Genomic DNA, 56,973 nt, shown 5'->3' with positions numbered 1-56,973 from the left:
AGGCGGGCCAGAAGGCCTCGCGCAATTCGCTTTCGCTCCATGAGGGCAGGCGCTCGGCCAAGTCCTGAGCGTCGGCCAGCCCATGTCGGCGCAGCATGCCCAATGGATACAGCGGGTAATGATCTGCGGGGTCGTCGTTTTGCATGAGCTTGGCCGATCCTTGCCGTGGATGAGGTCGTTTCCGTCGATTCAGGCGCGCGCCGGCGATTCGGCCCGGCGCGTGCGACAATGCCGGCGCGGAGTCGGCCAGGCAGTCGCGTCATCGGATCGCAAGATCCGGTGCCGAGGAAAGTCCGGGCTCCACAGGGCACGGTGCCAGGTAACGCCTGGGCGGCGCAAGCCGACGGAAAGTGCAACAGAGAGTAGACCGCCGAACGGCCCGCAAGGGTGCGTGGTAAGGGTGAAACGGTGCGGTAAGAGCGCACCGCGAGTCTGGCAACAGACCGGCACGGCAAACCCCACCGGGAGCAAAACCAAATAGGGAGACTATGTCGCGGCCCGCGATGTCTCCGGGTAGGTTGCTTGAGCGTAACGGTGACGTTGCGCCTAGAGGAATGACTGTCCACGACAGAACCCGGCTTATCGGCCGGCTTCGCGCTTCTTGGCTACGCCAAGAAGCCCCAAAATTTGCGTTGCAAATTTCGGGCCCCGCTATGTGCGTCCAAATCCCCGCCCCTCCGGGGCGCCCCCTTTACTAAAGGGGGCTCTCGGTACCGAGGGGGTGGCCGGAGTTGTTGTCTCGAAATTTTGGCTTGGCTCCCTCTCCCGCTGGCGGGAGAGGGGCGGGCGAGGGCGGGCGTTCTTCGGGCGCTTTTCCAGGCTTCGCCCTGAACCCCAAAGTTTGCTGCGCAAACTTCGGGCCCCGCTATGCATCTCCAAATCCCCGCCCCGTTGGGGCGCCCCCTTTACTAAAGGGGGCTCTCGACATCGGGGCTTTGTCTGGGGGCTGGTTGCTTGGTGTGGTTGCTGCGGTCGCAACGACCACGGCGGCTTGGCTCCCTCTTCCGCGTGCGGGAGAGGGGGGGAGGGCGGGCGTTCTTCGGGCTCGGCCGCGCTTCCGGATCCCCTCTCTTTGGTACCCGGTGTTGGGCAGGGCGGTTGAGCATCGGGGTCCGCTCGGCACGATCGCATGCCAGTCCGCACGGTGTCGGCCGGGTGCCGGAGCGCGGCAGTCATCGGCGATCCATTCGCTTGCGCATGTTCCGATAGTTGCCGCCGATCGTGCGGGCAAATCCGACCTTCTGCGCTGATCGACACAGGTTGCTGCTTCGCAACAGGACTTTAACAACTGTGACGGCCATCGCGTGAGGGTCACTTTGTGACGTGCTGAGTCTCAAAATGTGAGACGAAACAAAGGTTAGTGGATAAGTCTTGAATAAGACTCTGAAGTCCGCCGCAAGCCATTGATGTGCTTGATGAAATTTGCCCCGGAAAGTTGTTGACAACCCTGTGCACCCTGCTAATGTGGACATCCGAGGGAAAACCTGGGTTTTCGTGGGTTTTCGAGGCCAGCCGTCCAACCGGGCGAATGAACGAGGTGACCCGTCCGGTAGAGACGGGAACCGCAAAGGTGCGCAATGTTCCAGGGCGAAACCGCCATCACGATCGATGACAAGGGACGGCTGGCGGTACCTACCGCCTACCGCGACGTCGTCGCGCGTGAATGCGGCAACCGCCTGGTCATCACCTACAACCCGTTCGAGTCGGGCTCTCTCTATCTGTATCCGCTGTCGATCTGGGAACGCGTCCGCGACCAGGTCAACAAGCTGCCCAAGGCCAAGAAGGTCAACCGCAACATGCAGCTCAAGCTGGTCGGCGCGGCCGCCTTCGTCGAACTCGACGGCAACGGCCGCATCACCCTGCCGGGCAGCCATCGCGCCGCGGTCGGCATCGAGAAGAAAGCCGTCTTGCTGGGCATGGGCGACAAATTCGAGTTATGGAGCGAGCAAGCGCATCACGCGCAGATCCGTCAGACGATCACCGACGACGATCTGAGCGACGAGCTGCTCGACCTGCAGCTATGACGGGCGGTGGCATGGAACGCACGCACGCGCGATCCGGCCACCTTCCCGTGATGTACCGGCAGGCGCTGGATGGCCTGCGGGTGCTCGGGGACGGTGCCTATCTCGACGGCACGTTCGGACGCGGCGGGCATGCCCGCGGCGTACTTGAGCTTTTGCAAGCGCGAGGCCGGCTGCTGGTGATGGACAAGGACCCGGAAGCGATCGCCGTGGCCGAACGCGAGTTCGGTGGCGATCCGCGCGTGTCGATCTATCGCGGCAGCTTCGCCGACCTGGCCCACTGGGACGAAACCGCCGCCGGTCTCGACGGCGTGTTGCTGGACCTGGGCGTGTCCTCGCCGCAGCTCGACGTCGCCGAGCGCGGCTTCAGCTTCGGCAAGGACGGTCCGCTCGACATGCGCATGGACCCGGACAGCGGCCAGAGCGCGGCGCAGTGGCTGGCCACGGCGTCGGAGAAAGAGATCGCCGACGTGCTGTGGACCTATGGCGAAGAGCGCCAGAGCCGCAAGATCGCCCGCACCATCGTCGCCCGCCGCAGCGAGCAGCCCTTGCTGCGCACCGCCCAGTTGGCTGATCTGATCGCCTCGGTGATGCCGCGCGGCGACAACAAGATCCACCCGGCGACCCGCAGCTTCCAGGCGATCCGCATCTTCATCAACCGCGAACTGGCCGATCTAGAAGCCGGCCTCGACGCCGCGCTGGCCCGCCTCAAGCCCGGCGGCCGCCTGGCGGTGATCAGCTTCCACTCGCTCGAAGACCGCATCGTCAAGCAGTTCATCGCCCGCCACTCGAAGGCGCCGCCGGCCAACCGGCGCATGCCGATCGAGCTGGCGTTCACCCCGACCCTGCTGGCGATCGGCGGTGCGCAGAAGGCCTTCGACGAAGAGACCGCGAGCAACCCGCGTGCGCGCAGCGCGGTGCTGCGGGTGGCCGAGAAGCTGGGAGACGGCGCTCAGGGAGGCGCAGCATGATGCGTCTGCTGCTTGCCCTGCTGATCGTCGCCAACGTGGTCTCTGCCCTGTTGGTGGTGTTCGCACGCCACGAGCATCGCCAGTTGTTCGTGCAACTCAACAAGCTTCAACGCGAGCGCGACGAACTCAACATCGAGTTCGGCCGCCTGCAGCTGGAACAGGCGACCTGGGCGGAGAGCAACCGCATCGACCAGGTCGCGCGCGAGCGCATCGGGATGAAGTTCCCGGAAGGCGCCGAAACCGTGGTGATCCGGCCATGACCGGTCGCAAGTCGCATCGCCCCACCCGTAGCGGGCCGCTCGATCGCGTGCTCGGCGACCGCGGCCGCGGCGGCGGTTTCGACCGTCTGGTCGAAGGCATCGGCGAGCGCTTCGCCCGTGCCCGCGAAGATCGCGGCTCGCGCGGCAACAAGCCACGCGGTCGCGTCGCCCAGTTCAACTTGCGCAACCGCCTGATCCTGGTCGGCGGCTCGCTGGGCCTGTGCGCGATCGCTCTGGTCGGGCGCGCGCTCGATCTGCAAGTCATCAGCAACGATTTCTATCGCCAGCAAGGCGACGCGCGCTCGCTGCGCGAGATCCCGATCCCGACCTCGCGCGGCATGATCACCGACCGCAACGGCGAGCCGCTGGCGGTGTCGACGCCGGTCGAGTCGATCTGGGGCAATCCCAAGGAGCTCGCCAAGAACCCCGAGCGTCTGCCGGAGCTGGCCAAGGCGCTGGGCGTGTCGCGCGACGAGTTGACCCGCAAGTTGGCCCAGCGCGCGGGCAAGGAGTTCATGTACCTCAAGCGCCGGATCAATCCGGACGAGGCGCGCAAGATCCTGGCGCACAAGGTGCCGGGGGTGTTTTCGCAGCGCGAGTTCCGCCGCTTCTACCCGCAGGGCGAGGCGATGGCGCACGTGTTGGGCTTCACCAACATCGACGACCGCGGTCAGGAAGGTCTGGAACTGGCGTTCGACCACGAACTGCGCGGTAAGCCCGGCACCAAGCGGGTGATCCGCGACGGCGCCGGCCGCATCGTCGAGAACGTCGATCTGGTGCAGTCGGCCGAGCCGGGCAAGGACCTGACCCTGACCCTCGACCGCCGCATCCAGTACCTGACCTACCGCGAGTTGCGTCGTGCGCTGGTCGAAACCGGCGCCAGCAGCGCCTCGGCGGTCGTGCTCGACATCGAGACCGGCGAGGTGCTGGCGATGGCCAACCTGCCGACCTACAACCCGAACCTGCTCAGCGCCGGCAACCGCGATACCCACCGTAACCGTGCGGTCACCGACGTGGTCGAACCGGGTTCGACGATGAAGCCGATCACCGTCGCCGCCGCCCTCAATGCCGGCGCGGTCAAGCCCACGACCCTGGTCAACACCACGCCGGGCTGGATGCCCAACGGCCGCTATCGCATCACCGACACCCACAACAACGGCGTGCTGACCGTTACGGGCGTGATCACCAAGAGCTCCAACGTCGGCGCGGCCAAGCTCGCCCTGCCGTTGCCGAACGACTACTACTACAACTTCATCCGCGGTTTCGGTTACGGGCAGAAGCCCAACAGCGGCTTCCCGGGCGAGTCCTCGGGTCTGCTGGCGCCGCCGTCGCGCTGGAGCGGCACCACCAAGGCGACCATGTCCTACGGCTATGGCCTGTCGGCCACGCCGGTGCAGATCGCCATGGCCTATGCCGCGATGGCCAACGGCGGCAAGTTGATCCAGCCGACCTTCGTCAAGGGTCAGCGCAACGAAGCGCGGCAGGTGCTGGAGCCGGCGGTGGCCGGCGAGATCATGCGCATGATGCAGACCGTGACCGAGCCGGGCGGCACCGCCAAGCAGGCGGCGATCCTCGGCTATCACGTCGCCGGCAAGACCGGCACCACCCGCAAGTTCAGCGCCACCGGCGGTTACTCGCGCAAGTACGTGTCCTTGTTCGCCGGCGTGGTGCCGGTGGAGAAGCCGCGCTTCTCGATGGTGGTGGTGGTCAGCGAGCCGGACCCGACCAAGCGCGGCTACTACGGCGGCTCGGTGTCGGGCCCGGTGTTCCGCAACGTCATGGACGGCGCGTTGCGCCTGATGGACGTGGCGCCCGACGACATCGAAACCTGGCTGGCGGTGCAGGCCGCGGCCGAAGCCAAGCGCCTCAAGCAGAACGGTGGCAAGCCGAGCGGCCCGGTGGTTCCGGTGGCGACGCAGACCGTCGCTTCGCCGCCGCCGATCGCGGCGAGTGCGTTGGTCCAGGGGGGGGCGCGATGAGTCGCTTGATGCCCTTGGCCGAACTGTTGCCCGACATCGCCGGCATCCCCGGCGATCTGCGTATCACCGGCCTGGTGATGGACAGCCGCGCGGTGCGTCCCGGCAATGCCTTCGTCGCGATCGCCGGCTTCGGCGCCCACGGCCTGGGTTTCGTCGAGCAGGCGCGCGCCAACGGCGCCAGCGCGATCCTGTTCGAGCCGCCCGCGCCCGATGAACTGCCGGCCCCGGCCGATGCGATCGCCGTGCCCGGCCTGCGTGCGCGCCTGGGTGAGATGGGCGACCGCTTCCACGGCCGCGCCACCGAAGCGATGACCGTGGTCGGCGTGACCGGCACCAACGGCAAGACCTCGACCGTGCAGCTGATCGCGCAGGCCTGGGCTCTGCGCGGCATCCGCTGCGGCACCGTCGGTACCCTCGGCGCCGGCCTGTACGGCGAAATCGTCCCGACCGGTTTCACCACCCCGCTGGTGTTGCAGTTGCACGAATTGCTCGCCGACATGCACGACGCCGGCGCGACCGCGATCGCGATGGAAGTCAGCTCGCACGCGCTCGATCAGGGCCGCGTCGCCGGCGTGCATTTCGACGTCGGCGTGTTCACTAATCTGACCCGCGATCATCTCGACTACCACGGCGACATGGCGAGCTACGGTGCAGCCAAGGCGCGCCTGTTCGCATGGTCCGGACTCAAGGCCGCGGCGATCAATCTCGACGACGAGTTCGGCCGCGAACTGATCGCCAAGCTGCCCAAGTCGGTGCGCGCGGTGGGCCTGAGCTCGCGCGATCGCGATAACGCCGTCGTTCGCGCCGAGACCCTGAGCTTCGACAATCGCGGCATCGGCTTCGACCTGGTCGTCGACGGCCAGACCCACGCGGTGGTGTCGCCGCTGCTGGGCCGGTTCAACGTCGACAACCTGCTGGCGGTGGCCGGCACCCTGTACGCGCTCGGCGACCAGCCGGCGCGGATCGCCGAAACCCTGTCGCAGTTGCAGCCGATCCACGGGCGCATGAACCGCCTCGGCGGCGACGGTGTCGCGCCGTTGGTGGTGATCGACTATGCGCACACGCCCGACGCGCTGGAACAGGCGCTGGCGTCGTTGCGCTCGCATGCCGGCGCGCGCCTGATCTGCGTGTTCGGCTGCGGCGGCGAGCGCGACCGCGGCAAGCGCCCGCAGATGGCGGCGATCGCCGAGTACGGCGCCGACCTGGTCATCGTCACCGACGACAATCCGCGCGGCGAAGACGGCGACGTCATCGTCGCCGACATCATGGCCGGCTTGCGCGATCCGCAGCGTGCGTTGGTCCTGCGCGATCGCCGCGCGGCCATCGACCACGCCATCGCCCAGGCCGATGCCGACGACATCGTGTTGATCGCCGGCAAGGGGCACGAGCCTTATCAGGAGATCCATGGCGTGCGCCATGCCTTCGACGACACCGACGTAGCCCGTGCGGCGCTGGAGGCTCGCGCACCGCACATGGATGCGCAAGCGTCGCGGGCCCAGGATGGGCAGGAGCGACCATGAAGAGCCTGCTGCTGTCCGAAATCGCGCGCATGACCGGCGGCCGCCTGCGCGGCGCCGATGCGGCGATCGACCTGGTCGTCACCGACACCCGCGCGCTGCCCGAGACAGGCGCGGCGCTGTTTGTCGCGCTCAAGGGCGAACGCTTCGACGGCCACGACCATGTCGCCAAGCTCGCCGGCAGCGCGGTGGTCGGTGCCCTGGTCGCGCGCGAGATCGATGCCCGGGTCGCCCAGGTGGTGGTCGCCGACACCGAGCGCGCGCTCGCCGACCTCGCCGCCGCAGTGCAGGCGCAGCGCAGCGGCAGCACCGTGGTCGCTATCACCGGCAGCAACGGCAAGACCAGCGTCAAGACCCTGACCGCGGCGATCCTCGAACGCGCCGGCCGTACCTATGCGACGCCGGGCAACCGCAACAACGAGATCGGCCTGCCGCTGGCGGTGCTCGACGCACCGGAAGACGCGCAGTTCGCGATCTACGAAATGGGCGCCGGCAAGCCCGGCGACATCGCTTACCTGGTGCGCGTGGCGCGCCCGCAAGTGGCCCTGGTCAACAACATCGCCCCGGCGCATCTGGAACGCATGGGCAGCCTGCTCGGCATCGCCGACACCAAGGCGGCGATCTACGACGCTTTGCCGGCGGACGGCGTGGCGGTGATCAATGCCGACGACGCCTTCGCTCCGTACTTCGGCGAACGTGCAGCCGGGCGCCGGGTGATCCGCTTCGGCCTGGACGCCAGCGCCGAGGTCACCGCGCACGACGTCCGCCTCGGCACCGAAGGCTCGACCTTCGCACTCGTCGCGCCGCAGGGGCGGGCGGAAATCGCGCTGCAGTTGGTCGGGCGCCACAACGTGCGCAACGCGCTTGCCGCGGCCTCGCTGGCGCTCGCCGCCGGCGCCGGCTTCGACGCGGTCGTTGCCGGCCTGAACGCCGCGCGCCCGGTCGAGGGACGCCTGATCACCCACCGCCTCGACAACGGCGCGGTGTTGATCGACGACAGCTACAACGCCAACCCCGGCTCGACCGCGGCGGCGATCGATGCGCTGGCCGAGATCGGCGGCGAGAACTGGCTGGTGCTCGGCGACATGCGTGAGATCGGCAACGACGAAATCGCGATGCATGTCGAGATCGGCCGCCGCGCCAAGGCTTCCGGCATCCGCCGTCTGTACGCGCTCGGCGCGCTCAGCAGCGCAGCGGCCCAGGCTTTCGGCGAGGGCGGCAGCGTGCACGAAAGCCATGCCGCGCTCGCGCAGACGCTGGCCGCCGACTTGCGCGACGGCGTGCGGGTGTTGGTCAAAGGTTCGCACAGCAGTGCGATGGATCGGATCGTGACGGCGTTGCTGTCCGCGCAGAAGCCCGAACAGGGGAAGGGGACGTCGCATGTTGCTTGAATTGACTCGCTGGCTCGAACAACTGCAGAGCCTGTTCGGCTTGTTCGGCTACCTCACCTTCCGCGGCATCCTCAGCGCGCTGACCGCGCTGGCGCTGTCGTTGTGGTGGGGGCCGGCGGTGATCCGCAAGCTTGCCCAGTACAAGGGCGGCCAGCCGATCCGCCAGGACGGCCCGCAGACGCATTTCTCCAAGGCCGGCACGCCGACCATGGGCGGCGCGCTGATCCTGGTCACGGTGCTGGCTTCGGTGCTGCTGTGGGGCGACCTGCGCAACCGCTATGTCTGGCTGGTGTTGGCGGTGATGCTGGCGTTCGGCGCGATCGGTTGGTACGACGACTGGATCAAGATCGTCCACCGCGACCCCAACGGCCTGAAGTCGCGCTGGAAGTACCTGCTGCAGTCGATCTTCGGCCTGGCCGCGGGTGCGTTCCTGTACTTCACCGCCGATCCGGCCACCGCCGCCAGCACGACCTTCTACGTGCCGCTGATCAAGGCCATCGCGATCCCGCTCGGCGCCGGCCTGATCGTGGTCGCCTATTTCTGGATCGTCGGCTTCTCCAACGCGGTCAACCTGACCGACGGCCTCGACGGCCTGGCGATCATGCCGACCGTGCTGGTCGCCTGCGCGCTGGGCGTGTTCGCCTATGCCTCCGGCCACGCCGAGTTCTCCAAGTACCTGCAGATCCCGCAGGTGCCCGGGGCCGGCGAGCTGGTGATCATCTGCGCGGCGATCGCCGGCGCGGGTCTCGGCTTCCTCTGGTTCAACACCTATCCGGCGATGGTGTTCATGGGCGACATCGGCGCGCTCGCGCTCGGCGCGGTGCTCGGCACCATCGCCGTGATCGTCCGCCAGGAACTGGTGCTGGTGATCATGGGCGGCGTGTTCGTCATCGAGACCTTGTCGGTGATGATCCAGGTCGCCTCGTTCAAGCTCACCGGCAAGCGCGTGTTCCGCATGGCGCCGATCCATCACCACTTCGAACTCAAGGGCTGGCCCGAGCCGCGCGTGATCGTGCGCTTCTGGATCATCTCGGTGGTGTTGGTGCTGGTCGGTCTGGCCACCCTCAAGGTCCGTTGATGGAAAATTCCGCACGCCAGGCAACGCGACTCGACGCCATCCACGGGCGCTACGACCCGTGGTTGCTCGCCGTGTCCGCGGCGCTGGCCTGCGCGGGCGTGATCATGGTCGGCTCGGCCTCGCTCGGCGTCGCCGCGACCCATGCCGTCGATCCGTTCTACTTCCTGACCCGCCACCTGATCTTCCTGTCGGTCGGCCTGGGCCTGGGCTTCTGGCTGATGCGCACCGAGCTCAAGACCATCGAGCAGCACAACCAGTGGTTGCTCTTGGTCTGCGTGGTGTTGCTGCTGCTGGTGTTCGTGCCGGTGATCGGCAAGCAGGTCAACGGCGCCAAGCGCTGGATCAACCTCGGCCCGGCCAGTTTCCAGGCGGTCGAGGCGGTCAAGCTGCTCTATATCGTCTGGCTGGCGAGCTACCTCAAGCGCTTCAGCGAAGACATCTCGGCCACCTGGGGCGCGATGCTCAAGCCGATCGGCGTGGCCGTGGTGCTGGTCGCCTTGTTATTGATGCAGCCCGACTTCGGTTCGTCGTCGCTGCTGCTGGCGATCACCGCCGGCATGCTCGTGCTCGGCGGCGTCAACATGCCGCGGATGTTCGGCCCGGTGCTGATCGGCCTGCCGGTGCTGGCGATCATCGCCATCGCCGAGCCCTACCGCGTTACCCGCCTGACCTCGTTCCTCAACCCCTGGGTCGATCCGTTCGGCACCGGCTATCAGCTGACCAACGCGTTGATGGCGGTCGGCCGCGGCGAGTGGACTGGGGTCGGCCTTGGCGCGTCGGTGCAGAAGCTGTCCTATCTGCCCGAAGCGCACACCGACTTCATCATGGCGGTGATCGGCGAGGAGTTCGGTTTCGCCGGCGTCTGCACCGTGGTCGGCCTGTACGTGCTGTTGGCCGGGCGCGCACTGTGGATCGGTCTGAAGTGCGTCGAGATGCGCCGCCACTTCTCGGGCTACGTCGCCTTCGGCATCGCCCTGTGGATGGGGCTGCAGAGCTTCGTCTCGATCGGCGTGAACCTGGGCTTGCTGCCGACCAAGGGCCTGACTCTGCCGATGATTTCCTACGGCGGCTCGAGCGTGCTGATGAGCTGCGCCGCGCTCGGCGTGCTGTTGCGTGTGTCCTACGAACTCGACCGCGCCCAGCGCCAGGTTGCGCGTTTGCGCGGCGAAGCCGGGCAAGGGCAGGGCGCGGCGCCACCGGCAGCGGCAGCGTCGAATACCGGTCCGGCAGCGTCGGCCAATACGCGCAGCCACGACAACGCGCGCGGCACCAGTCGCCTGCGCCAGCGGGTCGAACCCTCGCTCGGGAGGTCCGCATGAGCGAGCTTCGTTCGAGCGAACGCCCGGTGATGATTCTCGCCGGCGGCACCGGTGGCCATATCTTCCCGGGGCTTGCGGTGGCCAAGGCCTTGCGCGGCCGCAATGTTCCGGTGTGTTGGCTCGGCGCCGACGGCGGCATGGAAACGCGCCTGGTGCCGCAGCACGACGTCGCCATCGACACCATCGCGATCAGCGCCGTGCGCGGCAAGGGCCTGGCCACGTTGCTGCGCGCACCGTTCCGCCTGCTGTCCTCGGTGCGCGCGGCGCAGCGCGTGCTGCGCCAGCGTCAGCCGCGCGCAGTGGTGAGTTTCGGCGGTTACGCGGCCGGCCCCGGCGGCCTGGCCGCGCGCCTGGCCGGCGTGCCGTTGATCGTGCACGAACAGAACCGCGCGCCGGGCATGACCAACCGCGTGCTGTCGCGTTTCGCGCGCCATGTGCTGACCGGCTTTCCGGACACCTTTCCGGGCGGGCACGAAGAAGTGGTCGGCAACCCGGTGCGCGCCGAGATCGCGGCCATCGAGGCGCCGGCGCAACGTTTCGCCGAACGCAGCGGCCCGCTGCGCCTGCTCGTGCTCGGTGGCAGCCAGGGCGCGCGCGCGCTCAACACCGGTGTGCCGGCGGCGATCGCCGGTTTGCGCGGTCGCGTGCCTTGCCAGGTGCGGCACCAGTGCGGCGAGAAGCTGCGCGAGGAAGCCGAGCGCGCCTATGCCGCAGCCGGCGTGGTCGCTTCGGTCGAACCTTTCATCGCCGACATGGCCGCCGCCTACGCCTGGGCCGACCTGGTGGTCTGCCGCGCCGGTGCGCTGACCCTGGCCGAGCTGTGCGCGGCCGGTGTCGGCAGCGTGTTGGTGCCGTTCCCGCAGGCGGTCGACGACCATCAGACCAAGAACGCGCGTTTCCTGGTCGATCGCGGCGCGGCGCAGTTGCTGCCGCAGGCCGGCGACCTCGCCGAACGCCTGTCGGCGACCATCGAAATCCTGGCCGAGCGCGGCGTGCTGTTGCAGATGGCCAACGCCGCGCGCGCCCTGGCCAAACCCGACGCCGCCGAACGCGTCGCCGATGCGGTGCTGGAGGCGGGGCGATGAACGCTGTGAATCGGGAACGGGGAATCGGCAATCGGCGCGCGAGCGTCGTCCGTTCGCCGTCTGTGCAGAGTTGTTTCCTCATTCGTATTTGCAACCGTGGTCGTAGCTGCTTGAACCGATTCCCCATTCCCCATTCCCCATTCCCGGCGAGAGTCAAAGCATGAGCACCGCACTTCGCCGCCGCCTTCAACACACCGGCGACTTGGCCAAGGCCTTTCCGCGCGTGCATTTCGTCGGCATCGGCGGCACCGGCATGAGCGGGATAGCGGAAGTCATGTGCACGCTCGGCTACCAGGTGTCCGGTTCGGACATGGCCGACAACGCGGTGACCCGCCGGCTCGAGGCGATGGGCGTCAGCGTCCACCGCGGCCACGCCGCGGCCAACGTGCTGGGCACCGACTGCGTGGTGGTGTCGAGCGCGATCAAGCACGACAACCCCGAACTGATGGAGGCGCGCGCCCAGCGCATTCCGGTGGTGCCGCGCGCCGAGATGCTGGCCGAGCTGATGCGCTTCCGCCGCGGCATCGCCGTGGCCGGTACCCACGGCAAGACCACCACCACCTCGCTGACCGCCAGCGTGCTGGCCGAAGGCGGGATCGACCCGACCTTCGTGATCGGCGGCAAGCTGCTCGCCGCCGGCGCCAATGCCGGCCTCGGCGGCGGCCAGTGGCTGGTCGCCGAAGCCGACGAGAGCGACGGCAGCTTCCTGCGCCTGAACCCGCAGATCGCCATCGTCACCAACATCGACGCCGATCACCTGGAAAACTACGGCGGCGATTTCGCCAAGGTCCAGGCCGCGTTCGAGGAATTCCTGCATCGCCTGCCGTTCTACGGCCTGGCCGTGCTGTGCATCGACGACGCCAACGTCGCCCGGCTCGCCGCCGAGACGCCGCGCCACGTCATGACCTACGGTTTCGACGAAACCGCCGACGTGCGCGCCGAGGACGTCAGCCAGCGCGGTGGCGCGATGTATTTCACCCTGTGCCTGCCGGACGCCTCGCGCACCGCGGTGACCCTGGCGTTGCCGGGCCGTCACAACGTGCTCAACTCGCTCGCCGCCGCTTCGGTGGCCTGGCAGCTCGGCGTGCAGCCCGACGCGATCGCGCGCGCCTTGGAGAAATTCGAAGGCATCGGCCGCCGCTTCAACCTGCTCGCCGAACTGCGCACCGACAAGGGCGCGGTGGTGCAACTGGTCGACGACTACGGCCATCACCCGAAGGAACTCGAAGCGGTGTTCGCCGCGGCGCGCGGCGGCTGGCCCGACAAGCGCCTGGTGGTGGCCTTCCAGCCGCACCGCTACAGCCGTACCCGCGATCTGTTCGACGACTTCGCCGCGGTGCTGTCCTCGGTCGATGCGCTGGTGCTGACCGAGGTCTATCCGGCCGGCGAAGCGCCGATCGCCGGCGCCGACGCCAAGTCGCTGGCGCGCGCGATCCGCGCGCGCGGCCGCATCGATCCGGTCGTGGTCAGCGGCGCCGGCGATCTCGCCGGGGTCCTGCCCGACGTACTCAACGACGGCGATCTGTTGTTGCTGATGGGCGCCGGCGACATCGGCGCGGCCGCGCAGCAGCTCGCCAGCCATGGTTTCCAGGGAGAATCGAAGTGAGCGTGGTGAGTCCGCAGTTCGCGCCGTTGCGCGTCACCGACCCGGCCGTGTTCGGCCGCGTCGCCGTGCTCATGGGCGGCACCAGCGCCGAGCGCGAAGTGTCGCTGGACTCCGGGCGCGGCGTGCTGGAAGCGCTGCGTTCGCGCGGGGTCGATGCGTTCGCGGTCGACGGCATCCCGGCGCTGATGGAGACCATCCGCAGCGGCGGCGTCGACCGCGTCTTCAACATCCTCCACGGCAACAAGGGCGGCGGCGAAGACGGTGTGCTGCAGGGCGTGCTGGAAGCCCTGGGCGTGCCGTATACCGGTTCGGACGTGCTCGGCTCGGCGCTGGCGATGGACAAGATCCGCACCAAGCAGGTGTGGATGTCGACCGGCCTGCCGACCCCGCGCTACAAGCGCATCGCCAAGGGCGACGACGTCCACGCGGCGGCGCGCGAGATCGGCTTGCCGGTGATCATCAAGCCCTCCAGCGAAGGCTCCAGCGTCGGCGTGTCGCGCGTGCTCAAGGACGCCGACATCGACGAGGCGGTGGCCTTGGCCGCGCGCTATCCGGGCGAGATGCTGATGGAGCAGATGGTGATCGGCGACGAGCTGACCGTGGCCGTGCTGGTCAACGGCGAGGGCTACAGCGCGCTGCCGTCGATCCGCATCGTGCCCAAGGGCGAGTGGTACGACTACCACGCCAAGTACATCGCCGACGACACCCAGTACCTGTGCCCGGGCCTGGACGGCGCCGACGAAGCCGAGATCCGCCGGTTGGCGATGGAAGCCTTCGTCGCCGCGGGTTGCAAGGGCTGGGGCCGGGTCGACGTGATGCGCGACCGCAGCAGCGGCCAGCTGTATCTGATCGAGGTCAACACCGCGCCGGGCATGACCAGCCACTCGCTGGTGCCGAAGGCCGCGCGCCAGGTCGGCATCGAGTACGACGAGCTGTGCTGGCGCGTGCTCGAGGCGACCGTGGTCGCGCCGCCCGCCGTAGGAGGTGACGCGGCGTGAACGCCATGCTCCGCCTCGTCGGTTGGTTGCTTGCGCTGGCCTTGGTCGCGCTGCCGGTCGTAGCCGTGCTCAACGGCTGGGTCGGCGCGAACCAGTGGCCGCTCAAGCGCCTGCGTGTGACCGGCGAGTTCGAGCGGGTGGATGCGGTGTCGTTGCGCAAGACCTTGCTGCCGTATGCCCAGCGCGGCTTCTTCGCGGTGGATCTGGCGGCCGCGCAGGATTCGGTGGCCAAGCTGCCGTGGGTCGAGCATGCCGAAGTGCGTAAGCGCTGGCCCGACGTGCTGGAAGTCAGCGTGATCGAACACAAGCCGTTCGCGCGCTGGGGCAAGGACCAGTTGTTGTCGGAGCAAGGACGCCTGTTTCCGGTCGACGGCATCCAGGTGCCGGACGGTCTGCCGCAGTTCGGCGGACCCGATGCGCGGGTCGCCGACGTGGTCGCGCTCTACAACGAATCGCGCGAGCTGTTCGCCCCGGTCGGCATGGACGTGAGGCAGGTCGAGGTGGACCAGCGCGGCAGTTGGACGCTCGGTCTGGGCAACGGCGCGCAGATCGTGGTCGGGCGCAGCGAAGCGCGCGCCCGCCTGGGCCGCTTCGTCAGGTTGTTGCCGCAGTTGTTGGCCCAGCGCGTGCAAGTGCTCGCGCGCGCCGATCTTCGTTACACCAATGGTTTTTCGCTGTCCTGGGCGCCCGTGCAGGCACCCGAGGCGGCACCGAAACAGCAGCAAGGACAGTCATGAACCGCAAAGGCGACAAGTCGCTGATCGTAGGCCTCGACATCGGCACCTCCAAGGTGGTGGCGCTGGTGGGCGAGTACACGCCTTCGGACGGCCGGCCCGGCACTCCGATCGAAGTCATCGGCATCGGCTCGCACGAATCGCGCGGTCTCAAGCGCGGCGTCGTGGTCGACATCGAATCGACGGTGCAGTCGATCCAGCGGGCGATCGAGGAAGCCGAGCTGATGGCCGGCTGCGAGATCCGCTCGGTCTACGCTTCGATCTCCGGCAACCACATCCAGTGCCGCAACTCGCAGGGCATCGCCCCGATCCGCGACGGCGAGGTTACCTACGGCGATCTCGACCGCGTGCTGGAAGCGGCCAAGGCGGTGGCGATCCCGGCCGACCAGAAGATCCTGCACGCGATCCCGCGCGACTACGTGCTCGACGATTCGCAGGAAGGCATCCGCAACCCGGTCGGCATGACCGGCGTGCGCCTGGAAGTGCACGCGCACCTGGTCGTGTGCGCGCAGTCGGCCGCGGCCAACATCAGCAAGTGCGTGCAGCGTTGCGGCCTGCAGGTCGACGACCTGATCCTCGGCGTGCTCGCCTCGAGCAATGCCGTGCTGACCAGCGACGAGCGCGAGCTCGGCGTGGTCCTGGTCGACATCGGCGCCGGCACCACCGACATCGCGGTGTTCGTGCAGGGAGCGATCGCGCACAGCGCGAGCCTGCCGATCGCCGGCGACAAGGTCACCGAAGACATCGCCCACATGCTGCGCACGCCGACCCCGGAAGCCGAGCAGATCAAGGTCCGCTACGCCTGCGCCTTGGCGCAGATGGCGACGGCCGAGGAATCGATCCAGGTGCCGAGCGTCGGCGACCGCCCGCCGCGGCGCATGCCGCGTCACTCGCTGGCGCAGGCGGTGCAGGCGCGCTACGAGGAAATCTTCGAAATGATCCAGGCCGAACTGCGCCGCTCGGGTTTCGAGCACCACGTGCGCGCCGGCATGGTCCTGACCGGCGGCGCCTCGAAGATGGAAGGCGTGGTCGAGCTGGCCGAGGAAATGCTGCAGATGCCGGTGCGGGTGGGCATTCCGCAGCACGTCACCGGCCTGGGCGAAGTGGTCGGCAACCCGGTTCATGCGACCGGCGTGGGCCTGCTGCTGATGGGCAGCCAGATCGAGAACCCGCGCCGCCCGGTGATCTCCACCGGTCGCGCCGGCAGCTTCTTCAACAAGATCAAGAACTGGTATCGCGGCGAGTTCTGACTGCCGGGATTCGGGCGCCGGGATTCGGGATTGGTAAGAGCAACAGCAATAAGCACGAGCAACAGCACTGGCAGGTTGTGGCAACGGCAGTAAACGGCAGTACCAGCAGTCAAAAACCAAAAACGTCGTAGAGGAAGGCATCGAGATCAGGGCTTCGCATTTGCGACTCCCGAATCCCGATTCCCGAATCCCGGCACTAATAAGAGGACGAGGACATGGCACATTTCGAACTGGTTGAAAAAATGGCCCCGAACGCGGTCATCAAGGTCGTTGGCGTGGGTGGCGGCGGCGGCAACGCCGTGGCGCACATGGTCAGCGGCAACGTCGACGGCGTGGAGTTCATCACCGCCAACACCGACGCGCAGGCGATCAAGAACTGCGGCGCCAAGCTGCAGCTGCAGCTCGGCAGCAACGTCACCAAGGGCCTGGGCGCAGGCGCGAATCCGGAGGTCGGTCGTCAGGCCGCCTTGGAAGATCGCGAACGCATCATGGACGCGCTGACCGGCGCCGACATGGTCTTCATCACCGCCGGCATGGGCGGCGGCACCGGCACCGGCGCGGCGCCGGTGGTGGCCCAGCTCGCCAAGGAGATGGGCATCCTGACCGTCGCGGTCGTCACCAAGCCGTTCCCGTTCGAAGGCCGCCGCCGTATGCAGGTCGCGCTGAAGGGCATCGAGGAGCTGTCGCACCACTGCGATTCGCTGATCACCATCCCGAACGAGAAGCTGATCACCGTGCTGGGCCGCAACGCCACCATGATCCAGGCCTTCCGTGCCGCCAACGACGTGCTGCTCGGCGCCGTGCAGGGCATCGCCGACCTGATCGTGCGTCCGGGCCTGATCAACGTCGACTTCGCCGACGTGCGCACGGTCATGAGCGAGATGGGTCTGGCGATGATGGGCACCGGCGCCGCTCGCGGCGACGACCGCGCCCAGGCCGCGGCCGAGTCGGCGATCCAGAACCCGCTGCTCGACGACGTCAACCTGGCCGGCGCCAACGGCATCCTGGTCAACATCACCGCCGGTCCGGACTTCACCATGGCCGAGTTCGACGAAGTCGGCCGCACCATCGAGAACTTCGCTTCCGAAGACGCGACCGTGGTCATCGGCACCGTGCTCGACCCGGACATGCAGGACGAGGTCAGGGTCACCGTGGTCGCCACCGGCCTCAACCGCGTCGCCGCCAAGCAGTCGGTGCGCGGTCACGGCCACGACCGCGAATCGCAGCGCGCGCCGATTCAACTGGTGCGCAACGCGACCACCGGCCAGCCGGAGTTCTCGGCGATGGACGACGTCGGCCATGCGCCGATGCCGAGCTTCGGCGGCAGCCTGCGCGGCAGCTCGCGCCAGGAACCGACCGGCCCGGCCGTGGCGGACTTCGGCAGCGACAACAGCTACCTGGACATCCCGGCGTTCCTGCGCCGCCAGGCGGACTGAAAATCAGGAATGAGCGCGCAGCAGTGAGAAACGAGTAGGAGCGGTTGCTCCCACTCACTCCTCACTTTTCTGAACTCGTTCCTGCCGTAAAGCACCAAGGGCCGGACTCGTCCCCGGCCCGAGGCATCTTGCCCCGGCGTAAGCGCGGGGCCTTGGGCCGGTCGGCCCCACCCCTCGGGGCGGCCGACCGGTCAGTTTGACGAGCGCTGTTGACAACGGCGGGACAGTGTGTCCTTTCCGTTCAGGTTCAGGGTTGCGCATGCTAATCTTGCGCGGCTTCGTTTCACCCCCATCCAGTGGTCGGTCCCCTTCGCGTCCGCAGGCTTTGCGGACCGATGCCGACACCATCACTCCATGTCCGCGGAAGTCTCCCCACGACCATGCTGCGTCAGCGCACCCTCAAGAATGTGATCCGCGCCACCGGCGTGGGCCTGCACAGCGGCGAGAAGGTCTTTCTCACCCTGCGCCCGGCGCCGACCGATACCGGCATCGTGTTCCGCCGCGTCGATCTCGACCCGGTGGTGGAACTGCCTGCGCGCGCCGACCTGGTGACCGAGACTACCTTGTGCACGGGCCTGACCTACGGCGCCGGCAAGGTCATGACGGTCGAGCATCTGCTGTCGGCGATGGCCGGGCTCGGCATCGACAATTGCTATGTCGAACTGTCGGCACCGGAAGTGCCGATCATGGACGGCTCGGCCGGTCCGTTCGTGTTCCTGCTGCAGTCGGCGGGCATCGCCGAGCAGGACGCGCCCAAGCGTTTCATCCGCATCAAGCATCCGGTCGAAGTGCGCGACGGCGACAAGGTCGCCCGTTTCGAGCCCTTCGACGGTTTCCGCCTGGGTTTCACCGTGGTCTTCGACCATCCGGCGATTCCGGCGGCGCAGTCGCGCGCGCAAGTCGAGTTCTCGACCGAGAACTACATCCGCGAAGTCAGCCGCGCCCGTACCTTCGGTTTCATGCGTGACCTGGAATACATGCGCGAGCGCAATCTCGGCCTCGGCGGCTCGATGGACAATGCGATCGTGCTCGACGAATTCCGCGTCCTCAACGACGACGGCCTGCGTTACGCCGACGAATTCGTTCGTCACAAGATCCTCGACGCCGTCGGCGATCTCTACCTCGCCGGCCACGCCATCATCGGCGCCTACGAGGGTTACAAGTCCGGCCACGCGCTCAACAACAAGCTCGTGCGTGCCCTGCTGGCCGAACGCTCGGCCTGGGAGCAGGTCACCTATACCGGCGCAGAGCCGACTCCGGTGGCCTACGGCGAGCCCATTCCGGCCTGATCCGGCCTGATCGGGAACCCGAATCGGCCCAAGCGGCCGAGTGCGGATGCCGGCGAACGGCGCGCAAAACTGAATGCGCGACCCGCCTCCGGGCCGGAAAATCAAGAACGTTAACGCGGTCACACTCGTGAACGGCGCGTGACGCCTTAACTAATTTCTAACGAAACCTTTCTGAAATGCTTCCGGCTCTTTAACAAAGCCGAGGGGTAGGGCCAGTAGGATTCCCCGACCCCGGCTCTCGGACCCCCGCCGGTTTGCGTCGACGACGCGGACCGCCCCGAGTGTCAGCCGGCGTCGCTGGGCCCTGACGGATCAGGTTTCTTCAGCGATGCCAGCGCGGCTTGCAGCGCTTCTTGCGTCGCGGCCGACATGGGTTTGGCCTTCCTCACCGGCGCTGCCGCCGGCATGGGAATCGTCGTCTTGACGACGAATTCGGCCGCTTCCAGCCCGACGGATCGGGCTGCGTCGAGCAGTTCCGGAGCCGCGAGCCTGAGTTTGGCGCGCCACACCGGAGCATCGACGACATACACGAGCCTGCCGCGTTCGAAGTTGGCCAACCGCGCGTGCGCGGCGAGCGAAGGCGGCAGGTAGGGGCGTAACCGACGGTCCAGTTCGTCGAGCCACAGGGCTCGGCGGATCGGGTTGCCAGCGGGGTCTTCGAGCAGTGCATCCAGGGCGATGCGCGGCTTACAGGGGCCGCGCGACGGCGGCTTGGGCTTGGAATAAGACATCGGACACATGACCTATAAAACCATCGTAGACAACACACGAGCCAGGCTGGGCGAGTTCTTCCAGCAGGCCGGACGGATCGGCTCCCGCCGTCCGGCGCTCGCCATCGCATTGCTGCTTGGCACCGGCGTCAGCATCGGTGCCGGTGCGGGCATCGCCGACAACCGCATGCTACGCGCGCAGTTGACCCAGCAGCAGGCCCAGATCACCGCGACGCGCCGCGACGCGCAGCGCGAGATCAACGCCCTCGCCGCACGCATGGGCGAATTGCAGGCCGAAGCCAACCGTCTCAACGCGCTCGGCGAGCGCCTGACCCGGATCGGCCAGTTGCAGGACGGCGAGTTCGATTTCGAAAAGCCGGTCGGCGTCGGTGGCGCCGGTCCGGTGCGCGACATGGCCAAGCCCGAGCTCGACGCCGGCATGGACCTGCTCGATCGCCAGTTCAAGGCCTCCGGCGAACAGCTCTCGGTGCTCGAGTCGCTGTTGTTCAATCGCCAGATCGACATGAATGCGGTGCCCTCGCGTGCACCGATCGCCAACAGCTATATCACCTCCGGCTTCGGCGGCCGCGCCGACCCGTTCAACGGCGGTGCCGCGTTCCACAAGGGCATCGATTTCGAGGCCGATGTGGGCGACCCGGTGCTGGCCGTGGCCGACGGCGTGGTCAGCTACTCCGGCGTGCGTTCGGGCTACGGCAATGTGATCGAGATCGACCACGGCAACGGCTACGTGACGCGTTATGCGCACAACTCCAGCCTGCTGCTCAAGGTCGGCGAGCTGGTCCGCGCCGGCCAGGAGATCGCCAAGGCCGGCTCCAGCGGCCGCTCCACCGGCGCTCACGTGCATTTCGAAGTCTGGGAAGGCGGTCGGGTCGTGAACCCGCTCAAGTTCCTCAACCAGCAATCCCCGTTGAGGGGGTGAACCAAGCCCGCTCGCGAGCCACTGGCTCGCGGGCTTGGTGAACGCCCGCCGCGCTGCGGCGGGCCGGGAGCGCAAAACCAAGCGGGAGCACCCGCTCACCGCTGGCTGATCAGCTGCCGAACAGCGCACCGCTCGCGAGCCACTGGCTCGCGGGCTTGGTGAACGCCCGCCGCGCTGCGGCGGGCCGGGCGAGCAAAGTCGAGCGCGAGGCATTGGGGCCCGGAGCTTGACGAGACCCGCCGAATAGCGCGCCGCTCGCGAGCCACTGGCTGGCGAGCCCGTCGAGCGCCCGCCGCGCCGACCCTCTACGAGCCTCGTCTCACCGCCCGACCGCGCCCCGCCAGTGGGCCCACCCCGGCGCCCTGGGAATTCGCCGAACTGTGGAATCGGGCAAAGTCCCACATTCGATCGGCGCACATCCCCCTTGATACCGTTCAGGTCGCCCCCCACGCTAGAATGCGTGTGGCCAAAGACCAGGCTCGATTCGATCGGGGGCGCGCGGCGCCTCCGATTGCGTTTTCGGGATGCCGAAACGCAAGGACAGGCTGGTCGTCTGGATTCCTGGGGAACTTGCCGGCGGCGGCGCGCTCTTAAACCGTCCCGCCTGTGCCACCCCGTTCGCTTTACACGGACCCGTTCATGCTCAACAGCTTGCTTACCCGCGTTTTCGGCAGCCGCAACGATCGTCTGCTGCGTCAACTGCAACGATCCGTCGTCAGGATCAATGCGCTCGAGCCGGAGATGCAGAAGCTCTCCGACGCACAGCTGCAGGCCAAGACGCCGGAGTTCCAGAAGCGCATCGCCGACGGCGAGTCGCTCGACAAGCTGCTGCCGGAGGCGTTCGCGGTCTGCCGCGAGGCCTCCAGGCGCGTGCTCGGCATGCGTCACTACGACGTCCAGCTGATCGGCGGCATGGTCCTGCATCTGGGCAAGATCGCCGAGATGCGCACCGGCGAAGGCAAGACCCTGGTCGGCACGCTGCCGGTCTATCTCAACGCGCTGGAAGGCCAGGGCGTGCACGTGGTCACGGTCAACGACTACCTCGCACGCCGCGACTCGGCGTGGATGGGCAAGCTCTACAACTGGCTCGGCCTGAGCGTCGGCGTGGTCTATCCGGGCATGCAGCACAGCGACAAGCATGCCGCCTACGCCAGCGACATCACTTACGGCACCAACAACGAATTCGGCTTCGACTACCTGCGCGACAACATGGCGCTGTCGAAGGAAGACCGCTATCAGCGCGGCCTGCATTACGCGATCGTCGACGAAGTCGACTCGATCCTGATCGACGAGGCGCGCACGCCCCTGATCATCTCCGGCCCGGCCGACGAGTCGCCGGAGCTGTATATCAAGGTCAACCGCATCGTGCCGTCGCTGATCCGCCAGGAGAAGGAAGACGGCGAGGGCGACTACTGGGTCGACGAGAAGGGCAAGCAGGTGCACCTGTCCGAAGCCGGTCAGGAACATGCCGAAGACTTGCTGCGCAAGGCCGGCATCCTGCAGGAAGACGAGGACTCGCTGTACGCCGGCCACAACATCAGTGTGGTCCATCACCTCAATGCCGCGCTGCGCGCGCATGCGATCTACCAGCGCGACGTGGACTACATCGTCCGCGACGGCGAGGTGGTGATCGTCGACGAGTTCACCGGCCGCACCCTGCAGGGCCGGCGCTGGTCGGACGGCCTGCACCAGGCGGTCGAGGCGAAGGAAGGCGTGCCGGTCCAGCGCGAGAACCAGACGCTGGCCTCGATCACCTTCCAGAATCTGTTCCGCATGTACAAGAAGCTGTCCGGCATGACCGGTACGGCGGACACCGAGGCTTACGAATTCCAGAGCATCTACGGCCTGGAAGTGATCGTGATCCCGACCAACCGGCCGATGCAGCGCAAGGATCACTCCGATCAGGTCTTCCTCAATCGCGCCGGCAAGTACCGCGCGGTGCTCGGCGAGATCAAGGCGGCGCACGAGCGCGGCCAGCCGGTGCTGGTGGGTACCACCTCGATCGAAGTCTCCGAGATGCTGAGCCAGCAGCTCACCGAGGCCGGCGTGGCGCACGAAGTGCTCAACGCCAAGCAGCACGAACGCGAAGCGAACATCATCGCCCAGGCCGGCCGCCCGGGCGCGATCACCATCGCCACCAACATGGCCGGCCGCGGTACCGACATCGTGCTCGGCGGTTCGCTGGAAGCCGAATTGGCCGACCTGGCCGCGCAGAACGGCGGCGAGCCGGTCGATGAGGTGACCCACCAGCGTCTCAAGACGGCCTGGCAGGAGCGTCACGACCAGGTCAAGGCCTCCGGTGGCCTGCACATCGTCGGCACCGAACGCCACGAATCGCGCCGTATCGACAACCAGCTGCGCGGCCGTGCCGGTCGCCAGGGCGACCCGGGTTCTTCGCGCTTCTATCTGTCGCTCGAAGACAATCTGATGCGCATCTTCGCGGCCGACTGGGTCCAGCGCGTGATGGCGCGCATGGGCCTGAAGGAAGACGACATCATCGAAAGCCCGTTGGTGACCAAACAGATCGCCAACGCGCAGCGCAAGGTCGAGGCCCACAACTTCGACATCCGCAAGAACCTGCTCGACTTCGACGACGTCAACAACGACCAGCGCAAGGTCATCTACGGCCAGCGCGACGAACTGCTCGAAGCCGAAAGCGTGCAGGACAACGTGGTGGGCATCCGCGGCGACGTGGTCGCCGACATGGTCCAGCGCTACGTGCCGGCCAATTCGGTCGACGAGCAATGGGACCTGCCGGGCCTGGAAGCGACGATCGCGCAGGAGTTCAACGTGCAGGTGCCGCTGGTCGAGACCGCGCGCACGGCCGAAGAGCTCGATGCCGAGACGGTCGCCCAGAACGTGCAGGACGCAGTCGAGGCGCATTTCACGACCCGCGAGAGTCAGGTCGGCGCCGAGACCATGCGCATGCTCGAGAAGCACATCATGCTCAACGTGCTCGACCAGAACTGGAAGGAGCATCTGGCGCGCATGGACTATCTGCGCCAGGGCATCCATCTGCGCGGTTACGCGCAGAAGCAGCCCAAGCAGGAATACAAGAAGGAAGCCTTCGAGCTGTTCTCGGAGATGCTCGACAAGGTCAAGCGCGAGGTGGTGACAATCCTGGCCCGCGTGCGCATCCAGAGCGAGCAGGAAGTCGCCGAGATGGAAGCGCTCGAACGCGCCCAGGCCGAAGCGCAGGCGCGGCAAATGCAGTTCCAGCATGCTTCCGCCGGCGGCTTCGGTGCCGACGAGGAAGCCGCGCAGGTGTCCGAGGAAGCCTTCGCCAACGCCGGTCGGAACGATCCTTGCCCCTGCGGCAGCGGCAAGAAGTTCAAGCACTGTCATGGGCAGTTGGGCTGAATCCGGGAATCGGGAGTCGGGAATCGGGAATCGCAAAGCAGAGCCTGATCCGGCTCCCGCCGACGCGGTTTCGGCCGCGACGGCCGCCCCCGATTCCCCATCGCCCTCTCCCCGGTCCCGGCTGGTCGAGGTCGTTGCCGGGGTGATTCGCGATGCACGTGGGCGGGTCCTGCTTGCGCGCCGGACCGAGGGTCGCGATCTGGCCGGCCTGTGGGAATTCCCGGGCGGCAAGCGCGAGTCTGGCGAGACGCCCGAGGCGGCGCTCGCCCGCGAGTTGCACGAAGAACTGGGCATCGAGGCCGAAGTCGGCGCGGCGGTGATCCGCGTGCCGCAGGCTTACCCGGACAAGCGCCTGGTCCTGGACGTGCGCGAGATCCGTCAGTGGCGCGGCAGCGCGCGCGGTCGCGAAGGTCAGGCTCTGGTCTGGGTGCCGCCGCACAAACTGGCCAGCTATGCCATGCCGCCGGCGGATCGCCCGGTCGTCGCCGCATTGCAGCAACCCGAACACTATCTGGTGACCCCCGAACCGGGCGAGAGCGACGAGGCCTGGCTCGATGGCCTGTCGCGCTCGCTGTCGGCCGGCGTACGCCGGGTGCAGCTGCGTCTGCGCACTGTCGCGGCCGACCGCGCGCAGCGGCTGGCCGCGGCCGCCGTGGCGCGTTGCCGGGCGGTCCAGGCCGAAGCGCTGATCAATGGCGACGCCGCCCTGGCCAATGCGCTGGGCGTCGGCCTGCATCTGCGCGCCGTGCAACTGCGCGAGCTGGCCGAACGGCCGGTCCCGGCGGGGGCGCCCCTGGCGGCCTCCTGCCACGACGCGGACGAGCTGCTGGCCGCCCAAGCCCTGGGCTGCGACTTCGCCGTGGTCGGCTCGATCAAGCCGACGCCGAGCCATCCCGGCGTGCTGGGCATCGGCTGGGAGGCGTTCGCGGCCTTGCGCGAGTCGGTCTCGCTGCCGATCTATGCGATAGGCGGCCTGGTCCCGGACGAACTGCCCGAAGCGCGCCGCTACGGCGCGCAAGGCATTGCCGCCATCCGGGGCCTTTGGGTCGCGAGTTAGTTCCCGGCCGTCGGTCCGGATCGGTCCGGATCATCCGCACCGCGGCGGGTTCAACCGGTCGCGCGGCTCGAAGCCAAGGCCCGATAGCGGCGGTCGAGGGCTGCGACCTGGGCCGCCAGGGCCTCGATCGGGCCATCGTTGACGATGACGTCGTCGGCAATCGCGAGCCGCTCGCCGCGGCTCGCCTGGGCCGCGATCATGCGCAGGGCGAGGTCGGCGTCGATGCGATCGCGCTGCATCACCCGAGCCTGCTGGATATCGACCGGCACATCCACCACCAGTACGCGGTCCAACCACGGATAGGCTTCGCGCCCGCCGCCTTCGGCCAGCAGAGGAATCGCCGCGATGGCGTAGGGGCCGGGCGCGTCTGCGCATTGGGTACGCAGCATCGAGCGCACCAGCGGGTGGATGATGGCTTCCAGGCGTTTGCGCGCGCCGTCGTCGCCGAACACGAGCTTGCGCATGGCGGCGCGATCGAGCGCGCCTTGAGCGTCCAAGACGGCCGCGCCGAACTCCGCGACGACTTCAGCCAGCCCGGCGCTGCCGGCTGCGACCGCCGCGCGCGCGGCCAGATCCGCATCGGCCACGGCGATGCCCAGTGTCTCGAAATGCCGGGTGACTTCGCTTTTCCCCGAAGCCACGCCGCCGGTGACGCCGACGCAGAACGCCGTCATGGCTCAGGCGAGGCCGGAGAACTGCAGATAGGCCTGGAGCAGGGACTCGCCCCAGAAGAAGGTGAGCCAGCCGGCGATGGCCAAGTACGGGCCGAACGGAATCGGAATGCCCATGTCGCGGCCCTTGACCGCCAGCCAGATCGAACCGATCACGGCGCCGACGAAGGACGACAACAGGATCGTCGGCAGGACACCCTTGAGGCCGACCCAGGCGCCGATCGCGGCGAGCAGCTTGAAGTCGCCGTGGCCCATGCCCTCGTGCGGGTCTTTGACCCGTCTGACCACCACCTGGTACTGCTTGTAGATCCAGTTGACCAGCCACAGGCTCATGTAGCCGGCGATCGCGCCGAGCACCGCCGGCTTGGTCTGGAAATACAGGTTGTCGCTGCTGGCGACGATGCCCAGCCACATCAGCGGCAGGGTCAGTTGATCGGGTAGCAGTTGGGTCTTGAAGTCGATGCCCGACATCGCGATCAGGAAGCCGGTGAAGACCATCGCGCCGAAGCCCTGCCAGCCGAAGCCGAAGCGCCACACGCAGGCCACCATCAGCAACATGGTCAGCAGCTCGACCGCCGGGTACTGGATCGAGATCGGGGTCTTGCAGCTGCGGCAGCGCCCGCGCAGGACCAGGTAGCTGAGCACCGGGATGTTCTCGTACCAGGACAGTTGGTGCTTGCAGTGCGGGCAATGCGAGCGCTCGACCACGATCCCGGGCGGCGGCGGGTCGTAGACCTCCGGCAGCTCCAGGATTTCGCGCGCGTCTTTCTTCCACTGCCACATCAGCCGCTTGGGCAGGCGCAGGATGACGACGTTGAGGAAGCTGCCGAGTAGCAGCCCGAAGCCGGCCGCGAGGGGATACCCGAGGCCGGGGTTCTGATCTAGGAATGCCATGTGGAAAGGATACGTCCCCGATCAGATCGTCGCAGCAAGTTTGAAGATCGGCAGGTACATCGCGACCACCATGCCGCCGACGACGACGCCCAGGATGATCATGATCAACGGTTCCAACAGGCTCGACAGCGCGTCGACGGCGTTGTTGACCTCCTGCTCGTAGAACTCAGCGACCTTCACCAACATGGTGTCGAGGGCGCCGGCCTCTTCGCCGATGGCGGTCATCTGCACCACCATGTGCGGGAACAGGTTGACCTGCTTCATCGCCATGTTGACTTGGTAGCCGACCGAGACGTCGTCGCGGATCCGGTACACGGCCTTCTCGTAGACCACGTTGCCGGTCGCGCCCGCGACCGTGTCGAGGGCCTCGACCAGAGGCACGCCGGCGCGGAAGGTGACGGCGAGGGTGCGGGCGAAGCGGGCGATCGCGGCGTTGTGCAGGATCTGCCCGATCACCGGGATCTTGAGCATGACCCGGTCGAGGAAATGGGCGAACGCCGGCGAACGGTTCTTGGCCATGATGAAGGCCACGCCGGCGCCGATCGTGAGCAGCAGGATCGCCCACCACCACTGGATCATAAAATCGCTGGCACCGATGACCATCAAAGTGAACGCCGGCAGGTCGGCGCCGAAGCTCTTGAAGGTGGCCTGGAACTGCGGCACGACGAAGATCAGCAGGATCGCGCTGACCAGGATCGCGACGGCCACGACGGTGGCCGGATAGAACAGGGCCTTCTTGATCTTGCCCTTGAGGGTTTCGATGTTTTCCTTGTAACTCGCGATCGTATCCAGCACGGTCTCGAGCACACCGGCGGATTCGCCGGCCTTGACCAGGTTGCGGTACAGCTCGTCGAACTGGACCGGGTGCTTGGACAGCGACTCGTGCAGCGACGAACCGCTTTCGATGTCGGCGCGCACGGCATTAAGCAAGGTCTTCATGCGCGGGTTCTTGTGACCTTCGCCGATGATTTCGAGCGAGGTCACGATCGGCACGCCCGACTTCATCATGGTGGCGATCTGGCGGCTGAAGATCGCGATCTCGCCCGGTGTAATGCGTTTGCCGCTCGCCCCGAACAGGGGTTTGCCCTTCAGCTTGACGACCGTTGGGGTGATGCCCTGGCGGCGCAGTTCGGCGCGCAGCAGGTTGGCGTTCTTCGCCGGCTGCTCGCCCTTCATGACGATGCCGCGCTTGTCGGTGCCCTGCCAGACGAACATGTCCAGCGGGTTGGCGCGGCGTACCGCGGGGGCTTGTTTGGCTGCGGTACGGGTGGCGGGTCGGGTCGCGGACATGATTTAGTCCTTGGTTACGCGGTTGATTTCGGCCAGGCCGGTGACGCCGTTCATCACCTTGATCAGTGCGGAGCGGCGCAAGTCGTTGACGCCGGACTTGATGGCGGCGGCCGCGATCTGCATCGCGTTGCCGCCCTCCAGCACGATGGCCTGGATTTCGTCGGTCATGGGCATGACCTGGTAGATGCCGGTACGTCCCTTGTAGCCTTCGGTGCAGTCCGGGCATCCCGCCGGCTCGTACAACTTGAACCCGGACGCGATCTCTTCCGCGGTGAAGCCTTCGGCGAGCAGAGCGTGTTCGGGCAGATGCACCTCGCGCTTGCAGTCATGCAGACGGCGGGCGAGGCGCTGGGCGATGACCAGGGTCACCGAGGAAGTGATGTTGTAGGGCGCGACGCCCATGTTCATCAGGCGGGCGATGGTCTGCGGCGCATCGTTGGTGTGCAGGGTCGACAGCACCATGTGGCCGGTCTGGGCGGCCTTGATCGCGATCTCGGCGGTTTCGAGGTCGCGGATTTCGCCGACCATGATCACGTCCGGATCCTGACGCAGGAAGCTGCGCAGCGCCGCGGCGAAGGTCATGCCGCGTTTGACGTTCATCTGCACCTGGTTGATGCCGGGTACGCGGATTTCGACCGGGTCTTCGACCGTGGAGATGTTGCGCTGCTCGTCGTTAAGGATGTTCAAGGCGGTGTACAGCGAGACCGTCTTGCCCGAGCCGGTCGGACCGGTCACGAGCACCATACCGTAGGGCTTGGCCACGGCATTGATGAACAATTCCTTCTGGTAATCCTCGTAGCCGAGCTTTTCGATACCGAGCTTCGCCGCGCTGCCATCGAGGATACGCAACACGATCTTCTCGCCGAACAGGGTCGGCAAGGTGCTCATGCGGAAGTCGATCTGCTTGGTCTTGGACAGGTTGAGCTTGATGCGGCCGTCCTGCGGCACGCGCTTCTCGGCGATGTCGAGCTGCGCCATGACCTTCAGGCGCGCGGCGATGCGCGAGTGCAGCTTGTTCGGGACCTTGGCGACCTGCTTGAGCAGGCCGTCGATGCGCAGGCGCACCCGATAATCGGTCTCGTAAGGTTCGAAGTGGATGTCCGAGGCGCCGCGGCGGATGGCGTCGACCAGAACCTTGTTGATGAACTTTACGACCGGGGTATCGTCGCCCTTGGCGTCGATGCCACTGTCGCTTGTCGTGCTGAGATCGTCGTCCTTGCCGATCTCCAGGGTGTCGAGGCCGTCGCTATCGCCGACTGCGTTGGCGAGGGCGTCGGAGTTCTCCAGCCAGCGGTCCAGGGTCCGCCGGATCAGCTCGTCGTCGACCAGGATGGCTTCGACCGCGGCATTGGTCTGGAACTTGATCTCGTCCAGGGCGGCGGTATTGGTCGGATCGGCCAAGCCGATGAACAGCTTGTTGCCGCGTTTGAACAACGGCAGCGCGCTGTGTTTGCGGATCAGTTCCTCGCTGATCGCCCGGACCGCAGACTGGCTGGGGTCCAGCGAGCTCGGGTCGAACAGCGGCACGCCGAATTCGATCGAGTTGGCGGCGGCCAGTTGGGCGGAGGTGGCCAGGCGATGTTCGGCGAGGTAGGTAGCCAGTGGCTTGCGCTCGGCGGTGGCCGCGGCCATGGCTTCGCGCGCCTTGACCTCGTCCAAAGCTCCATCCAAAACCAAACGCCGGGCAATGCCGGTGATACCCACCAAGTTGGCGGTTGCGACGCTGGACATTTCAGCCCTCAGTTTTCCCCACCCTGACTTTACCTCAATCTCCGGGCTCGGTGAGCTGACCGCCGTCGCTTTTCTGGAGTGGGGCAGTTCAGGCGCCGGTGCGGACAGGGTATTCTGCCCCCTCGGGGAGATGACATGCGCGTATCTGTAGTGTTGCCGGCCAAGAATGAGTCGGAGGGGCTGGGCCGGACCCTGCCTGCGTTGCAACAAGCGATGCCCGGGGCGGAGGTAATCGTGGTCGACGATGGCTCTTCCGACGACACCGTCGCGATAGCGGTCAAATTCGGTGCGCTGGTACTTTCGTCGCCCTACTCCATGGGTAACGGCGCAGCGATCAAGCGTGGGGCCCGGGCCGCAACCGGCGACGTTATCGTCTTTATGGATGCCGATGGTCAACACGATCCCGCCGATATTCCATCCCTGCTCGCGCAACTGCAGGCTGGGTTCGACATGGCAGTGGGTGCGCGGAATGGAGCAGGACAAGCCAGCGTTGGCCGAGGCGTCGCTAACGCGCTGTACAATCGTCTCGCCAGTTGGATGACCGGGCATCGAATCCAGGATTTGACATCGGGTTTCCGCGCCGTGCGCACCTCCAGGTTCCTGGAGTTTCTGCATTTGCTGCCGAATGGCTTCAGCTACCCTACGACCAGCACGATGGCGTTCTTCCGTAGCGCCTACCCAGTGGCCTATGTGCCGATCCAGGTCTCCCGCAGGGTCGGGACGAACAGCCACATCCGCCCGCTCCGCGACGGAGTTCGCTTTCTGCTCATCATCTTCAAGATCGCCACGCTCTATTCGCCCCTGAAACTGTTCGCGCCGGCCGCAGTAAGTTTTGCCGTGTTGGGCCTAAGTCATTACGCATGGACGTTTGCGACCCAAGGGCGCTTCACCAACATGAGTGCATTACTGCTGAGTGCCTCGGTGATCGTGTTTTTGATCGGACTGGTGTCCGAACAGATTACTTCGTTGACTTATCAGCGCGCCGATAGGCTATGAATAGACTGCGTGCGCTCGCCGCGCCGCTCTCACGAACTCCGCTGCATCCACAGTGGTTGTTAGGTGGCCGCAAAGCTCCGCTGGGAGTCGGGGCCGTTGTGGGCCGAGTGCTCGATGTGGGAGCGGGCGATCGATGGATCGCCGCGAACCTTGGGCCACGCAGCGAATACATCGCCTTGGATTATCCGGCGACGGGGCGCGATCTATATCGGGCCAAGCCCGATGTATTTGCTGACGCGGCAAGTTTGCCGTTCGCCGATGGTACTTTCGATGCGGTCATCTGCTTGGAAGTTCTTGAGCACGTGCGCAATCCTCAAGGCGTGCTCGACGAGATAAGTCGAGTATTGCGGGCGGATGGTGTCGCCTGGCTGTCGATGCCGTTTCTTTATCCGATCCACGACGCACCGCACGACTATCAGCGGTTCACCGCCCATGGGCTGAAACGCAGCGTCGAAGCGTCTGGTCTGTCGCTTTGCGAGATCGAAAAGACGCAGCATGCGCTGCGCACGGTCGGGTTGTTGGCCAATCTCGGCATTGCTGGGGCGATCCAGGATTCAGAGCGCTGGAAGAGGCCTGTATTAATCCCAATCGCGATGGTAGCAGTCGTCAGCATCAATCTCGGGAGCTGGCTGGCAAGCAAGTTGTGGCCGGATTGGGGGGCATTGACGGCAGGTTACGTGCTCAGGGTCACGAAACGATGAGTGCCGGCGATACCGTCCTGCTGATTACGACGTCCTATGCGCAGACCGGAGACGGCAGTGAGGCCGCAGGTGCCTTCATCGCCGATTTGGCGGAGGAGCTATCGGGCTCGGTATCGATTCGTGTCGTTGCGCCGGGAAGCATGGAGGCCAAGAGTAGACACGGAAGAGTCGAGGTCTGGTCCTTCCAAGCGCCGGGCAAGCCCCTGTCGTTGTTATCGCCGGCCAATCCGAGTAACTGGCTCTCTATCCTGCGCACCTTGCGTTCGCTGAGGCGCGTCGTGCTGGCGGCCGGCGCGGATGGGCGAGTATCCCATGCGCTCGCTTTTTGGGTTCTGCCTTCGGGATGGGCGGCCCAAACGCTTCGACGCAAAAGAGGCGTTCCATACAGCGTCTGGGCACTGGGCAGTGACATATGGTCGCTGGGGAGGATTCCTGTGGTGCGCAGCTTTCTCGGAAGAGTCGCGCGCAATGCGGACTTCGCCTATGCCGACGGCATGCGGTTGGGCGAAGACGCGGCTCGGATCAGCGGGCGCGCTTTCGAGTTCCTTCCCAGTACACGGAAACTGGCGGCGACGCGCCTTAGGCCCGTTGCGCGGAACCCGCCTTATCGCTTGCTGTTCCTGGGAAGGTGGCATCCGAACAAGGGTGTGGACCTGTTGATAGAGGCGCTCGGTCTTCTCAACGATGAGGACTGGTCACGCATAGCTGAGATACATATTGCCGGCGGAGGGCCGCTACAGGAACTCGTGGAGCAGGGAGTTACGAATCTTAAAGCTGCTGGACGACCGATTCGCCTTGACGGCTACCTGGATCGCGGAAGGGCCGCGCAGGCTTTCGGCGAGGCGGACCGCTTGCTTCTGCCGTCACGAGTGGAGAGTATTCCTGTCGTCTTCTCCGATGCGATGAAGTTTTCGATACCGGTAATTTCGATGCCCGTGGGCGATTTGCCGGCTTTGATCGGGGGCGGAACGGGATGGTTGGCGAAGAGTGTCGACGCGAGCGCGTTTGCGAACGCGATCAGAGCATCACTATTGTCCGGGCATGACGATGCCTCCATCCGGACGATGAATGATCGCTTCGCTATCGAGAAGATCGCTCGGCGAATAGTGTCTGCGACGCAGAAGGCGGGAACTACAGCCAGTGATTGATTTTGATTCCGATCATTGGGTCCGGGCCCTGACGCAGGGGCTTGGTGCGCAAGTGGTGCGGCCGACAGCGCCGGAGGCCGGCCTCGTAGCGTGCTTCCGTGCCGGCCCTTTCAGGGTGGCCTATCCTGATTTCCTGATCGGCTCCCAGCGTCTGGATGAAGCGATCTTGTCTCCCCAGATCGATGGTGCGCGGCATCTCAAGGCAGACCTTGTGCGCATTCAGGCGGCGGACGCATTCAAGGGGCCTCAGGTCCTGGCCGAGCATCGGCTGGGGAGTGTCGCCATTTCCGATATGCAGGATTGGAGCGAGCGCAATTGGGAAAAGGCGCGGCGTGCTGCGAATCGCAATGCGAGGTCCTCGCTGGAGGTGAGGCCCGGACGCGCGGGAGATGGAACGCATCTGCATCGCTTGTATCTTTCGACTTTGCGCAGGCATAGAGGTGCGGTGCGTTATACCGAGGGTTACTTCGAAGCAATCGCGCCACATGCCGCTTTAGTCGCCGTGCTGGATGGGACCCTATGCGGCTTTGTTTGTGTGGGGTTTCGTGGAGCCGCTGCTTGCTACATGCATGGCGCACACCTTCCGGAGGCGCGTACCCACTACCCATCGGATCAGTTGTTCTCGGCCATGCTCCGTTCTGCGCGGGAAGCGGGCATGGCCAGTTTCGATTTCCTCCCGTCGCCTTCATCGCAGAACAGTCTGGCGTCTTACAAACGTGCCTGGGGCGGGGAGGATGTCCCGTTGGTCGTCAGCGACCTGGCGTTGCATCCCCTGCGTGCACGTGCCTTCTCGTTTGCGCTTGGGCTATCGCGAACCGTCGGATCAATGCGCCGAACTTGGGTGGGCGGCTAAGATATCGGCCAATCTCGCGGCATCGAACCGAATGCCGCGGAGATATCGGCTGCGGTGGTCGTATAGATTGTCGAAGCCCAGGATGTAGACTCCGGGCAGGTCCCGAATCTCGAACTGCCGATTAATAGGCACGCCGAAGTCGTCGAGGTCGATCGAGTCCGGCAGAAGTTCCAGGGTTGCGCGATATCCGGTTGCCATGATTACGGCAGCGGCACGACGCCGTGTCCCATCGCTGAAGATAAGGTGCCCATCTTCAATCTTGTCGAACATCGGCAAGGTAGCAATCTGGCCGCTTTCTATCAGGGACCGGGTGCGCCCGCCCTCCATCACCGGATAGGAGGGGCGTCTTATCCTGGGCTGCAATCTCGACTGCAGTTCTTCCCAGAAAAAATATGCAGTCTCGCGCAGGGAGGCAACGAAGCCGTGCCGGCGATATTCGACCGGGGAGCGAAGACTCAATGCGCAGGGAATGCCCAGTGAATGCAGTTGGATAATCAATTGACCGGCGGTTACTCGACGCCCGACCACGATGACTGGATCTTCGTTTGCGCGAAGCTCTTCAAGTTGCTCGTAATTACGGATCTCGGCCGCATGAAGGACGCGGATCGAACCGTCGCTGGCCGGGCTCGGGGAGGGCCATGCCGGAGAAAAGAAGTAGCCTGTGGCTAACACCACCGCCGAATATGGGCCATGCATGCCATGCTGGGTATGCAGACACCAAAGTCCCCGTTCGTTTCTGATCAGGCCGGTTACCTTGCAGGATTCGCGTACGTTTCCGCGCAATCGACTGGCTATGTGCAGAAGGTGTGTGAAGTATTCGCTCGCGGGCGGCTTGCGAAACGGATTTCCGCGCAGTGCTTCCCCCGCTGAAAGCGCGTTTGTCCACCACGGGCTCAAGACCCGCAGATCTGGCGGTGCGGCCTTCCAGGTCGCTCCAATCTCCCGTGCCTCGAATAGCTCGTACCCGATTCGCTGCCGATCAAGGCATGTGCCTAGCGCAATACCCGAGGGGCCTCCGCCGATGATTGCGATCATGCGCGTGCCTCGAATAGGACTTCCGCATAGTCCCAAGGTAGAACACCCGTGACGCTTGCGATTCGGATTTCCAGCAGGCGAGCGTAGGGCCAAGCCCAGCGCGGAATCAGACCGGCCGCGATCAGGGGCGTGGAAGGAAAACGGCCGTGGCGAAGAATTGAAGATCGGTCGATGGTGAACCCGGCCGACCTCAGTAGGGCGAGCCATTCCTGCCGCGATCGATGCAGTTTCAGGCCCTGCTCGGCCACGCGTCTGCTGGTGCGGGTCTGTTCAATCATGATGAGTGGCGCGCCGGGTTTGAGCGCCTGGCGGATATCTGCCAGCAAGTTCTTCGCCTGTTCGTCATCGGCGATGTAGCTTAGGACGACGTAAACGACGGTTGCGTCGAGTGCGTCGTCTGCGACGGGTAAATGTTTTCCATCGGTTGCTACGAATAAGCAGGATCGACCGCTGCATCTGCTTTGGGCGTGTCTTAGCAGGCCGGTGGAGATATCGATACCGAGCACGGAGTGTCCCGCGTCGAGCAAAGACGAGGTAGCGCTGGCGCTTCCGCAGCCTAGGTCGAGCAACTTGCCTTTACTCACTGCATAGCGTGCCAGGCTTTCGCGAAAGGCTGCGTCGCGGATACTGGCCAGGTACGTATTTTTCCGCCCGATACGGTCATTCGGATCGATGACCGCCGCCTCCGGGTCGATCTTAGAGAGCGCATCCCAATGCGCTCGTTGCCTGGGGTCAGCGCCGCTCATGTCGAGCCCATAAGGTCAGTATGCTGGCGAGCGTGGCAGCAGCAATTTCCGCCCCGAGAAATACCAATCTCGCAAGTGCGGCGGTTACGGCCAAAGTGGCTGCATCGATCCCGATTAGATTAGGAGCAGCCACGAAGATGGCTTCGCGTACAGCGAGTCCGGCGGGTACCACGAAGGCGGCGAGTGCGAGCAGGGAAGCGGCGCCGTACCATGTGCCCAGCAGCAGCCGCTCGGGGAGCCATGCCAACCCGTGCAGCATTACCGCGAAAACGAGAAAGTAGAAAATCCATTCGCTGCATAGGAGGATCGTGCCGGTCCAGGGCATCGGCGGCAGCGGCTTGTTGGCGGCCAGCGGAACCAGGCGCGGAAGGAATCTACTCAGTTGCCGGAGCCCCCATGATTCGATGGCGGGATGGCGATGCAACCATTCTACCGAGGCAATGACGGGTACTAGCAGGAACAACCAGGCGTGCGAATAGCGAAACGCCAGCAGCAAGCTGATTATGAGCCCGGCCGAAAGCGCGTTGGTCATGGCCATTTGCCAGAGATTCGCGATTACGATTTCACTGGGGCTGTGGGTGCCGGACATGCGCCGCGTCTGGTATACGACACCCCATATCTTGCCGGGCAGGTAACGCACGATCTGCGCCTGCAGGTAGATCGGCAGGTCGACGTGACGGGCGCTAGGAGTCGCGTTGATGCGGTCGAGAAGGCTGAGATGGTACCAACCCTTAAGTACAAACATCGGGATGGCGGCCAGCACGGCGAAGGCGATCTGTTGCCAGCGGATCGCTGCCAACGATAGGCGCATTGCCGCGATCTCGGGGGCTAGCATCCGTACCAGAAATGCGAGTGCCGCAATTACCAGCAGGCCGGTCAGAGCTCGCCGGGTTCTCTTCCTTGCGCTGCCATGTCCGTCGCCGGCTGGTGCCGATGCGCGGGCATCGCTATCGGGAGGGCCGAGAGTCATGATCGTGAGGCGCGGATGGCCGTTTCAGCACGCAAGAGCCTGAGTCACCGCTTCCGCGACGCGTTGCAGCTCAGAGTCGGTTAATCTCGACGAGATAGGCAAGCTTACTGTTTGCTGGCCGATCGCCCTCGCATTCGGCCATTGGTCGGGATCCCAGCCGAATCGTTCGCGATAGTAGGGATGTTCGGCGACGGACTGATAGTGCACGCCGGTGCCGATGCCGAGAGCATTCATGTTGTCCAGAAACGTATCCCGATCGGGGCTTGTGCCGGTGTTGCCGATGCGTACGGTGTAAAGATGAAGCGCGTGCCTTGTTTGGGGTTCGGGAGGCGTGGGCAGGACCAATGGCAGTCCTGAGAGCGCCTGCCCATACATTTCCCAAAGCGCGCGCCGGCGCAACCAATTCTGCTCCACCCGAGCCAGTTGGTGCAGCCCGATGGCTGCCTGCAGATCCATCATATTGTATTTGAAGCCGCACTCGACGACTTGGTAATGCTTATAGCCCTTGTCGCTGAAACGATGCCAAGCGTCCTTGCTCATCCCATGCAAGGCCAGGGTACGCGCGCGGGCTACCAGTTCGGCATCGCGCCCAACGATCATCCCGCCTTCGCCTGCCACTACGTTCTTGGTTACATAGAAGCTGAAACAGCCGAAATCTCCGAATGTCCCCGCTTTGATGCCGCGATACTCAGTTTCTACGGCATGCGCGCAATCTTCGATGACCATCAGCTGATGCTTGCGCGCAATCGCCATGATGCGGTCCATATCGCAAGGGCGTCCTGCGAAATGCACCGGCAAGATGGCACGCGTCCTGGGTGTGATCGCCGCTTCGATCGCTTCCGGGGCGATGTTCTGCGTGGCGGGGTCGACGTCGGCCAGAACCGGTACCAGATCCGCATGGAGAATCGAATTAATGGTCGCGCAGAAGGTTAATGGCGTGGTGATAACTTCGCTGCCAGGCTCGAGCCCGGCAGCAACCATGCTCACATGCAGGGCCGCGGTGCAGGAGTTCAAACCTGCCGCTTGTGTCGCATCGAGCCCCTTGTAAGCGGCAAAATCGGATTCGAAGCGAGCGACTCTCGGCCCGGTGCCCAGCCAGCCCGACCTAAGGCAAGCTTCCACTTCCTTGATTTCTGCCTCTTGGATGTCAGGTGCGGCAAAGACGAGGAACGGCGGTTTCGTGGCGGATGGGTTCATGACGGTACTACCGTGGATGGGGCTGCCGATTGGCATTGGGCGAAATCGCCGAGCGCGTTGCATCCAGCATGGCTTGGCTCCGTTTGTCCCGACTATCGATGCGCAATTGCAAGTCGCTCAACAGGCGCTCAGCCTCTTGCTGGCGACCATTGTGTGCGAGGGCTCGTGCCAGCAATCCGCCTACTTCGGGTGTCGACGGCGGCTGCCAAGCAAGTTGGGCTTGCCCCAGGGCCTCCGACCAATGCTCTGCGCGACTGTAGACCAATGCGGCAGCGTAACGCAGCTGCCACTTGGGCAGTATGTCGTCGGACTGCGAGGTCGCTTTGTCAGCGATCGCGGCGATCGTGTCTGCGACGCGTCGTTGCCCCAGGGATGCGCAGCGTCCTTTGTTGGTGGCTTGAACCAGCAATCCGACGGCTTGTATTTCGGCTATCGTCAATTTCGGCCGCGCGTCCGCAACGGCCTGGTCGAGCCATTTCGGATCGGTACCGCTGCCGCGCAGGCAGCTGATCGAAATCAGGTCGAGGTGAGCCAACGATCGAGTGCGGCGATCTCCGCTCTTTGCGAGTGGTAGCAGAAGATCCGATGCGTGGTCGTAGAGCCCCTTGTTGATCGCCAGGATGGCCTTGGCTTGGACCGCGCGAACCGAACTTGGCTGGTTGGCGACAGCGTGTTCGATGATGGCTTCCTTGTCCCGCCAGACCCGTGCCTGCTGATAAGTCACGCTGCCGAGGGCGGTGGCGCCGGCCAGCAGAGCCACGCCGATTGCGCCGTGAAACCTTTTATTGCTCCGGAGCTCGATCGGTAGCAGGCTCAATAATCCAGCGAGTGCCAGCGTTAAGCCGATCGCCGGCAGATAATTCCGGTGCTCATAGTAGAGCTCGAGAGGTAGAATGCTGGACTCCACCGCGTGGGCTGCTAGAAAGAAGAACCAACCGGCAAAGAGACTCGGTGACGTGCGGCGCAGGACGATGACGATGCCGCTAACGGCGATCAGAGCCAGAATCGACAGCAGCGTGGTAATGGGAGATAACAGCCCCGCCGATGCCGCGAAGCCGTCGGTATAGAGACCGAGTTCGGCGCTGCGAGGAAACAGCAACATTCCGAGATAGGACATAAGCGCCCGCGATTGCGAAAGCAAACGTTCGAGCATATCGAAGTCTCTGATCTCGTATCCTGCCAGCAGCAGATCCGGTCGGAGCAGCAGGACAGCGAGCGCACCCAATGCGGGCAGTGCCAGCGTTAGCGAGTAGAAACCCGTGAGCACGCGTCGAGTTGCTTGGTTTCGCGAGAAGTAGGCGACCTCGATCACCAGACAGAGCGCAGAGGCGACGGCTGCGTTCTCCTTGCTGAGCAGACCCAGTAGCCAGAGGGCAGGCATTGCGAGGAAGAGCCATGCGATCGCCGGTGCGCGAGCCCCGCGTTCCAGGCGAACCCGGCCGGCGACGTAGGCCAACAGCGATGCCAGGACGAACAAGGTGCTCAACTGAGCCATGCGTTGCACGACATAGAGGACCGTGCTCACATGCAAAGGGTGTATCAGCCACACCGTCGTGGCCGCGGCCGCGGCCGGCCAAGCCCAGTGCTGAAGCCGTGAATCTCTCGACATCAGGCGGCGTAGCAAAGCGAAACACAGAACGCCGCAAGCGAGATGAACTAGGAGGTTGCCCAGCTTGAAATGGTAGGCGTAGGAACCGCCGGCCCATGCGCTGAACAAGAACGACGCCATCGAAACAGGGCGGCCCAAGGGGCCTGAGATATTGCCGAATACGGCCTCCTGCCAACCGATCTCGCCCGCAAGCCAGGGCTTGAGCGGGGCGAGATTGAAATTGTCGTCGAACAGGAAAGGGCCAGTGAGGCCAACGCTATAGATGAGAAAGGTGGCGGCAAAAACGAGGTAGAGCGCCATCTTGAGATGCGTTGTGTACTTGCTCATCCACCACGTCGCTTAAGCGTTATCGGGCGTCGCGGAGGCGCTCTCTACCGAGAGATTACTCAGCGCGACATTCTGCCGGTACGAGCACCGGATTGGTCGTCACAGGAACACTGCAATTCCAGTCGAGGCCGCCTTGGGTTGCGACCGGGGTCAGAGTGAAAGTTACCGCGCCTGATCCTGTCAATGTCGGTGCGGTGATGACGCCGTTGTCACCGACTTCGATCGCGTCGCAGTACTCAGTGGCGCTGGAGACATAGCCGGTGTTGGTTGCGTTAACCAGTGAGAGCGAACCGCGGTCCTGGGCAGTCTCTGCGACCGACAACTTGGCAGCGGCAGCGAGGTTCAAGCACTCGCTGTTCTTGGTGCGCATTACGTAGTCGAGATAAAGCGGTAGTGCGATGGCGGTGAGTATGCTGACGATCGCTATCACGATCATCAGTTCGATCAAGGTAAAGCCACGCTGGCGTTTCATTGGACCCCCCTGGGCGGACTGCGCTTCTTCTGAATTTGTGCCGGCTTCGGGGGAAAAACCGGATCGGGCTGGATGCGTCCAATGCACCTAGAAGAAGCCCCGGCACGCGGGCCGGGGCTTCTGGTACGCGTTCAACAAACAACGGTACTTAATTACGGGGTGCGGCATTCCGCCGGGATCTGCGCGTCATTCTGCTGGCCGGTAGCCGTGCAGGTCCAGTCGAGACGGCCGCCGGCCGAAGCCGGGGTCAGGGTGAAGGTTACGGCGTCGCCACCGGTGTTGGCGCTGACCGCGGTGATCGCACCACCGTCTTCGATATCGACGCTGGCGCAGTAGTCGCTGGCGGTGAAGGTGTAGCCGGTGAGGGCCTCGGTGATGGTGGCCAACGTGCCGCGATCGTGAGCCGTTTCAGCGACCGACAGCTTGGCGGCGGCGGCGACGTTCAGGCACTCGGCGTTCTTGGTGCGGATGGTGTAGTTCTGATACGCCGGCAGAGCGATGGCGATCAGGATGCCGAGGATGGCGATGACGATCATCAGTTCGATGAGGGTAAAGCCTTGCTGCTTCTTCATGGTATTTCCCCTAGGAGTGATTGAGTTGCTTCACGTGCCTGCAGGCTCGATTGCTCGGTCCTTCGGCAGCCGTGCGTGCCGCACGTGCATAGAGGAATACGCACATCCCATGCCAACCTCCCTAGTCATGAACCCGGGGATCGAAAGTGATAGTCAGGTCACGTAAAGCGAGTTCGAGGCGATGGATAGGGTGACGCAGAAGGTCAGTCGGAGGGTTGTGATGGTGACCTAATGCGTCATGTTGCACATTGATTGACCGGAACTGAGGTGCCCGTCACGCAAGGCTTGGCCGGTGCCGGAGCCACGGCAGATGAGCAGGAAAAGCGAATCGGCGGTGCGCTTCGCGGCGCCCTGCAGCGGCCTTATTTCGTCGATGGCCGGGCCGAGCGACGGGTCGATGCGATCGCCGTATGGATGTGTGTTCGGTGCGGGCGGGCGTGGCATTGCATGCATGAGCACGACGCCACGATCGCGGTTGCGCGCGCTGCGGTGAGTTTCGCTTCGTTGACGGCGGGGCGAGTCGCGTCGGTGGGACTACGCGGAAACGCATGCTCGGTAGCCGGGAGGGGCTGGTGGCGGCAGTCTGCGACAGGCGACGCGCTGGGGGCGTCGGGTATGCATCGTTCGCGGCGCTACTGCCGATGTGGGCGGCACGCTCGACCGAACGATGACGTCGTTCGGCCGAGCGTTCGTCGGGTCAGTCGATCCCGAGCTTCTTGAGCTTGTAGCGCAGCGCGCGGAAGGTGATGCCGAGTGCGGCCGCAGTGCGGGTCTTGTTGTAGCGGTTTTCCTGCAGGGCCTGCTGGATCGCGGCGCGCTCGATCTCTTCTATATAAGAAGGCAGGGCGCTGGTCGCGGTGTCGCGCGGGTTGAGGGTGCGCGGGTCGACGGCGCCGGCCGCTTGCTGCGGCGCTGCGCCTGCGTTCTGCAGTTCGTTCAAAGGGGCCTGGGTGGCCAGGCGCGGCAGGCGCAGGTCGCTGGCGTTGAGGACTTCGCCTTCGGCCAATGCGAGCGCGCGTTCGAGAATGTTCTCGAGCTCGCGCACGTTGCCCGGGAAGCCGTAGGCGCGCAGCGCCTCCTGGGCGTCCTCGCCGAGGCGCGGCACCGGACGGCCCTGGCTGCCGGCGAGGCGGTGCAGGATCTTCGCGGCCAGGCCGGGCAGGTCGTCGAGGCGTTCGCGCAACGGCGGCACGCGCAGCTCGATGACGTTGATGCGGTAGTACAAGTCCTGGCGGAAGCGGCCTTCGGCGACCAGCGCGGCGAGGTCCTTGTGGGTCGCCGACAGAATGCGCACGTCGACGACGAGCTCGGCCTGGGCGCCGACCGGACGAATGGATTTTTCCTGGATCGCGCGCAGCAGCTTGACCTGCATCGGCAGCGGCAGCTCGGCGACTTCGTCCAGGAACAAGGTGCCGCCGTCGGCGGCCTGGAACAGGCCGGGCTTGTCGACGTGGGCGCCGGTGAAGCTGCCCTTCTTGTGGCCGAAGAACTCGCTCTCCATCAGCTCGGCCGGAATCGCGCCGCAGTTGACCGGCACGAACGGGCCGTCGGCGCGGCCGCCTTCGGAATGGATGGTGCGCGCGACCAGTTCCTTGCCGACGCCGGACTCGCCGGCGATATACACCGGGGCCTGGCTGCGGGCGACCTTGCCGATGGTCTGGCGCAGCTTGATCATCGCCGGCGATTCGCCGTACAGGCGCGAGCCGACCGCCTCGCTGGCGCTGCGGCGGGTGTCGTTGAGTTCGAGCGCGTGGCGCACGAGATCGCGCAGCACCGCCAGGTCGACCGGCTTGGCGACGAAATCGAAGGCGCCGGCCTTGAGCGCGTCGACCGCGGCTTCGACGTTGCCGAAGGCGGTGATCATCGCGACCGGGGTATTGGGGTATTTCTGGCTGATCTCGGCGACCAGGTCCATGCCCGAGCCGTCGGGCAGGCGCATGTCGGTCAGGCACAGGTCGTAACGATTGCGCAGCAGTTGGCTGCGCGCCTCGCCGAGGCCCGATGCGGTGTCGCAACGCAGGCCCATGCGGCCCAAGGTCATGACGAGGAGCTCGCGAATATCGCGCTCGTCATCGACCACCAATGCACTACGAGTTTCTGCCATTGCGCCCTCCACCGCCCACGATAGCTTAACGAGGCCGTCGCGGCCAAGACGCACAGGATCGGGAATCCCAGGTCGGGAATCCGCTCGCGCAAGTATGGCTCAGACCAGGGACAGCGCGCTCGCTCCGGCGAGCCGGATGCGGAAGCAGCCGCCGCCGCCGGGCACCGGCACGAAGTCGAGCGAGGCCTGATTGGCCCGGCAAAGCTCGCGTGCGATGTACAGCCCCAGGCCGGTGCCGTGGCTGGAGGTGGTGAAGAACGGGCGGAACAGGCGCTCGGCGACCGACTCGGGAATGCCGGGGCCGCGGTCGAGCACGTCGATCGCGGGCAGGCCGACTTCATCGAAGTACACGTGCACGGTGACCCGCGCCGGCTGGCCGGGAATGCGGCCGTAGGTCAGGGCGTTGTGCACCAACACGGTCAGGGCCTGGTGCAACTGTCTGGGGTCGACCAGGGCTTCGACCTGGCTGCGCGGTCCGGTCGCGCGCAGGGTGTCTTGTTCGATCGGATGGCTGGTGCGGTATTCGTCGACGAACTGGCGTACGAAGCCCATCAGTTCGACGTGCTCGGGCTTGGCCGGTTCGCGTCGTGCCATGCCGAGGACGTTCTCGACGATGCCGTTCATGCGCGAGCCCTGCTGGCGCACGATCTCGAGCAGGCGGCGGTCGGAAATCGCGATGTCGTGCGATTCCTCCAGCAACTGCACGGCGTAGTTGATCGCGGCGAGCGGATTGCGGATCTCGTGGGCGAGGCTGGCCGAGAAGCGGCCGAGCGCGGCCAGGGTGATCGACTCGGCATGGCGCGACACCAGCGAGGTGTCGTCGAGGAAGATCAGGGTCTGGTCGCTGCCGGCGAGCAGGCGGGTGAAGCGCGGCACCACCTCGGGCAGGTCGGGGGCGAGTTGCAGCGGGCTTTCGTCGGGCCGGCCTTCGGTGCGCCAGCGGCTCAGGCGGCGCGCCAGTTCCGGCGAGGCGATCGCCAACACGCGATGGCCGTGGCGTTGGCCATCGTACTCGCCGGAATCGCCGAGCAGCAGCATGGCCGCCTCGTTGGCCAGGCGCAGGCGGCCTTCGCCGTCGACCAGCAACACGCCGGTGCGCATGCGGCGGATGATGAGTTCGTTGATCTCGGCGTAGTTGGCGGCCTCGGCGCCGCGGCGCTCGGCCAGGTCCTGGGTTTCGCGCATCTGCCGGCCGAGGGCGTTGGTCAGCAAGGCGATCGAGAGGTAGCCCAGGGCGAACATGATCGGTTCGGCGACGGTCCGGCCGAGGCTTTCGCCACCGATTTCGTTCCAGATCCATTCGCCGATCAGGCCGATGCAGGCCAGGACCGCCGCGCCGATGCCGTAGCGGGCGCGCAGCAGCAGGGCCGCGGCGCCGACGTTGAACATCAGCATCAGGGCGATGCCGGTGCCGGCGCGCGGCAAGGCATGGATGGCCAGGATGCCGAAGAACAGGTCGCTGGCGATGCCGGCGAAGACCTGGCTGCGCAGCTCGCCGCGCCGGCTGAACAGAAACAGCAGGCCCGCGATGAACAGATAGGCCAGGGCCAGCGAGCGCGCGAACAGGTCGTGGCGGGGCGCTCCGATCAGGTCCGCCACCGGGCCGAACAGGAAGAACACCAGCAGGGCGGCTTCCAGCAGGCGGTACAGGGTGAAGAAATAGAGTTCGCGGCGCAGCGCGAGGTCGGCATCGGCCGGACTGACGGGGGCGAGACCTGACGGCAAGCGGGGTTTCCCTGCGCGGGCGGAGTATTGATCAGTATAGGGCGACTGGCTTGTCTCGGCCTGCGCCGATCGCAGGGCGCGGCCGGGAGGGGCGGGAAGGGGCCGGGCGGGAAGGGGGCCGGCTCGGCCCGGGGCGGCCGGGTGGCCGGAATGGCGGGGTTTTGCTTCGGCCCGCCCCGATCGGCGACAATGCGGCCCCCTCGCGCGTGCTCCGGCTTCCGGCCGCATGCACCTGCGGGACGTCTTTCACTCCCCTCGGTGACGCATGAATTTTCACGAATATCAGGCAAAGCAGCTGTTTGCCGACTACGGCATCGCAGTGCCGGCCGGGCGCGTTGCGCGCACTCCGGAAGAGGCCGTCGCGGCCGCCAAAGCCATTCCCGGCGACCTGTGGGTGGTCAAGGCCCAGATCCACGCCGGTGGCCGCGGCAAGGCCGGCGGCGTCAAGCTGGCCAAGAGCTACGACGAAGTGAAGCAGTACGCCCAGGCCATGCTCGGCACCAAGATGGAGACCTACCAGTCGGCCGGCGTCGCCCTGCCGATCGATACGGTGCTGATCTCCGAAGGCACCGACATCGCCAAGGAACTGTATCTGTCGGTATTGGTGGATCGCTCGACCCAGTCGGTCACCTTCATCGCTTCGGCCGAAGGCGGCGTGGAAATCGAGAAGGTCGCCGAGGAAACTCCGGACGCGATCAAGACCGTGCACGTCAACTACGTGCAGGGCCTGCAGGCCTACCAGTGCCGCGAGCTCGCCTTCGACCTGGGCCTCAACGCCAAGCAGGCCGGCCAGCTGACCACGATCATGCTGGGCCTGTACAAGCTGTTCAACGAGAAAGACCTGGCGCTGGTCGAACTGAACCCGTTGGCGATCCTCACCAACGGCAACCTGGCCGTGCTCGACGGCAAGGTCAACAGCGACGACAACGCCACGTTCCGCCACAAGGACCTGGCCGCGATGCGCGACATCCGCCAGGAAGACGAGACCGAGGTGCTGGCCAGCCAGCACGACCTCAACTACGTCACCATGGACGGCAATATCGGCTGCATGGTCAACGGCGCCGGCCTGGCGATGGCGACCATGGACGTCATCCAGCTGGAAGGCGGCTCGCCGGCCAACTTCCTCGACGTCGGCGGCGGCGCCACCAAGGAGCGCGTGACCGAGGCGTTCAAGCTCATCCTGAGCTCGGACAAGGTCAAGGCGATCTTCGTCAACATCTTCGGCGGCATCGTCCGCTGCGACATGATCGCCGAGGGCATCATCGCCGCGGTCAAGGAAGTCGACGTCAAGGTGCCGGTGATCGTGCGTCTGGAAGGCACCAATGTGGAAGCCGGCAAGGAACTGCTGAAGAACTCGGGTCTGGCCATCACTGCGGCGGACAACATCAACGACGGTGCCAAGAAGGCGGTTGCCGCCGTCGCCGGCAAGTGAGGCAGGACTGACATGAGCGTTTTGATCAACAAGAACACCAAGGTGATCGTGCAGGGCTTCACCGGCTCGCAGGGCACCTTCCACGCCGAACAGATGCTCGAGTACGGCACCAAGGTCGTCGGCGGCGTGACCCCGGGCAAGGGCGGCACCCAGCATCTGGGCCTGCCGGTCTTCAACACCGTGCGCGACGCGGTCGACGAGACCGGCGCCGACGCGTCGGTGATCTACGTGCCGCCGCCGTTCGCGGCCGACGCGATCCTGGAAGCCGCCGCTGCCGGCATCAAGGTCATCGTGTGCATCACCGAAGGCATTCCGGTGCTGGACATGCTGCGCGTCAAGAACACCCTCAACGGTTACGACGACGTGGTCCTGGTCGGCCCGAACTGCCCGGGCGTGATCACGCCGGGCGAGTGCAAGATCGGCATCATGCCGGGCCACATCCACATGCCGGGCAAGATCGGCATCGTCTCGCGTTCGGGCACGCTGACCTATGAAGCGGTCAAGCAGACCACCGACGTGGGCCTGGGCCAGTCGACCTGCATCGGCATCGGCGGCGACCCGATCAACGGCACCAACTTCATCGATGCGCTGAAGTGGTTCCAGGACGACCCGCAGACCGAAGGCATCATCATGGTCGGCGAGATCGGCGGTTCGGCCGAGGAAGAAGCGGCCGAGTTCATCAGCCAGTACGTGACCAAGCCGGTGGTCGGCTTCATCGCCGGCGCTTCGGCGCCGAAGGGCAAGCGCATGGGCCACGCCGGTGCGATCGCCTCGGGCGGTTCGGGCACGGCCGAAGGCAAGTTCGCGGCGATGGAAAAGGCCGGCGTCACCACGGTGAAGTCGCCCGGCGACCTCGGCGCGGCGATCGCCAAGCGTCTGGCCAAGTAAGCGGCCGGACAGGCCGGCCGACGAGTCCGTCTCGGCGGTCGGAACGCAAAAAAGCCGCCTTAGGGCGGCTTTTTTGTCTGTAGCACCGATGTGCTACATTCGCCTGGCTACCTTTCGTTTGCCAAGGACGCCCATGTCCACCACCACCATCCGCTTGACCGAAGAACTCAAGGCGCGCATCGCCCGCGCCGCCGAGCGCAGCGGTACCACGCCGCACGGCTTCATCCTCGGGGCGCTTGAGGAGAAGGTCGACGAAGCCGAGCGTCGGCGCGACTTCATCGGCGAGGCCGAGCGCCGTTGGCAGAGCTTTGTTGCGGACGGGCAGGTGATCGCCTGGGGCGACATGCGTGAGTATCTCGCGCGCCGCGCACGCGGCGAAAGTCCGGAGCCGCCGGCCAAGAAGACCTTCGGGCGCGAATCGTGACCCGAATCGTCCTCTCGCCCGGCTCGGCGGAGGACTTCGCTCGGATTCTCGATCATCTGGACCGGCATGAGGTCGACCAGCGCGAACCGCGCATCGAGGGCATCCTGCATGCCATCGACGTATTGGCCGACAATCCTCTGATCGGGCGCGTGCTCGAGCAGGATCTGCGCGAATTGGTCATCGGCCGCGACGCCCAGGGATACGTCGCTCTGTATCGCTATCTCGGCGAGTTCGACACCGTTTTCATCATCGCCATTCGCGTCCAGCGCGAGGCTGGCTACACCCACGACTGACTGGTCGTTACGAGAATCGCCGAATGTCCAAGACCCTGCGCATCGCCCTGGCCCAGTTCGACTTCCCGGTCGGTGCGGTTGAAAAGAACGCCGAACGCATCGCGGCGATGATCGTCGAGGCCCGCGACCGGCACGGCGCCGACGTGGTGCTGTTTCCCGAGCTCGCGGTCAGCGGCTATCCGCCGGAAGACCTGCTGTTGCGGCCGAGTTTTCTCGCCGATTGCGAAGCCGCGCTGCAACGGATCGCCGGCACCGTGCGCGGCATCGTCGCCGTCGTCGGCTGGCCGCAGGCCGCCGGCGCGGTGGTCTACAACGCCGCCAGCGTGTTGCGCGAAGGGCGGGTGGAAAGCACTTACCGCAAGCGCGAACTGCCCAACTACGCGGTGTTCGACGAGCGCCGCTACTTCGACGTCGACCCCGACGGCGAGGCCTGCGTGTTCGAGGTCGAGGGGGTTTCGGTCGGCGTGGTGATCTGCGAAGACCTGTGGTTCGCCGAGCCGCTCGCCGCGACCGCGGCCGCCGGCGCCCGCCTGGTGCTGGTGCCGAATGCCTCTCCGTTCGAGCGCGACAAGCACGCCCAGCGCGACGCGCTGATGGAAGTGCGGGCGAAGGAAACCGGTGTGGCGCTGGTCTATCTCAATGTGGTCGGCGGCCAGGATGCCCTGGTGTTCGACGGCGCCTCGGTGCTTGCCGACGGCGACGGCCACGTCCATCCGGCCGCGACCGCGTTCGAGGATCATTGGCTGGTCGCCGACTATCGCGACGAAGACCGCAGCTTCGTGCCCGTGGCTTGGCCGACCGAGCAGGACGAAGGCCGCGACTCGTTGGCCTGGCGCGCGGTGGTGCGCGGCACCCGCGACTACTGTCGCAAGAACGGCTTCGACAAGGTCTGGCTGGGGCTGTCGGGCGGCATCGATTCCTCGCTGGTGATGGCGATCGCGGTCGATGCGCTCGGCCCGGAGAACGTCGTCGCAGTGCGCATGCCCTCGCGCTACACCGCCGATCTGTCCAACGACCTGGCCGCCGAGCAATGCGCGAGCCAGGGCGTGCGCCTGCTGGCCTTGCCGATCGAGAAGCCGTTCCAGGGCTATCTGGACACCCTGGCCGAAGTCTTCGCCGCCAAGGCGGTCGACGTCACCGAGGAAAACCTGCAGTCGCGTACCCGCGGCGCGCTGTTGATGGCGATGAGCAACAAGTTCGGCGGCCTGCTGCTGACCACCGGCAACAAGAGCGAGTACGCAGTCGGCTACGCCACCATCTACGGCGACATGTGCGGCGGTTATGCGCCGATCAAGGACCTATACAAGAGCGAGGTGTTCGCGCTCGCGCGCTGGCGCAACGCGATCGCCGGGGCGCCGGTGATCCCGTGGGCGGTGATCGATCGCCCGCCCTCGGCCGAGCTGCGCGAGAACCAGAAGGACCAGGATTCGTTGCCGCCCTACGACGTGCTCGACGCGATCCTGTTGCGCCATGTCGACCAGGAGCAGTCGCGCGACGAGATCGTCTCGGTCGGCTTCGACCCGGCGACGGTCGACAAGGTGCTGCGCCTGGTGCGCATCAGCGAATGGAAGCGGCACCAGGCCGCGCCGGGGCCGAAGGTCTCGCGGCGGGCGTTCGGTCGCGAGCGTCGCTATCCGATCACGAACGGTTACGTCGGTTGATCGCGTAGCGTTCTGGTAGGAGCGGCGCGAGCCGCGACCAACCGAAGCGATCGATACCACGCCCCAACCCGAAGCCCGGTCCTCCACCGCGCGAAACCGCGCTTGCGTCGTTACCGCGGTAGCGCGGTCGCGGCTCACGCCGCTCCTACAGGGGGAGCGGCGGCGCCCGGGAAGCGATCGATACCACGCCCCAACCCGAAGCCCGGTCCTCCACCGCGCGAAACCGCGCTTGCGTCGTTACCGCGGTAGCGCGGTCGCGGCTTGCGCCGCTCCTACAGGGGGAGCGACGGCGCCCGGGCAGCACTCGACCCGCCACAAAAAACGCCGCCCGAGGGCGGCGTTTTCTTTCCTGCTGCTGCGAAGCGGGCGCTTACTGCTTGCGCTTTTCTTCGTCGCGGTCGCGGTTGTCGACCGCCGACTTCTCGCCCGCGAACGGGTTGAGCTTGCGCAGGTTGCTCGGGTAGTCCGGCCAGTCTTCCGACAGCGCCGGGTGGGTCGCGTCGTTCTGCTGCAGCACGCGCTTGGCGTCGGCGGCGAGGGTCTGGTTGCCCAGGCCTTCGTAGGCCTTCATCAGCACCGCGACCGCATCGTTCTGGTAGCGGCTCTGCGGATAGGTCTCGAGCAGGTACTTGGCGCGGTCGGCCGAGGCCACGAAGGCGGTGCGGCGCAGGTAGTACAGGGACACGTCGAGTTCGTGGCGGGCGAAGGTGTCGCGCAGGGCGAGCATGCGCTTGCGTGCGTCCTCGGCGTAGCGGCTGTTGGGGTAGCGCTCGACCACGATCAGGAAGTCGTTATAGGCCTGCATCGGCGTCGACAGGTCGCGGCGGCTCACGTCCAGGCGCCAGACGCGCTGCAGGAACACCGTGTCGCGGCTGGAGTTCACCAACCCGCGCAGGTAGTACAGGTAAGCGACGTTGCGGTGGGTCGGGTAGGTGCGGATGAAGCGGTCGATGCTGCTGATCGCGTCGTCGTGCTTGCCCGACTTGTACTGGGCGTAGGCCGTCTCGACCAGGGCCTGCTCGGTGTAGGGGCCGTAGGGGTACTGCGCGACCAGGCGCTTGAAGCTCGCCTCGCCCGAGGCCCAGTTGCCGTTGACCATCGAGCCGTGGGCCTTCTTATAGATGGCCTCGACCGGCTGGCCTTCGTCCGCGTCCTTGTCCTTTTTGAACATCTTGCCGACGCGGCTGCAGCCGGAGGCAGCGAAAACCACGATCAGCAGCAAGCAAAACAGGCGAACAAGTCCGCGGGAAGAGGCAAAACGTACAGTCATGGCAGGCATCGACGGGCGCCGGAGGCACGAAGCGCCGATAATAGCAGTCCGCGGGTCGTGCCCCTTAACCGATCCCGTCTCCCCGCCGCCGTATAGACCCCTCCGATGACCGAGCTCCGCCAGACCCTCACCGCCACCGTGCCCGACAGCGCCGCCGGGCGCCGCTTCGATGCGGTTCTGGCCGAACTGTTCCCCGATTACTCGCGCTCGCGCCTGGCCACCTGGATCAAGTCCGGCGACGCCCGCCTGAACGGCCGCGAGGTGCGGCCGCGCGATCCGGTCCAGGGCGGGGAGTCGGTCGAGCTGACCGTCGTCCTCGACATCCAGACCCGCGCCGAGGCCGAGGACATCGCCCTGGACGTGCTGTACGAGGATGCCGACGTGATCGTCCTCGACAAGCCGGCCGGGCTGGTCGTCCACCCGGGCGCCGGCAACCACGCCGGCACCCTGGTCAACGCCCTGCTGCACCGCGATCCCGGCCTGGCGACCCTGCCGCGGGCGGGCATCGTCCACCGCCTCGACAAGGACACCTCCGGGGTCATGGTCGTGGCCCGCACCCTGCCGGCGCATACCTCGCTGGTCGAACAGCTGTCGGCCCGCGAAGTGCACCGCCAGTACCTCGCGGTCGTGGTCGGGGCGCTGGTCTCCGGCGGCACCGCCAACGCGCCGATCGACCGCCACCCGCGCGACCGCCTGCGCATGGCGGTGCGCGAAGACGGCCGCGATGCGGTCACCCATTACCGCCTGCGCGAGCGTTTCCGCGCCCACACCTTGCTGGAGTGCCGCCTGGAAACCGGGCGCACCCACCAGATCCGCGTGCACATGGCGCATCTGAAGCATCCGATCGTGGGCGACCCGCTGTACGGCGGCCCGCTCAAGCTGCCCAAGGGCGCGACCGACGGTCTGGTCGAAGCCCTGCGCGGCTTCAAGCGCCAGGCCCTGCACGCCGAGACCCTGGAGTTCGTCCATCCGGTCAGCGGCGAGCCGATCCGCTGCACCGCGCCGGTGCCGGCTGACCTGCGCCATCTGGTCGCCGAGCTGGGCGCCGACACCCGCGCCGCCGCCGAGGCCGGCCGATGACCTCGGACGCCGCGCCGTGGATCGATGCGCAGTGGCCGATGGCCGCGTCCGTGCACGGCTTCACTACCCTGCGCGGCGGTCTCGGCGTCTCGCAGGCGCCGTTCGATCGCTTCAATCTCGGCACGCGCTACGGCAGCGACCGCGACGATCCGGACGCGGTGACGCGTAATCGCGAGCTGTTGATCGAACGTGCGGGCTTGCCGTCGCCGCCGCGTTGGCTGCACCAGGTGCATGGCGTCGAGGTGGTGCGATTCGATGGCCGCAGCGACGCCGGCGACGAACCGGTCGGCGATGCCTCGGTGACCTCCAGCCCCGGTACCGTGCTGGCGATCCTCACCGCCGATTGCCTGCCGGTGTTGTTCGCCGCCGAAGACGGTAGCGAGGTCGGCGCCGCCCATGCGGGCTGGCGCGGCCTGGCCGCCGGTGTGCTCGAAGCGACGGTCGCGGCCATGCGTACCACGCCCGGCCGTCTGCGCGCCTGGCTTGGGCCGGCGGCAGGGCCGCGGCACTACGAAATCGGCGAGGAAGTGCACGATGCCTTTGTTGCGCACGACGCCGAGGCGGCCTCGGCCTTCGTCGCCACCCGGCCGCAGCATTGGCGCGTCGATCTGTATGCCCTGGCGCGGATGCGTCTGGCGCAGGCCGGCCTGGCGGCCGATCATATCCATGGCGGCGGGTTGTGCACGATCTCCGAACCCGACCGCTTCTACTCCCATCGTCGCGACCGCCGCACCGGCCGCATGGCGACCCTCATCTGGATGCAATGATGACTCTCTTGGCCCAACGGACGGTCCTGTCCCTGTCTTTGTCTCTCACTGCGCTGCTCTGCGCCGACGCCGCGGCGGCTGATTGCCAGTCGCGCGTTTACGACCTGCTGCGGGCCGCCTATCCCGGCAGCGTCGGCGAAACCGGCGACGAGGGCGAACTGCTGCGCACCGCCGGCTCGCCCACGCGTTGGATCAATCTCGGCGAGGTGGCCTGCAAAGTCTGGCCGGCCTCGCCGGACAAGACTCTGTTGACGGTGCGGTTGCGCCACCAGGCCGCGTCCGGCATCGACAGCGACACCGCCGACCTGGAAGTGCTGGTCGCCGATTCGGCGCGCCCGCGCATTCTGCAGCGTTACCGCGAGGACGACGCGCTGCAGTCGGATGCGGTGCGGATCAGTTCGGTGACCCTGGACACCGCGCGCTACCGCCTTAACGAGAACACCACGGCCTTCGGCGTGCGCATCGGCTACACCGGTTCCTCGCGCGCCAATCCTTACGGCAGCACGGTGATGAACCTGTACGTGGCCGACGGCGCCAAGCTGCGGCCGGTGCTGAGCAAGCTGGAAGTGTCGAAAGAACGCGGCGAATGGGACACCAACTGCGCCGGCGAATTCGAGAACGTGCAGCGCACCGTCGCGATCGACGCCAAGCGCGACCATGGCTATGCCGGCCTGCGCATCAACAGCGTCGAGGAAAGCAGCCGCAACGTGGCCGACGACAAGGACTGCGACGAAGTGCCGGGTCCGACCAAAAAGAGCAGCGTGCGCCTGGCCTACGACGGCCGCGAGTACGCGGTGCCGGACGATCTGCGCGGGCTGTAAATGCGAAATCAGGCAGTAAAGCAGGCGCCGGAGCGGGATGCGGCGCGGGATGTGGTGAGGCTGGGCGCGCGCGAGGGGCTGTATCCGCGCGCGCTCGGGGTGCGTTTCGTCTACCTGCCGCGGACCTTGCGGCTGCTGCACGGCCAGGGCGGGCGCCGGACCTATCGCGGCGAGGCCCAGGTCGAACGCGGCCGCGGGCTGTGCTCGCGGGCGTTCGCGCGCATCGCCGGATTGCCCCGGGCCCATGCCGGGCCGATCGAAGTCGAGATCGACGCCAACGCGCGCGGCGAAACCTGGACCCGGCGCTTCGGCAAGTCGGCGATGCGCTCGCGCCTGGTCGAGCGCGACGGTCTGGTGTTCGAACGCTTGGGGCCGATGCGGTTCGCATTCGCCCTGGACCTGGCCGGCGAGTTGCCCGATGCGGCGGCGTCGGGCGTGATGTCGCTCGGCGCCGCCCAGGTGACGGTGTCGTCCGCGGTAATGCCCGCCCAGTTGGCCGACGAGCCGGCGGGCGCAGCGGATGGCGAAGCCGGGCCGGGCGCGAACGAGCCCGGCCTGTCGTGGCGGCTGGTGCGGGTGCGCGCGCTCGGCCTGCCGTTGCCGTCGGGCTGGTTCGCGGGCGTGCGCGCGCGCGAGTTCGAGCGCGACGGGCGCTATCACTTCGAGGTCGCCGCGCAGTTGCCGATCGTGGGTTTGCTGGTGCGTTATCGCGGCTGGCTGGACGTAGAGGGCTGAGCCGCCGCCCCACCCGTGGCGGCGATGTTTCGCCCCTGCGTCGACGGTATGAGCCGATAACTCATCCTCCTCCTTCGCACCGCCCCAAGCCGGCCGATTGGCGGCACACTCTCTAGTGCGAACGGATCGCAAGCCCGCCGGCACGGAAGCGCCCATTCCCGCATCCCGAGTAGCTTCCATGAGTGTCATGAGCCCCATCCCGTCAGCGTTATGTTGCGATTTCGCCGCCGTGCGGTCGCCGGTCCTTTTTCCTCGGGCGACATGGGCCGGCGGCGCGGGGGATAGGGGGCGCGGGTGGCTGGCTTTGGTGGTTGATCGCGCGGTCCTCGCTGGTGGTACGAACGGGGGGCCCGGCCGGTGAACGTCGATACTTCACGTAAGCAGCGCCCGTGGTTCGTAGCGGGCGATCTCAACGGTTTCTTCGGCCTGGTCGTCGACAACCTGTCGATCCTCGGTTTCATTTCCGCGGCGCTGATCGGCATCTTCGGTTTTCCGGCCGAGGTCATCTATACGCGGATGTTTCCCGGCACTGCGTTCGGCGTGCTGGTCGGCAATCTGATCTATACCTTCATGGCGCGCCGTTTGGCGGCGAAGACCGGTCGCGACGACGTCACCGCGATGCCGCTGGGCCTGGATGCGCCGACCAGCATCGGCATGGCCTTGCTGGTGCTCGGCCCGGCCTTCGTCGGGTTCAAGCAGCAGGGCATGGACGAACAGGCCGCCGCGATCGCCACCTGGCAGTTGGGCATGGCTTCGCTGGTGGTGATGGGCGTGCTCAAGTTCGTGCTGTCGTTCGCCGGCGACACCGTCACCCGTTTGATCCCGCGCGCCGGCCTGCTCGGCTCGATCGCCGGCGTCGCCCTGGTGCTGATGGGCTTCCTGCCGCTGATCGAGACCCTGCGTTCGCCGATGGTGGGTTTCATCACCTTGGGGTTGTTGTTGTATGTGTTGATCGCGAAGGGGCGCTTGCCGGTCAAGTTGCCGGGGGTGTTCTTGGCGTTCGTGTTCGGCACCGTGTTGTATTACGGGTTTGGGGCGGTGGGGTTGGGAGCTCCTGGCTTCGAGTGGCCCGAACCGTCGCCGCTGCGTTTCGTGCTGCCGTGGCCGAGCTTGGGCTTCATCGAAGGCCTGGCCTACACCCAAGCTTATCTGCCGCTGCTGTTGCCGTTCGGCCTGCTGATGGTGGTCGGCGGCATCAACGTCAGCGAAAGCGCGCGCGCCGCCGGCGACGATTACCGCACCCGCGACATCCTGCTGGCCGAGGCGTTCTCGACCCTGGTCGCCGGTTTCTGCGGCGGCGTGGCCCAGACCACGCCCTACATCGGCCAGCCTGCCTACAAGCACATGGGCGCGCGCAGCGGCTACACCTTGCTGACCGGATTGTTCATCGGCGTGGGCGGCATTCTCGGCATCGTTTCCGGCTTGGTGCAGTGGCTGCCGTTGGCGGTGCTCGCGCCGATCATCGTCTACGTCGCGCTCGACATCACCACCCAGGCGTTCCAGGCCACGCCGAGCAAGCACGCCACCGCGATGGTGTTCGGCTTCCTGCCGTCGGTGGCCTATATGTTGGCGATCAAGACCGGCAATCCGGGCTGGATCGCCCCGGACCACCACGCTCAGCTAATGAACGCCCTCGATGGCCACGGCCTGCCGGAACTCGCGGTGATCGTGACCCTCGGCAACGGCTTCATCATGACCTCGATGATCTGGACCTCGGCGGTCGCGGCGATGGTCGACGGCCGCCTGCGCCGCGCGGCGGCGTTCCTGCTGGTCGGCGCGGCATTGAGCCTGTTCGGCATCATCCACTCGGTCGACCCGCGCGGCGGTATCTACCTGCCGTGGGCGCTGGAGGGGCTGCAGCGCACCATCGCCCTGCAATTCATCGGCGCCTACGTGGGCCTGGCGGTTTTGCTGGGCTTGCTGTCTTTGCAGCGCGATGCCGTGCCGGCCGAAACGCAGGCTTGATCGCGGCCGGGTTTGCCCGCAAATCCTTTAGACCTCTTTGAATCGGCCCCCGCCATGTCCCTGCAGAACGAACTCGACGCCGTCCCCGGCGTGACCGCGCGCCCGGAAGCCGCCACCCACGGCTTCGTCTTCAACCACACCATGTTGCGGGTGAAAGACCCGCGCCAGTCGCTCGATTTCTATACCCGCGTGCTCGGCTTCACCCTGGTGCGCAAGCGCGACTTCGCCGAAGCCAAGTTCAGCCTGTACTTCCTGGTGTTGGTGGCCGACCCCGCGCAAATCCCGGCCGAAGAGCCCGCGCGGGGCGAATGGCTGCTGAGCCAGCGCGGCGTGCTCGAACTGACCCACAACCACGGCACCGAGGACGACGCGGACTTCGCCTACCACGACGGCAACAGCGACCCGCGCGGCTTCGGCCACATCTGCGTGTCGGTGCCCGACATCGAAGCCGCCTGCGCGCGCTTCGAGCAACTCGGCGTCGCCTTCCAGAAACGCCTCAGCGACGGCCGCATGAAGAACATCGCCTTCATCAAGGACCCGGACGGGTATTGGGTCGAGATCCTGCAGCCGAACAGCCTGGTCTGATCCGCGGTTCCAGGCCGCTTTCTGTCGAATCCCCCGGAACACCGCGCAAGCGGTTCTCCCCTTTGAAAAAGGGGGCAGGGGGATTTGCTCCTGCGCTCAGCGCGGTGATGCGCGGCCAAGAGCAAATCCCCCGCGCTGCCGCGCCGATCAGTTCTCCGGCCAGCGCCGGGCGCTCGCCCCCTTTTCCTAAGGGGACGCCGGTCGGAGCGAGTGTCGGTGACAGTAAGCGTCGGTCAGCGCGCCTTGCTCCGCCCCCGGAAGTCCCGTCCCGCCTTGAATCGCCCCGTCCAGCCCGCATTAACAGGTCATTCGCGGCCGCGGCGCGACACTCGCGCTCCGGGCCGTCATACCTTCGGAGAGACCCCCCATGCGGATGGACAAGCTTACTTCGCGCTTCCAGCAGGCTCTGTCGGACGCGCAATCGCTCGCGGTCGGGCGCGACCACAGCGTCATCGAACCGGCGCATCTGCTGACCGCGTTGCTCGAGCAGAGCGGCGGCAGCACGCGCCCGCTGCTGGCCCAGGCCGGCGTCAACGTGCCGCTGTTGCGCGAGCGCCTCGGCGAGGCGCTGGAGAAACTGCCCAAGGTGTCGGGCCAGGCCGGGCAAGTCTCGGTCGGCAACGACCTGGCGCGCCTGCTCAATGTCACCGACAAGCTGGCGCAGCAGCGTAACGATGCTTTTATCGCCAGCGAGTTGTTCCTGCTGGCCGCGCTCGACGACGGCGGCGAAGTCGGCCGCGCGTTGAAGGCGGCCGGAGCGACCAAGGCCAAGCTCGAACCGGCCATCGACAAACTGCGCGGGGGCGAAAGCGTGCAATCGGAAAACGCCGAAGAACAGCGGCAGGCGCTGGAGAAATACTGCATCGACCTGACCGCGCGCGCCGAGTCCGGCAAGCTCGATCCGGTGGTCGGCCGCGACGAAGAGATCCGCCGCACCATCCAGGTGCTGCAACGCCGGACCAAGAACAACCCGGTGTTGATCGGCGAACCCGGCGTCGGCAAGACCGCCA

General features: G+C 66.1%; 49 protein-coding genes, 1 other RNA gene and 1 pseudogene (2 of these 51 cut by a window edge). 35 read left to right on the top strand and 16 right to left on the bottom strand.

Translation table 11 applies throughout. The features are described 5' to 3' along the window. Window positions 1-145 carry the 5' portion of a hypothetical protein gene (locus GLA29479_RS09005; protein ID WP_057971384.1) on the bottom strand. 209 nt of this gene lie to the left of the window's left edge, so only the first 145 of its 354 coding nucleotides appear in the window; its start codon is at window positions 143-145; its stop codon lies off the left edge, out of view. 93 nt (window positions 146-238) lie between these two features. Between GLA29479_RS09005 and rnpB the strand changes: the two genes are divergently transcribed. From rnpB to lpxC, 16 genes and pseudogenes are all read left to right on the top strand, one after another. Then, window positions 239-598: RNase P RNA component class A (gene rnpB / locus GLA29479_RS23355), an RNA gene on the top strand. Window positions 599-1,577: 979 nt separating this feature from the next. Further along, window positions 1,578-2,024, top strand: a complete 447-nt coding sequence (gene mraZ / locus GLA29479_RS09000; RefSeq protein WP_057916931.1) for a division/cell wall cluster transcriptional repressor MraZ — start codon at window positions 1,578-1,580, stop codon at window positions 2,022-2,024. A gap of 11 nt (window positions 2,025-2,035) precedes the next feature. Then, the gene (gene rsmH, locus GLA29479_RS08995; RefSeq protein ID WP_237051741.1) at window positions 2,036-2,992 is read left to right on the top strand and encodes a 16S rRNA (cytosine(1402)-N(4))-methyltransferase RsmH; all 957 of its coding nucleotides are present in this window, start codon (window positions 2,036-2,038) and stop codon (window positions 2,990-2,992) included. Next, window positions 2,989-3,252, top strand: coding sequence for a cell division protein FtsL (gene ftsL, locus GLA29479_RS08990; protein WP_031371593.1), 264 nt, complete (start codon window positions 2,989-2,991; stop codon window positions 3,250-3,252). Before rsmH ends, ftsL begins: the two co-directional genes overlap by 4 nt. After that, window positions 3,249-5,231, top strand: coding sequence for a peptidoglycan D,D-transpeptidase FtsI family protein (locus GLA29479_RS08985; protein WP_082638440.1), 1,983 nt, complete (start codon window positions 3,249-3,251; stop codon window positions 5,229-5,231). The genes ftsL and GLA29479_RS08985 overlap by 4 nt, the downstream gene beginning before the upstream one ends. Continuing rightward, entirely contained in the window at window positions 5,228-6,751 is a 1,524-nt protein-coding gene (locus GLA29479_RS08980) for a UDP-N-acetylmuramoyl-L-alanyl-D-glutamate--2,6-diaminopimelate ligase (protein ID WP_057971383.1), read from the top strand. Before GLA29479_RS08985 ends, GLA29479_RS08980 begins: the two co-directional genes overlap by 4 nt. Next, entirely contained in the window at window positions 6,748-8,139 is a 1,392-nt protein-coding gene (locus GLA29479_RS08975) for a UDP-N-acetylmuramoyl-tripeptide--D-alanyl-D-alanine ligase (protein WP_057971382.1), read from the top strand. The genes GLA29479_RS08980 and GLA29479_RS08975 overlap by 4 nt, the downstream gene beginning before the upstream one ends. Next, entirely contained in the window at window positions 8,129-9,217 is a 1,089-nt protein-coding gene (gene mraY / locus GLA29479_RS08970) for a phospho-N-acetylmuramoyl-pentapeptide-transferase (protein WP_057916935.1), read from the top strand. The genes GLA29479_RS08975 and mraY overlap by 11 nt, the downstream gene beginning before the upstream one ends. Beyond that, window positions 9,217-10,536: a putative lipid II flippase FtsW gene (ftsW, locus tag GLA29479_RS08965; protein WP_057971381.1), complete on the top strand. Its 1,320-nt coding sequence runs from the start codon at window positions 9,217-9,219 to the stop codon at window positions 10,534-10,536. Before mraY ends, ftsW begins: the two co-directional genes overlap by 1 nt. Continuing rightward, entirely contained in the window at window positions 10,533-11,621 is a 1,089-nt protein-coding gene (murG, locus tag GLA29479_RS08960) for an undecaprenyldiphospho-muramoylpentapeptide beta-N-acetylglucosaminyltransferase (protein WP_057916937.1), read from the top strand. The genes ftsW and murG overlap by 4 nt, the downstream gene beginning before the upstream one ends. Window positions 11,622-11,781: 160 nt before the next feature. Continuing rightward, complete coding sequence (gene murC / locus GLA29479_RS08955) at window positions 11,782-13,227, top strand: UDP-N-acetylmuramate--L-alanine ligase (protein WP_057916938.1); 1,446 nt, start codon at window positions 11,782-11,784, stop codon at window positions 13,225-13,227. 5 nt (window positions 13,228-13,232) lie between these two features. Next, window positions 13,233-14,225 carry a D-alanine--D-alanine ligase gene (locus GLA29479_RS08950; RefSeq protein WP_144436754.1) on the top strand — a complete coding sequence of 331 codons (993 nt, stop codon included), beginning with the start codon at window positions 13,233-13,235 and terminating at the stop codon, window positions 14,223-14,225. Then, window positions 14,222-14,950 (top strand): annotated as a pseudogene (locus GLA29479_RS08945) (cell division protein FtsQ/DivIB); the annotation flags it as partial. The gene GLA29479_RS08950 and the pseudogene GLA29479_RS08945, both read left to right, overlap by 4 nt. Window positions 14,951-14,958: 8 nt before the next feature. Then, window positions 14,959-16,209, top strand: a complete 1,251-nt coding sequence (gene ftsA / locus GLA29479_RS08940) for a cell division protein FtsA (RefSeq protein ID WP_031371603.1) — start codon at window positions 14,959-14,961, stop codon at window positions 16,207-16,209. Window positions 16,210-16,424: 215 nt separating this feature from the next. Then, on the top strand, window positions 16,425-17,645 hold the full coding sequence (gene ftsZ, locus GLA29479_RS08935) for a cell division protein FtsZ (protein ID WP_057916941.1): 1,221 nt from the start codon (window positions 16,425-16,427) through the stop codon (window positions 17,643-17,645). A gap of 380 nt (window positions 17,646-18,025) precedes the next feature. Beyond that, on the top strand, window positions 18,026-18,934 hold the full coding sequence (lpxC, locus tag GLA29479_RS08930; RefSeq protein WP_057916942.1) for a UDP-3-O-acyl-N-acetylglucosamine deacetylase: 909 nt from the start codon (window positions 18,026-18,028) through the stop codon (window positions 18,932-18,934). Window positions 18,935-19,218: 284 nt separating this feature from the next. Here the strand turns inward: lpxC and GLA29479_RS08925 are convergent, their stop codons facing one another. Further along, complete coding sequence (locus GLA29479_RS08925; RefSeq protein ID WP_057971379.1) at window positions 19,219-19,665, bottom strand: DciA family protein; 447 nt, start codon at window positions 19,663-19,665, stop codon at window positions 19,219-19,221. A gap of 7 nt (window positions 19,666-19,672) precedes the next feature. On the opposite strand from GLA29479_RS08925, the gene GLA29479_RS08920 reads away from it, so the two are divergent. The 3 genes from GLA29479_RS08920 (at window position 19,673) to GLA29479_RS08910 (ending at window position 25,001) form a co-directional block, all read left to right on the top strand. After that, window positions 19,673-20,584, top strand: coding sequence for a M23 family metallopeptidase (locus tag GLA29479_RS08920; protein WP_057916943.1), 912 nt, complete (start codon window positions 19,673-19,675; stop codon window positions 20,582-20,584). A 639-nt stretch (window positions 20,585-21,223) separates the two neighbouring features. Continuing rightward, complete coding sequence (secA, locus tag GLA29479_RS08915) at window positions 21,224-23,944, top strand: preprotein translocase subunit SecA (RefSeq protein WP_057916944.1); 2,721 nt, start codon at window positions 21,224-21,226, stop codon at window positions 23,942-23,944. Then, window positions 23,928-25,001, top strand: a complete 1,074-nt coding sequence (locus GLA29479_RS08910; protein WP_082638438.1) for a Nudix family hydrolase — start codon at window positions 23,928-23,930, stop codon at window positions 24,999-25,001. The genes secA and GLA29479_RS08910 overlap by 17 nt, the downstream gene beginning before the upstream one ends. Before the next feature lie 50 nt (window positions 25,002-25,051). On the opposite strand, the gene coaE is transcribed toward GLA29479_RS08910, so the two are convergent. From coaE to pilB, 4 genes are all read right to left on the bottom strand, one after another. After that, a complete protein-coding gene (coaE, locus tag GLA29479_RS08905) occupies window positions 25,052-25,675 on the bottom strand; it encodes a dephospho-CoA kinase (RefSeq protein WP_057971377.1) in 624 nt (207 codons plus the stop codon). 3 nt (window positions 25,676-25,678) lie between these two features. After that, window positions 25,679-26,566, bottom strand: coding sequence for a prepilin peptidase (locus tag GLA29479_RS08900; RefSeq protein WP_057971376.1), 888 nt, complete (start codon window positions 26,564-26,566; stop codon window positions 25,679-25,681). A 21-nt stretch (window positions 26,567-26,587) separates the two neighbouring features. Further along, window positions 26,588-27,781: a type II secretion system F family protein gene (locus GLA29479_RS08895; protein ID WP_237051791.1), complete on the bottom strand. Its 1,194-nt coding sequence runs from the start codon at window positions 27,779-27,781 to the stop codon at window positions 26,588-26,590. Between the two features lie 78 nt (window positions 27,782-27,859). Beyond that, complete coding sequence (pilB, locus tag GLA29479_RS08890) at window positions 27,860-29,587, bottom strand: type IV-A pilus assembly ATPase PilB (protein WP_057971375.1); 1,728 nt, start codon at window positions 29,585-29,587, stop codon at window positions 27,860-27,862. 135 nt (window positions 29,588-29,722) lie between these two features. Here pilB and GLA29479_RS08885 point away from each other — a divergent pair, with 135 nt between their 5' ends. From GLA29479_RS08885 to GLA29479_RS23620, 4 genes are read left to right on the top strand one after another with little or no spacing between them, the layout of a single operon-like run. Further along, window positions 29,723-30,583: a glycosyltransferase family 2 protein gene (locus GLA29479_RS08885; RefSeq protein ID WP_057916950.1), complete on the top strand. Its 861-nt coding sequence runs from the start codon at window positions 29,723-29,725 to the stop codon at window positions 30,581-30,583. Further along, on the top strand, window positions 30,580-31,284 hold the full coding sequence (locus tag GLA29479_RS23625) for a class I SAM-dependent methyltransferase (RefSeq protein WP_082638436.1): 705 nt from the start codon (window positions 30,580-30,582) through the stop codon (window positions 31,282-31,284). Before GLA29479_RS08885 ends, GLA29479_RS23625 begins: the two co-directional genes overlap by 4 nt. Next, window positions 31,281-32,432, top strand: coding sequence for a glycosyltransferase (locus GLA29479_RS08875; protein ID WP_057971373.1), 1,152 nt, complete (start codon window positions 31,281-31,283; stop codon window positions 32,430-32,432). Before GLA29479_RS23625 ends, GLA29479_RS08875 begins: the two co-directional genes overlap by 4 nt. Next, window positions 32,425-33,285: a GNAT family N-acetyltransferase gene (locus GLA29479_RS23620; protein ID WP_082638434.1), complete on the top strand. Its 861-nt coding sequence runs from the start codon at window positions 32,425-32,427 to the stop codon at window positions 33,283-33,285. The genes GLA29479_RS08875 and GLA29479_RS23620 overlap by 8 nt, the downstream gene beginning before the upstream one ends. On the opposite strand, the gene GLA29479_RS23615 is transcribed toward GLA29479_RS23620, so the two are convergent. From GLA29479_RS23615 to GLA29479_RS08825, 9 genes are all read right to left on the bottom strand, one after another. Next, entirely contained in the window at window positions 33,256-34,320 is a 1,065-nt protein-coding gene (locus GLA29479_RS23615) for an NAD(P)-binding domain-containing protein (protein ID WP_169795633.1), read from the bottom strand. The genes GLA29479_RS23620 and GLA29479_RS23615 overlap by 30 nt on opposite strands. Next, complete coding sequence (locus GLA29479_RS08860) at window positions 34,317-35,066, bottom strand: class I SAM-dependent methyltransferase (protein ID WP_057971370.1); 750 nt, start codon at window positions 35,064-35,066, stop codon at window positions 34,317-34,319. Before GLA29479_RS08860 ends, GLA29479_RS23615 begins: the two co-directional genes overlap by 4 nt. Beyond that, window positions 35,053-35,877: a hypothetical protein gene (locus tag GLA29479_RS08855; RefSeq protein WP_248842822.1), complete on the bottom strand. Its 825-nt coding sequence runs from the start codon at window positions 35,875-35,877 to the stop codon at window positions 35,053-35,055. Before GLA29479_RS08855 ends, GLA29479_RS08860 begins: the two co-directional genes overlap by 14 nt. Before the next feature lie 183 nt (window positions 35,878-36,060). Then, window positions 36,061-37,233, bottom strand: coding sequence for a DegT/DnrJ/EryC1/StrS family aminotransferase (locus GLA29479_RS08850; protein ID WP_057919928.1), 1,173 nt, complete (start codon window positions 37,231-37,233; stop codon window positions 36,061-36,063). A 7-nt stretch (window positions 37,234-37,240) separates the two neighbouring features. Continuing rightward, complete coding sequence (locus GLA29479_RS08845; protein ID WP_057916957.1) at window positions 37,241-39,169, bottom strand: tetratricopeptide repeat protein; 1,929 nt, start codon at window positions 39,167-39,169, stop codon at window positions 37,241-37,243. Window positions 39,170-39,224: 55 nt separating this feature from the next. Then, on the bottom strand, window positions 39,225-39,641 hold the full coding sequence (locus GLA29479_RS25740) for a pilin (RefSeq protein WP_057916958.1): 417 nt from the start codon (window positions 39,639-39,641) through the stop codon (window positions 39,225-39,227). A 152-nt stretch (window positions 39,642-39,793) separates the two neighbouring features. Next, on the bottom strand, window positions 39,794-40,213 hold the full coding sequence (locus GLA29479_RS25965; protein ID WP_057971368.1) for a pilin: 420 nt from the start codon (window positions 40,211-40,213) through the stop codon (window positions 39,794-39,796). A gap of 697 nt (window positions 40,214-40,910) precedes the next feature. Continuing rightward, window positions 40,911-42,317 (bottom strand): sigma-54-dependent transcriptional regulator, encoded by a 1,407-nt coding sequence (locus tag GLA29479_RS08830; protein WP_057916960.1) that lies wholly within the window; start codon window positions 42,315-42,317, stop codon window positions 40,911-40,913. Between the two features lie 99 nt (window positions 42,318-42,416). Further along, window positions 42,417-44,042 carry a sensor histidine kinase gene (locus tag GLA29479_RS08825; protein WP_057916961.1) on the bottom strand — a complete coding sequence of 542 codons (1,626 nt, stop codon included), beginning with the start codon at window positions 44,040-44,042 and terminating at the stop codon, window positions 42,417-42,419. 265 nt (window positions 44,043-44,307) lie between these two features. Here GLA29479_RS08825 and sucC point away from each other — a divergent pair, with 265 nt between their 5' ends. The 5 genes from sucC to GLA29479_RS08800 all read left to right on the top strand — a co-directional run bounded on the left by sucC (window position 44,308) and on the right by GLA29479_RS08800 (window position 48,740). Beyond that, window positions 44,308-45,474: an ADP-forming succinate--CoA ligase subunit beta gene (gene sucC / locus GLA29479_RS08820; RefSeq protein WP_057971367.1), complete on the top strand. Its 1,167-nt coding sequence runs from the start codon at window positions 44,308-44,310 to the stop codon at window positions 45,472-45,474. Between the two features lie 12 nt (window positions 45,475-45,486). Then, the gene (gene sucD / locus GLA29479_RS08815) at window positions 45,487-46,362 is read left to right on the top strand and encodes a succinate--CoA ligase subunit alpha (RefSeq protein WP_057916963.1); all 876 of its coding nucleotides are present in this window, start codon (window positions 45,487-45,489) and stop codon (window positions 46,360-46,362) included. Between the two features lie 133 nt (window positions 46,363-46,495). Continuing rightward, a complete protein-coding gene (locus tag GLA29479_RS08810) occupies window positions 46,496-46,786 on the top strand; it encodes a CopG family ribbon-helix-helix protein (RefSeq protein ID WP_057971366.1) in 291 nt (96 codons plus the stop codon). Then, a complete protein-coding gene (locus GLA29479_RS08805) occupies window positions 46,783-47,079 on the top strand; it encodes a type II toxin-antitoxin system RelE/ParE family toxin (protein ID WP_057971365.1) in 297 nt (98 codons plus the stop codon). The genes GLA29479_RS08810 and GLA29479_RS08805 overlap by 4 nt, the downstream gene beginning before the upstream one ends. A 23-nt stretch (window positions 47,080-47,102) precedes the next feature. Continuing rightward, window positions 47,103-48,740: an NAD+ synthase gene (locus tag GLA29479_RS08800; RefSeq protein ID WP_057971364.1), complete on the top strand. Its 1,638-nt coding sequence runs from the start codon at window positions 47,103-47,105 to the stop codon at window positions 48,738-48,740. A 370-nt stretch (window positions 48,741-49,110) separates the two neighbouring features. Here GLA29479_RS08800 and GLA29479_RS08795 read toward each other — a convergent pair whose 3' ends face one another. Further along, entirely contained in the window at window positions 49,111-50,010 is a 900-nt protein-coding gene (locus GLA29479_RS08795; RefSeq protein WP_057916967.1) for an outer membrane protein assembly factor BamD, read from the bottom strand. 105 nt (window positions 50,011-50,115) lie between these two features. Between GLA29479_RS08795 and rluD the strand changes: the two genes are divergently transcribed. The 7 genes from rluD to clpB form a co-directional block, all read left to right on the top strand. Continuing rightward, on the top strand, window positions 50,116-51,090 hold the full coding sequence (rluD, locus tag GLA29479_RS08790) for a 23S rRNA pseudouridine(1911/1915/1917) synthase RluD (RefSeq protein WP_057971363.1): 975 nt from the start codon (window positions 50,116-50,118) through the stop codon (window positions 51,088-51,090). Further along, complete coding sequence (gene pgeF / locus GLA29479_RS08785; protein ID WP_057971362.1) at window positions 51,087-51,857, top strand: peptidoglycan editing factor PgeF; 771 nt, start codon at window positions 51,087-51,089, stop codon at window positions 51,855-51,857. The genes rluD and pgeF overlap by 4 nt, the downstream gene beginning before the upstream one ends. Then, window positions 51,857-52,678: a PA3715 family protein gene (locus tag GLA29479_RS08780; protein WP_057971361.1), complete on the top strand. Its 822-nt coding sequence runs from the start codon at window positions 51,857-51,859 to the stop codon at window positions 52,676-52,678. Before pgeF ends, GLA29479_RS08780 begins: the two co-directional genes overlap by 1 nt. Before the next feature lie 51 nt (window positions 52,679-52,729). Continuing rightward, entirely contained in the window at window positions 52,730-53,413 is a 684-nt protein-coding gene (locus GLA29479_RS08775; protein ID WP_057971360.1) for a DUF4166 domain-containing protein, read from the top strand. A 357-nt stretch (window positions 53,414-53,770) separates the two neighbouring features. Beyond that, complete coding sequence (locus tag GLA29479_RS08770; RefSeq protein ID WP_057916972.1) at window positions 53,771-55,378, top strand: SulP family inorganic anion transporter; 1,608 nt, start codon at window positions 53,771-53,773, stop codon at window positions 55,376-55,378. A gap of 54 nt (window positions 55,379-55,432) precedes the next feature. After that, the gene (gloA, locus tag GLA29479_RS08765; protein ID WP_057916973.1) at window positions 55,433-55,963 is read left to right on the top strand and encodes a lactoylglutathione lyase; all 531 of its coding nucleotides are present in this window, start codon (window positions 55,433-55,435) and stop codon (window positions 55,961-55,963) included. 367 nt (window positions 55,964-56,330) lie between these two features. Next, a protein-coding gene (gene clpB / locus GLA29479_RS08760; RefSeq protein WP_031371637.1) for an ATP-dependent chaperone ClpB crosses the window boundary here: on the top strand, window positions 56,331-56,973 show its start. The gene runs 1,943 nt beyond the window's last position; only the first 643 of its 2,586 coding nucleotides appear in the window; the start codon lies at window positions 56,331-56,333; the stop codon falls past the right edge of the window.

The sequence above is a fragment of the Lysobacter antibioticus genome (genome assembly GCF_001442535.1).
In the GTDB taxonomy this organism is placed as follows: domain Bacteria; phylum Pseudomonadota; class Gammaproteobacteria; order Xanthomonadales; family Xanthomonadaceae; genus Lysobacter; species Lysobacter antibioticus.
The sequence above is the reverse complement of the archived record's forward strand: the minus strand, read 5'-3'. Positions and strand labels throughout refer to the sequence as shown.

Excerpts from the sequence above, each read along its gene's own strand:
- lpxC (WP_057916942.1), top strand. The coding sequence starts at position 18,026 with ATGCTGCGTCAGCGCACCCTCAAGAATGTGATCCGCGCCACCGGCGTG.
- murC (WP_057916938.1), top strand. The coding sequence starts at position 11,782 with ATGAGCACCGCACTTCGCCGCCGCCTTCAACACACCGGCGACTTGGCC.
- mraY (WP_057916935.1), top strand. The coding sequence starts at position 8,129 with ATGTTGCTTGAATTGACTCGCTGGCTCGAACAACTGCAGAGCCTGTTC.
- GLA29479_RS08850 (WP_057919928.1), bottom strand. The coding sequence starts at position 37,233 with ATGAACCCATCCGCCACGAAACCGCCGTTCCTCGTCTTTGCCGCACCT.
- GLA29479_RS25965 (WP_057971368.1), bottom strand. The coding sequence starts at position 40,213 with ATGAAGAAGCAGCAAGGCTTTACCCTCATCGAACTGATGATCGTCATC.
- GLA29479_RS08810 (WP_057971366.1), top strand. The coding sequence starts at position 46,496 with ATGTCCACCACCACCATCCGCTTGACCGAAGAACTCAAGGCGCGCATC.
- ftsL (WP_031371593.1), top strand. The coding sequence starts at position 2,989 with ATGATGCGTCTGCTGCTTGCCCTGCTGATCGTCGCCAACGTGGTCTCT.
- ftsZ (WP_057916941.1), top strand. The coding sequence starts at position 16,425 with ATGGCACATTTCGAACTGGTTGAAAAAATGGCCCCGAACGCGGTCATC.
- GLA29479_RS23625 (WP_082638436.1), top strand. The coding sequence starts at position 30,580 with ATGAATAGACTGCGTGCGCTCGCCGCGCCGCTCTCACGAACTCCGCTG.
- gloA (WP_057916973.1), top strand. The coding sequence starts at position 55,433 with ATGTCCCTGCAGAACGAACTCGACGCCGTCCCCGGCGTGACCGCGCGC.
- GLA29479_RS08845 (WP_057916957.1), bottom strand. The coding sequence starts at position 39,169 with ATGAGCAAGTACACAACGCATCTCAAGATGGCGCTCTACCTCGTTTTT.
- rluD (WP_057971363.1), top strand. The coding sequence starts at position 50,116 with ATGACCGAGCTCCGCCAGACCCTCACCGCCACCGTGCCCGACAGCGCC.
- murG (WP_057916937.1), top strand. The coding sequence starts at position 10,533 with ATGAGCGAGCTTCGTTCGAGCGAACGCCCGGTGATGATTCTCGCCGGC.
- GLA29479_RS08895 (WP_237051791.1), bottom strand. The coding sequence starts at position 27,781 with ATGTTCGTCTGGCAGGGCACCGACAAGCGCGGCATCGTCATGAAGGGC.
- GLA29479_RS08980 (WP_057971383.1), top strand. The coding sequence starts at position 5,228 with ATGAGTCGCTTGATGCCCTTGGCCGAACTGTTGCCCGACATCGCCGGC.
- GLA29479_RS08830 (WP_057916960.1), bottom strand. The coding sequence starts at position 42,317 with ATGGCAGAAACTCGTAGTGCATTGGTGGTCGATGACGAGCGCGATATT.
- GLA29479_RS25740 (WP_057916958.1), bottom strand. The coding sequence starts at position 39,641 with ATGAAACGCCAGCGTGGCTTTACCTTGATCGAACTGATGATCGTGATA.
- GLA29479_RS08800 (WP_057971364.1), top strand. The coding sequence starts at position 47,103 with ATGTCCAAGACCCTGCGCATCGCCCTGGCCCAGTTCGACTTCCCGGTC.
- GLA29479_RS08910 (WP_082638438.1), top strand. The coding sequence starts at position 23,928 with ATGGGCAGTTGGGCTGAATCCGGGAATCGGGAGTCGGGAATCGGGAAT.
- GLA29479_RS08920 (WP_057916943.1), top strand. The coding sequence starts at position 19,673 with ATGACCTATAAAACCATCGTAGACAACACACGAGCCAGGCTGGGCGAG.
- sucD (WP_057916963.1), top strand. The coding sequence starts at position 45,487 with ATGAGCGTTTTGATCAACAAGAACACCAAGGTGATCGTGCAGGGCTTC.
- GLA29479_RS08900 (WP_057971376.1), bottom strand. The coding sequence starts at position 26,566 with ATGGCATTCCTAGATCAGAACCCCGGCCTCGGGTATCCCCTCGCGGCC.
- GLA29479_RS23615 (WP_169795633.1), bottom strand. The coding sequence starts at position 34,320 with ATGATCGCAATCATCGGCGGAGGCCCCTCGGGTATTGCGCTAGGCACA.
- ftsW (WP_057971381.1), top strand. The coding sequence starts at position 9,217 with ATGGAAAATTCCGCACGCCAGGCAACGCGACTCGACGCCATCCACGGG.
- GLA29479_RS08780 (WP_057971361.1), top strand. The coding sequence starts at position 51,857 with ATGACTCTCTTGGCCCAACGGACGGTCCTGTCCCTGTCTTTGTCTCTC.
- pilB (WP_057971375.1), bottom strand. The coding sequence starts at position 29,587 with ATGTCCAGCGTCGCAACCGCCAACTTGGTGGGTATCACCGGCATTGCC.
- GLA29479_RS08925 (WP_057971379.1), bottom strand. The coding sequence starts at position 19,665 with ATGTCTTATTCCAAGCCCAAGCCGCCGTCGCGCGGCCCCTGTAAGCCG.
- pgeF (WP_057971362.1), top strand. The coding sequence starts at position 51,087 with ATGACCTCGGACGCCGCGCCGTGGATCGATGCGCAGTGGCCGATGGCC.
- secA (WP_057916944.1), top strand. The coding sequence starts at position 21,224 with ATGCTCAACAGCTTGCTTACCCGCGTTTTCGGCAGCCGCAACGATCGT.
- GLA29479_RS08885 (WP_057916950.1), top strand. The coding sequence starts at position 29,723 with ATGCGCGTATCTGTAGTGTTGCCGGCCAAGAATGAGTCGGAGGGGCTG.
- sucC (WP_057971367.1), top strand. The coding sequence starts at position 44,308 with ATGAATTTTCACGAATATCAGGCAAAGCAGCTGTTTGCCGACTACGGC.
- mraZ (WP_057916931.1), top strand. The coding sequence starts at position 1,578 with ATGTTCCAGGGCGAAACCGCCATCACGATCGATGACAAGGGACGGCTG.
- rsmH (WP_237051741.1), top strand. The coding sequence starts at position 2,036 with ATGGAACGCACGCACGCGCGATCCGGCCACCTTCCCGTGATGTACCGG.
- GLA29479_RS08795 (WP_057916967.1), bottom strand. The coding sequence starts at position 50,010 with ATGACTGTACGTTTTGCCTCTTCCCGCGGACTTGTTCGCCTGTTTTGC.
- GLA29479_RS08860 (WP_057971370.1), bottom strand. The coding sequence starts at position 35,066 with ATGAGCGGCGCTGACCCCAGGCAACGAGCGCATTGGGATGCGCTCTCT.
- GLA29479_RS08975 (WP_057971382.1), top strand. The coding sequence starts at position 6,748 with ATGAAGAGCCTGCTGCTGTCCGAAATCGCGCGCATGACCGGCGGCCGC.
- GLA29479_RS08985 (WP_082638440.1), top strand. The coding sequence starts at position 3,249 with ATGACCGGTCGCAAGTCGCATCGCCCCACCCGTAGCGGGCCGCTCGAT.
- GLA29479_RS08855 (WP_248842822.1), bottom strand. The coding sequence starts at position 35,877 with ATGCGCCTATCGTTGGCAGCGATCCGCTGGCAACAGATCGCCTTCGCC.
- ftsA (WP_031371603.1), top strand. The coding sequence starts at position 14,959 with ATGAACCGCAAAGGCGACAAGTCGCTGATCGTAGGCCTCGACATCGGC.
- coaE (WP_057971377.1), bottom strand. The coding sequence starts at position 25,675 with ATGACGGCGTTCTGCGTCGGCGTCACCGGCGGCGTGGCTTCGGGGAAA.
- GLA29479_RS08875 (WP_057971373.1), top strand. The coding sequence starts at position 31,281 with ATGAGTGCCGGCGATACCGTCCTGCTGATTACGACGTCCTATGCGCAG.